The organism is Neisseria flavescens (genome assembly GCF_001618065.1).
Lineage (GTDB): Bacteria > Pseudomonadota > Gammaproteobacteria > Burkholderiales > Neisseriaceae > Neisseria > Neisseria flavescens_A.
On the sequence record NZ_LAEI01000059.1, the window covers coordinates 1 to 54,539 of the forward strand.

The following is a 54,539-nucleotide window of genomic DNA, read 5'->3' on the forward strand; positions in this document are numbered from 1 at the left end:
GTGGGAAACGGTCGATGTGTTTGGCGATCATGGCTTGGGCGGTTTGTTGAAAGAAGGTGGTCATGGAAAATCCCCTAAATGTCTTGGTGGGAATTTAGGGGATTTTGGGGAATTTTGCAAAGGTCTCTTGCCATATCATCTCGTGTTTAGAACCATAAGTAATCTTCTTGATATTGCTTTCAAGAGCAATTTCTTTATCTAATGTTCCTGAGTATTCCGAACCTGCTAATTTTTGAAATAAAGTAATATTCAGCTCATCGTTGCGGCTAGTTGTTTTGATATCTGAAATACCCATTGCACTATTGCCTAATAAGCCTGTCAAATGAACCTGTCTATTATCCTTAGCTTCATTGACAGTAATTTTAAAATTCCGAATATCTTCCAACTTAATTTCATCAGTGAAAAAGCAGCCGGATAATATCAAGCCTGTTACTCCCAGCATGCTGCCTTAATTTTCATCATCATTTCCTGATCAATTTATTAGCCGTAGAGTGGATTATTGAATCTGACAGTTTTGCTATTTTCAGACGACCTTTTTATACTGCTTCTGTATTCACACTTAAAGCATGCATGCGTGCCGCACACTCCCCTGTATGTAGGTTTGACGTGCACTATTTAAAAACATGATGAGCGGAGATATTTGGCTGCACAACGGCTGCCTGAAAATCAGCCCGAGTCGCCATGTCAAGCTGGAAGCGTGGGATGCCATTGATGCAGACGATGTAATTTTATCATTGGATAACAGCCCTGAAGAAATCGGAGCAGGTTTAAGGTTGGCATTGAGCCGCTGCCGATAATATTTGGCAAAAGGTCGTCTGAAAACTGGAAAAATGTTTCAGACGACCTTTTTTTACACTCAAAGCCCGCGTGCGTACCGTATACACCCTACCTGCAGGTTTAATGCGGGCTACGGCTTGTTAGGGCTTAAATATTTCTTCTCGATGCCACTTAAAGTATTTTTCGCTATCAGGGTGAATTTTTAATTTTGTATCAGTTGAGATGCCTAGTCGAAACAGGTTTTTTTCAGTAAGCCTTTTGCTAATACGGATTTTGCCATCTGGCTCAAACGTAATCAGCCCACTATCAAACAAGGCATCAATGTTTGGGGCGAGCATCAAGCCGTTGTATGGGTCAAGCCGTTGCCATTCTTCATCATCCTTGCAGTCGCGCCAAGGTTTGATATGGCTGGCAATCAGCAATTCAGGCATATCCACGCCGCAGATGGGGCATTGCGGATACCGTTCCAATACGCCGTTTCTGAATTCGCCTTGACCTATGCGGGCGTTAATCAGGCGCTGGATTTCGGTTTTGGCTTCTTCGGTTGTGGCGTTTTCTAAGCGTTGGTTAAGTTCATCTAAATCATTTTCCAAAGATTGTTGATAGGCTACCTGAAAAGTGGGTATTTCAATGTATTCGCTGGGGACGTAATCTTCCATACAATGTCCGCATCCGGTTAAATGTTTATTATATTTCTGCCGAGAATAAGCCTCTAATGCAGGAATGGAATTAGAACAAACTTTATAATAAGGGTTTGATTCAGTAGTGTAGTTACCATTCTCATTGCTGATACATGGTTTCCTCTTTATTCCTTGTACACGATGTATCATAGGATATTTAGAAATGGGTTTGCCTTCTTTGTTTATATTTAATATATAACCATCAGGGTTGTTCTCTCTCCATTTCAAATATTCGGCATCATTAGGCTCATCTTTAAAAATTTTGAGTTCGGGCATAATATTTCCTTTGAAAATAAACATACGCTGGATTATTAGAAATTTCACAGACCTGTAAAAAAATGAATGTTAGATTTTGTTCCAAACTACGTCAGAAATGCCCACAACGGTATTTCATTTGTTGCTTGCTGTTCCAATCGGCATCATAAATCTTTTGCCTACTACATGAAAAGTTTTTCCAAGCAGATGTAGGTCGGATTCTAGAATCCGACAGCTTAATACGGGAGATTTTGTCGGATACAAGTATCCGACCTACAAATTTTGGATAAGGAAAGGCCGTCTGAAAATTTTTCAGACGGCCTTTTTTTAACCTCTCTATTTCACCATCACCCTTTCTTTCAAAGTCTTCAATACGTTCTTCACTGTATTAATCCGCACTTCGATATTTTCCATCTCCGCGGTAAATCGCAGCTTATCCGCGCCGGCAAGGCGGTATTTTTTGTCGTTCTGAATCAGCAGGATAATTTCGGTTGGATCGACATTGTTGTTTTTGCCAAAGGTTACCGTTACCGCTTCGCTGGTCGCATCAATGGCGTCTATACCCAATTCTTTTGCCATAAGCCGTATGTGGTGGCTTTCGATGAGGGTTTTGACGGGTTGTTCGGGCAAGCCGAAGCGGTCGACCAGTTCTTCATGTATGGCGTTGATTTGTTGCACGGTTTCGCAGACGGCGAGGCGTTTGTAGAGGACGAGGCGCTCGTGGATGTCGGGGCAGTAGTCTTCAGGCAGTAATGCCGGGCTGTGCAGTTTGATTTCGGTGGTAATGCCCAATGGAGCGTCAAGGTCGGGCTGGCGGCCTTTTTTGAGGTCGCGCACGGCTTGTTTGAGCATTTCGGTGTAGAGCGTGAAGCCGACCTGTATCATTTCGCCGGATTGTCCTTCGCCAAGGATTTCGCCTGCGCCGCGGATTTCCAAATCCTGCATGGCGAGGGTGAAACCTGCGCCAAGTTCGTCTGCCGCGGCGATGGCGTCGAGGCGTTTTTCTGCGTCTTTGGTGATGTATTCGGGCGTGAGCAGGTAGGCGTAGGCTTGGTGGTGGCTGCGGCCGACGCGCCCGCGAAGTTGGTGCAGTTGTGCCAGTCCGAATTTGTCGGCGCGGTTGATGATGATGGTGTTGGCGTTGGGGATGTCGATGCCGGTTTCGATGATGGTGGAACAGAGCAACACGTTAAATCGTTGCTGTAAAAAGTCGCGCATGACTTGCTCCAGCTCGCGCTCGCGCAGTTGTCCATGCGCCACGCCGATGCGGGCTTCGGGCAACAGGGTTTCCAGCCGCTCACGCATATTTTCAATCGTATCCACTTCATTGTGCAGGAAAAACACTTGTCCACCGCGTTTGAGTTCGCGCAATACGGCTTCACGCACGCTGCCTTCGCTGAAGGGTTTGACAAAGGTTTTGACGGCGAGGCGGCGGCTGGGCGCGGTAGTAATCAGCGAGAAGTCGCGCAGACCTTCGAGCGCCATGCTGAGGGTGCGTGGAATCGGTGTGGCGGTCATGGTAAGGATATCGACATTGGCGCGCAGGCGTTTGAGCTGCTCTTTTTGGCGCACGCCGAAGCGGTGTTCTTCATCGATAATCACTAAACCTAAGTTTTTGAATTTAATATCATCCTGCACCAGTTTGTGCGTGCCGATAACGATATCGACCGTACCGTCCGCCATGCCTTCCAGCGCAGCTTTGGTGGCTTTGCTGTTGTTGAAACGCGAAAGGCTGGCGACTTTTACGGGGAAATCGGCGAAGCGGTCGGCGAAATTTTGCGCGTGCTGCTCCACCAGAAGCGTGGTCGGGGCAAGTACGGCAACTTGTTTGCCACCCATCACCGCCACAAACGCGGCGCGCAGGGCGACTTCGGTTTTGCCGAAACCGACATCGCCGCACACGAGGCGGTCCATAGGTTTCGCCTGCGTCAAATCTTTAATCACAGCGGCGATGGCAGCGGCCTGGTCTTCGGTTTCCTCGTAGCCGAAGCCGTCGGCAAACGCCTGATAGTCCATCTCGTTGATTTCAAACTTGTGTCCTGATTGGGCGGCGCGTTGGGCGTAAAGGTTGAGCAATTCGGCTGCGGTGTCGCGCGCTTTCTCAGCTGCTTTGCGCTTCGCCTTGTTCCACGCGCCGCTGCCGAGCTTGTGCAAAGTAACGTTTTCATGCGCCTGGCCAGAGTAGCGGCTGATTAAATGCAGTTGCGAAACAGGCACATAAAGCTGCGCTTCGCCTGCGTATTCGAGCAACATCATTTCGTTGGTTTCATCACCCAAGTCCATTGTGACCAAGCCCATATATCGGCCGATGCCGTGTTCTTCGTGAACGACAGGATCGCCGATATTGATTTCGGCCAGGTCGCGCAACAGGCCGTCTGAAACGGCGGCGTGTTTCTTACGATGATGTTTGCGCGAGCGGGCAACATATTGATAAAGATCGGATTCGGTAATGACCGCGATGTTTTGATCTTCTAATTTAAACCCGTAAGCCAACGGCGCCACTGTAATCATCAGCGGCTCGTGCGCCGATAAAAAGCCCTGCCAGTCGGACACAGGTTTGGCCTTCAAACCGTTTTGCTGCAAGAAGCCGAGCATGGTTTCGCGCCGTCCCAAACTTTCGGCGCACAGCAAGATCCGTCCATCAAAGGCCGTCTGAAAATCTTTCAGTGCCTGCAACGGTTCATCTGCTTGGCGGTTGACGGCCAAGTTTGGCAACGTATGTTCATCACCAAAAATATCCGGCAATACCTGACCATAATTTTTCAGACGGCCTGCAAAAATATCGGCAGAGAGATACAAATGCTGTGGAAGCAAAGGCGGATAGGTTTCGTCGCCCTGCGCCATGGCATAACGCGATTTAACGTCGCTCCAAAAACGGTTTGCCTCGGCATAAACGTCGCCCAAAGAGACAAACAGCGCATCTTCGCCGATATAGTCAAACAGCGTTTCCAGCTCGTTTTCAAAAAACAGCGGCAGGTAATATTCCACGCCCGCACCGAAATGGCCGTTGCTGACGGCTTTGTACACAGCGGCATCGTTCGGATTGCCATCGACTTCCTCGCGGAAGCGGCTGCGGAAGATTTTTTGCGCCTCGCTGTCGGTGGGGAACTCGTGCGCCGGCAGCAGGCGGATTTCGGAAACGGGGGAAATGGTACGCTGCGTTTCAGTGTCAAAGGTTTTGATACTGTCGATTTCATCGTCAAACAAATCGATGCGGTACGGCATCTCACTACCCATCGGGAACAAATCAACAATGCCGCCGCGCACGGCAAACTCTCCTGCCGCAACAACATGGGACACATGGTTATAACCTGCATCTACCAAATCACTTTTCAGACGGCCTATATCCAAAGTCTGCCCTGTTTTCAGCCAAAACGTGCGCCCCGCCAGAAACGGCACAGGCGGCAGCTTCTGCATTGCCGTGGCAACCGGTACGAACAACACATCCGCAGTGCCGTTTTTAATCTGCCACAATGCTGACAAGCGCTCCGACACCAAATCCTGATGCGGTGAAAAACGCTCGTAAGGCAGCGTTTCCCAGTCCGGCAGGAACACCGCCGTATCGTGCGGACGGAAAAACAGCCAGGCCGTCTGAAGGCGTAGCGCCTGTTCCGCATCTTGGGTCAAGACAACCTTGAGCTGCTTATGCGGCAGATAACGCGCCAAAGCCAAGGGCAGCGAGCCTTGAGACAGATTGAGCCAACGGGATTTTTCACAGGGTTTGGGAATCGGATAGGTCATGACAAAAAACAGTTTGTAATAAGTAAATACAAGCACCATAGGCCGTCTGAAAAGTTTTCAGACGGCCTTTAGCGATCAAATCAATTTTCAATTTTACTGGATACAGGTTTAAAAGAATATAAGGCCCTACATTCAGACGGCCACGCCTGCCAGTTTTCCAATAAATCCGGTTATCACCAATGCCGCAACGCCCCATATGCACACGCGCAAAACGGCAGGAACGACAGGCGCGCCGCCGAGTTTGGCGGAGGCATAGCCCAGTCCGGCCAGTCCGCACAAAGTGGAAACTGCCAAGGCCGGAACAATGGCGGTAGAAGCTGTCAACGCGACCAGTAAAGGCAAAATCGCGCCGGCACAAAATGAAGCGGCAGAAGCCAGCGCGGCCTGCATGGGTTGGGCAGCAGAGGTTTCGGTAATGCCGATTTCGTCGCGCGCGTGGGCGGCGAGTGCATCGTGTTCCATCAAGGCTTTAGCCACCTCTGCGGCGAGCGGGTCGGACAAACCGCGGCGGCGGTAAATTTCCGTTAGCTCTTCCAACTCCGCATCAGGATTATTTGCCAATTCGTAGCATTCTTTGTGTAAATCGGCTTTTTCCGTATCCGATTGGCTGGACACGGAAACGTACTCCCCCGCCGCCATTGACACCGCGCCCCCGATAAGCGCCGAAACGCCCGTCAACAGCAGGGTTTGGAAATCGGGTGCGGCTGCGGCTACGCGCGTCAATAGCGAGGCAGTGGAAATCAGGCCGTCATTGGCACCCAATACGCTTGCCCGAAGCCAGTTGTTGCGGTCGCTGAAATGGCGTTCGCTATGGTATGAATACATATATGCTCCGATAAATTGGCTGTTTCCAGATGATGATAACATTGTATTGTTTTTTGAAATCCATGTCAGTTTATCCCTTCAAATCAAGCATTCTTAAATCTTTCTGCGGCCATTTCAAACCATAAAACCAATATTCCTCTTTGGATTTTTCAGACGGCCTTAACGTTTTTACAAGCAAATTTATTGTTCCAAGTCATGGCATTATCACAAGGCAGTTTTGTGCTGCTTGGTTTATCGGCTTAAAGATGCTATCTTTATGAATCTTTCCACTCCTCAATCCATTGAAAGGATGTATCATGTCCGAAGAAAACAAAATCAAAGTAAACGATTTACCTGAAGATAAAAAAGAGCAAACCGAAGAAACCGAGCTGCCCGTTATCAACAACGAAGAAAAACGCGGCGGTCATGGCGAAGGCGGTTGCTGCGGCGCATGCGGCGGCTAAATCTTCCCGACAAAGCCTCCGAGGCCGTCTGAAAAGTCTTACTTTTCAGACGGCCTTTTCCTTTCTAAACAATTACAGGTAAATCAATGAAAGGATGCGGGAGAAGAATTTAAACCCAACCGCGTTTGTGCTACATTCACATCTTTACAAACCACAACAATCTGCACCCGCAGACACACAAGGAAGAAAAAATGTTTTGGTATATCGTTGGTTTTTTCGCCTTCATCGTTTCCCTGCTTTCCCTTTGGGTCAATGCCAGCGCATTCGGCATGGAAGAGGATGGCACGCCGCAATCCGAATATGAAAAAATGTTGGGACTGGGTGCGAAATTGAAAGATAAAGAGACAGCTGCGAAAGAGCGCGAAGCGGCACGTTTTCACCCTGACGATTAAGCCTTACCGACTGGACAATCTTGCCGAACTGGGCTAATGTTCCGAACGCATAATGCACACCAACACAACTATACGAGAAGGTAAGAGAAATGACTGTACGAATCGAACACGATTTATTGGGCGACCGCGAAATCCCCGCCGATGTTTATTGGGGTATCCACACGCTGCGCGCCATTGAAAACTTTAAAATTTCCACGCAAAAAATTTCCGACGTACCGCAATTTGTCCGCAGCATGGTGATGGTTAAAAAAGCCACCGCGCAAGCCAACGGCGCATTGGGTGCCATCAAGCCGGAAATCGCGGCCGCCATTGAAAAAGCCTGCGACGAAGTATTGGTCAAAGGCCGTTGCCTCGACCAATTCCCGTCCGACGTTTATCAAGGCGGCGCCGGTACTTCGGTCAACATGAACACCAACGAAGTCATTGCCAACCTTGCACTGGAAGTGTTGGGATACGAAAAAGGCCGCTACGACATCGTCAATCCGATGGACCATGTCAACGCCAGCCAATCCACCAACGATGCCTACCCTACCGGCTTCCGCCTTGCCGTGTATTACAGCATCGGCGAATTGCTCGACAAACTGGCCGTCCTGAAAAATGCCTTTGCCGCCAAAGCCGAAGAATTTAAAGACGTTTTGAAAATGGGCCGCACCCAGCTTCAAGATGCCGTGCCGATGACTGCCGGACAAGAATTCCAATCTTTCCAAGTGTTGTTGGAAGAAGAAATCCTCAACCTTGACCGTACCCGCTCCCTGCTGCTTGAAGTCAACCTCGGCGCCACCGCCATCGGTACCGGCGTGAATACGCCTAAAGGCTATGCGGCTTTGGTCGTTGAGAAACTCTCCGAAGTCAGCGGCCTACCTTGCAAACTGACTGAAAACCTGATCGAAGCGACCTCCGACTGCGGCGCATATGTGATGGTACACGGCGCATTGAAACGCACAGCCGTCAAACTCTCCAAAATCTGTAACGACTTGCGTCTGCTCTCTTCCGGTCCACGTGCCGGTTTGAAAGAAATCAACCTGCCTGAATTGCAGGCCGGTTCTTCCATCATGCCAGCCAAAGTCAATCCCGTGATTCCCGAAGTCGTCAACCAAGTCTGCTTCAAAGTCATCGGCAACGACACCACCATCACTTTCGCAGCCGAAGCAGGTCAGTTGCAGCTGAACGTTATGGAGCCGGTCATCGCCCAATGTATGTTTGAAACCATTTCCCTCTTGGGCAACGCCGCGGTCAACCTAGCCGACAAATGCGTCAAAGGCATTACGGTCAACCGCGAAATCTGCGAACGCTACGTTTTCAACTCCATCGGTTTGGTTACTTATTTGAATCCGTACATCGGCCACCACAACGGCGACTTGGTCGGCAAAATCTGCGCCCAAACCGGCAAAGGCGTGCGCGAAGTCGTACTGGAGCGCGGTTTGTTGAGCGAAGAAGAGCTCAACCGCATCCTCTCTCCTGAAAACCTGATTAATCCTCATCTGTAATCAGGATTTGAAATCAAAGGCCGTCTGAAACTTTAAACGTTTAAAGTTTCAGACGGCCTTTTCGTATTAATATTGATATTTATCGAATTTTTTTGCGAAATTCAGAATTAAAAGATAGCCTGACCGTCAGGTTTGATTTAACATGGTGTTGCCCCAGCCTGTTTCCTCATTAAGGTTATGCCGGTAATGATACCTCAAAAGGAACCGGATATTGGAATAACATCTTCATTTATTAGGAAAACCAGATGAATCAAATTACACGCGAACAAATGCTGCAAGTATTCGAAAATCGCTGTTCCACCCGTTATTACGATCCCAACAAAAAAATCAGCCAAGAAGATTTTGCAGCGATTTTAGAATTTGCCCGCCTCTCGCCCAGCTCTGTCGGCTCCGAGCCATGGAAATTCTTGGTGATTCAAAACAAAGCCCTGCGTGAGAAAATCAAGCCTTTCAGCTGGGGGATGCAATCCCAACTGGACGACTGCAGCCATCTGGTGATTATCCTTGCCAAGAAAAATGCCCGTTACGATACCCCGTTCTTCCGCAGTGTTGCCGAACGCAGAGGCCTGCAAGGAGAGCAGCTGGAAAAAGCGTTGGCAAGATACAAAAGCTTCCAAGAAACCGACATTAAAATTGCCGACGACCAACGCGCACTCTTTGACTGGAGCGGCAAGCAGACCTATATTGCTTTGGCCAATATGCTTACAGGTGCAGCGGCCATCGGCATCGATTCCTGCCCAATCGAAGGCTTCAACTACGACAAAATGAACGAAGTATTGGCAGCAGAAGGCCTGTTTGATGCCAACGAATGGGGCGTATCCGTAGCGGCAACATTCGGCTATCGCGCCAAAGAAATCACTAAAAAATCACGCAAACCGATTGAAGAAATGGTGACTTGGGTCGAATAAGCAGTTTGTATTCTCAGGGCGGCGAATGTCGCCCTTTTACTTTTTTAAAATAGTGAAGTAAATTCCGTAACAACAAATACTTCTAAATTTAAAAAATCAAAAGGCCGTCTGAAACCATGTGTCAGAAATCTTAGATTTCATTTCACACCGTTTCAGACAGCCTGATTTAATACGCTTCTACTTAAAACGATACTTTCAAACTGCCGTAGAAGGCACGGCCATGCTCGTTATAAGTTTGTGCGCCGGCAGTTGTACGGTACAGTTTTTTGTCAAACAGATTGCTGATACCGCCACGGACGGCCACGCGTTTGTTCCAGTTGTAGCCTGCATTGATGCCCCAAATGCCGTAAGAGCCGACTTGCGTTTGGTTATGTTCGGAAGTTAAAGGCGTGATACCTGCACGTGGATTACCGTCTCGTTCCAGTCTATTAATCGCTACGCCACGCGGCTTGGTGCGGCCGTAATGGGTAAAGGTCAGGTTGGCATCAAAACGTTCGTTCGGCGTCCAAGACAATGTGCTGTTGATGGTATGTTTCGGCACCAAAGACAATGGATTGCCTTGATAATCTTCAGATTTGTGCATATAAGTGAAATTGTTGCTCCACTTGAGTGTGTCATGCAACGGAATCACCAAGTTACCTTCGATACCCGAAATAGTCGCTTTCGGCGTATTTTCCCATTGCAAAAGCCAGTTGCCGATATCGCTGGTGGCAATGATATTTTCACCAATCACGATTTTGTTGCGGTACGCATTATGGAAATAAGTCGCGGAAGCCTGCCAGCCGTTTTTGTTGAACTCAAGACCAATCTCTTTATTGATACTGGTTTCAGATTTCAAATTGCTGTTGCCCATGTAATAGCAACGGACTTTGTTCGGCGCATTGAGCGGACAGCCCTGACCGCGTGTGTACAGGATAAAGTCAGGATTGGTTTGATACAGGTTTGGCGCTTTGTACGCACGGGCAATACCGCCTTTAACCAACCAGTTTTCGCCGATTTGATGCGAGAAGTTCAAAGCCGGACTCCAGTTGCTGCCGCTATCGCTGTTGTGGTCGAAGCGGATGGCCGGAATCAGATGGGTTTTGTCGGTCAACGAAATATTGTCTTCAACGTAGGCAGCCCAGTTGCGTTGCGAAGCCTTGCCGCCGCGCGTTGCGGAGATACCGTTAAACACATCGGTTTTACCTTGGTCTTCAAATCCCTGAGTATTGGAGGCAGGATCGTCCAATTTGCTGTCAGTAAATTCTGCACCGACCGTCAATACATTATCGACTCCAAGTTTAAACGGAATATTCGCTTCGCTGCTGAGGCGCAGGTTTTTCAGACGGCTTTGAACAAAATCCAAGCCTGTATAGCTGCCTTCCGGACCGCCGGCCAAACCTTCAGGCAAGTGGCTGTTGACTGTACGCTCATAACTGATCACGTTTTTGGTATCGCCCCATTCCCATGCGCCATCATGAGTAAGCGAGAAAGCAGAACGATATAAGCGGGCGGTTTCAGCCTTAGAGTTAACCAGACCATTATATAGCGCTACTTTATCGCGTACTGGCGGATTGCTGTTTTGCGTATCGCCGTTGTAGATATTGCCCTGACGGCTGTAACTGCTGTCCAAAATCAGCGTTTGCGCTGGGCTGATTTTCCATTGCAGACGGCCTGCAATGTCCTTATTGCGTACGCCTTCGACACCGGCCGCGCTGTCATTGCCGTGTCCAGTATTAATATCGGCAGCATCTGCATCCGTTTTATTCAAATTGCCGTAAATGCGGAAGCCCAAAGTATCTTGGATAATTGGACCGCTCAAATTGAATCCGATACGGCGGGTTGCGCCCTCTTTGCTGTCTTGCGGCTGATTGGCGTAAAGATTGACTTGGCCTTTAAATTCCTTAGACACTTTTTTGGTAACAATATTGACCACGCCGCCCATCGCGCCGGAGCCGTAACGGGTCGCCGCCGGACCGCGCAAAACGGTAATGGATTCGATTTCTTCAACCGGTACCCAGTTGCTATCGCCACGCGTATTGCGTTCACCGCGCATACTGATACGTTCGGACTGGCGCGAATTAACCGGCTTGCCGTCAATCAGAATCAATGTGTTTTCAGGGCCCATACCGCGCAAGTCGATTTGGCGTTTGTTGCCACGCTGACCTGTTGCTGTATTGCCGGTCAGGTTGACACCCGGCATGGTGCGGACAAATTCGGAAATATCGTTGACGGCCGGACGCTTGTCGATATCGTCTTTAGAAATACGCGATACGCCAAGCGACTGTTGCAGTTGCTTCTCAGCAGTAACGTAAACGGTATCGACTTCAGCCTGTTCAACTGCTTTCTCTTCAGCTGCGTGTGAGAATGCGCTGATTAACGCCAAAGGCAAAATGGCGAGTGTGAATGTTTTCATTGCATTGTTTCTCTTGGTTTTGTTTGTTTAAAATCAAAATAAAAATTATTCGAGATTTTAAATAAACTTAACAGAGTTTTCAATGCAATTAAGAGTGATTTACAATTATTCGTTAAATTAAGCTAATAAAAATAACCAAATGCCTAATAATTAAAAAGGCCGTCTGAACCGGCATGAAAGGGAATCTGAGATTTCCATCATACCGTTCAGACGGCCTTATTCAAATTTTAATTATTTGCCTGCTGCTTTTTGCAAAAGGGCATACAATTCGTCTTTGAGTTTGAGTTTGGCTTTTTTCAGCTCCTCGATTTCTTCGGCGCCGCTGGTTACCACGTTATTCACCAAACCGGTAATTTTATCGTCCAGCTCATTGTGCTCCTCAAACAAACGGGCAAAGTGTGCATCCTCTTGTTTCAGTTTAGAAATCAGATCGCGATATTCTGGAAACATTTTGTTTTCCTCTCTTGTTAATTAAATAAAAAAGTACTGCTGCCAAAAACTAGGACGAATTAATCTTTAGCTTCATTATAACAAACACGGGCGTTTTATCCAGTCTTTTTTAAGCCGAAACTGTTTTATGTCAAAATTAATAATATCACCATTAGCCATCATCCCAATGGAAAGAAACAGGTTTCTAGACGGTTTGCCGACTTGGGCATACAATCGGGCTTATGCGTTTACACAATGGCCGAACCACCCTATTCCGTCATATCAACGGCATGGACGGACAATTTATCCTGCTTGAAAACCATCCTTCATGGATGCCGGTCAATGATGCCGATTTCAACCATGCTGCCCCTTTGCCCGACGGTTTGGCCGTGCACGAAGAATCATTTTATCCATTTGAAAAAATAGATACCGCCGAATTGGCAGACAATATCAAAATCTTCAGCGAAGAAGCTCTACGGCTGGAGAAAGAACGATTAAATGCAGTAGCCTTAGTAGAACTGGCAAAAAATCTTAAGGCTGCCCAAGCAGAAGCCGACTTAGCCGCGCTTCTGGAAAAAATGGATTTTCATTTAAAACAAGATGATATTTTCAAATAAACCCTTCAATCTCAGGCCGTCTGAAACCAAACACCCGACACAATTGTTGACAATGCAAGAAAAATAGTTCATCTTGAACCAACTCGCAGCACTCCATCCTATATTTTTAGCCCATCACAAAGGAATCGAGAACATGTTTTCAAAAAGCGTTACCCTCGCACAATATGACCCCGATTTGGCAGCAGCCATCGCCCAAGAAGACAAGCGCCAGCAAGACCACGTCGAGCTGATCGCCTCTGAAAACTACGTCAGCTGCGCCGTAATGGAAGCCCAAGGTTCGCAATTGACCAACAAATACGCCGAAGGTTATCCGGGCAAACGCTACTACGGCGGCTGCGAATACGTTGATATTGTTGAACAATTGGCGATTGATCGCGCTAAAGAGTTGTTCGGTGCAGAATATGTCAATGTCCAACCGCACTCCGGCTCCCAAGCCAACCAAGCCGTGTACGCTTCTGTTTTGAAACCGGGCGACACCATTTTGGGCATGTCTCTGGCACACGGCGGCCACTTGACCCACGGCGCAAGCGTTAACATCTCCGGCAAACTCTACAACGCCATTACTTATGGTTTGGATGAAAACGAAGTTCTCGATTATGCCGAAGTAGAACGCTTGGCGCTTGAACACAAACCTAAAATGATTGTGGCCGGTGCGTCTGCCTACGCGTTGCAAATCGACTGGGCAAAATTCCGCGAAATCGCCGATAAAGTCGGCGCATACCTCTTTGTCGATATGGCGCACTATGCCGGACTGATTGCCGGTGGCGAATATCCTAACCCGGTGCCATTCTGCGACTTCGTAACCACCACCACCCACAAAACCCTGCGCGGTCCTCGCGGCGGTGTAATTTTGTGCCGTGACAATACCCACGAAAAAGCGTTGAATTCCGCCATCTTTCCAAGCCTGCAAGGTGGTCCGTTGATGCACGTTATCGCTGCCAAAGCCGTGGCGTTTAAAGAAGCGTTGCAACCTGAGTTCAAACAATACGCAAAACAAGTGAAAATCAATGCTGCCGCTATGGCGGAAGAGTTGGTTAAACGCGGTTTGCGCATCGTTTCCGGCCGTACTGAAAGCCACGTTTTCCTCGTTGACCTGCAACCGATGAAAATCACCGGCAAAGCTGCTGAAGCCGCTTTGGGCAAAGCACACATCACCGTCAACAAAAACGCCATCCCGAACGATCCGGAAAAACCATTTGTTACCTCCGGCATCCGCATCGGCTCCGCCGCCATGACCACACGCGGCTTTAACGAAGCCGACGCGCGCGTATTGGCGAACTTGGTTGCCGACGTATTGGCCAACCCTGAAGACGAAGCCAACCTCGCCAATGTCCGCGAACAAGTGACTGCTTTGTGCAATAAATATCCGGTTTACGGCGCATAAGCATTTCGCCTTGGATAAAATAACAGGCCGTCTGAAACTTCAGACGGCCTTTTTTTATTGCAACTTTTCTTTTAAATTTCAAAACTGTTTGTTTCGCTGACTTTGCGTATCATGCCTGCCGCGACGGTATGGTTGGTGGCTTCGTCAATCAAAATAAACGCACCTTGAGCATGGTTGTCTTCGTATGCGGCAGCGGCAAGCGGCTGCTGGGTTTTGAAGCTGACGCTGCCGATATCGTTGAGCTTGAGCGTTTCGGCTGATTCGACCCGGCTGAGGGTATTGACGTCCCAAACGTAGGCAATTTCGCTGATTTTTACGGGCGTGGTTTGGGTCGTGTGTTTCAGCAAATATTTGCGGCGCAGATTGAGCGGAATATCATCAAACCAGCAAAGCGCGGCTTGGAATTGTTGCTCGGGAACAATGGCGCTGTCGGCTGAAACAATGCTGTTACCGCGTGAAATATCGATGTCCGTATCCAAAACAACGGTCAACACTTCCCCTGCTTCGGCAGATTCGGTTTTACCGTTGGCATTGTAGATTTCGGCAACCTTGGCAACATGGCCGCTGGGCAGGACTTTGACTTCATCGCCCACTTTCAGACGGCCCGCTTCCAATCTGCCTTGATAACCGCGGAAGTCGTCGCTGCTGCTGCCGTCTTGGCGCGCCACGCGTTGTACGGGAAAATGCGCGGCTTGGTCGGCGGCGTTTTGACGGTTGACGGGCAGGCTTTCAAGCAAAGGCAGAAGCGGCAAACCTTGATACCACGGGGTTTGGCTGCTGGCATTGACGATGTTGTCGCCTTTTAATGCGCTGATGGGCAGGAAGTGGATTTGGGCTTGGAGGCCGATTTGCTCCGCCAGTTTGCGATAGGCCTCGGTAATGGCTTGATATTTGGCTTCGTCAAAGTCGAGCAGGTCGAGTTTGTTGACAGCGACGATAATGTTAGGGCAGCCCAAGAGCTTCAAAATTGCGCTGTGGCGTTTGGTTTGCGGCAGGAGGACAGGTTCGCTGCCGGAAAAATCGACGCGCGTGGCATCGACCAAAATAATGGCGGCATCGGCAGTCGATGCACCTGTAACCATATTGCGCGTGTATTGCTCGTGTCCCGGCGTGTCGGCAATAATGAATTTGCGTTTGGGCGTGGCAAAATAACGATAGGCCACGTCAATGGTAATGCCTTGTTCGCGCTCGGCGGCAAGGCCGTCTGTCAGGCTGGCGAAGTCGGGCGTTTCTCCGTTTTCGGCGGCGCGGTTGAGTTTGTCGAGCTGGTCTGTCAGCAGGGTTTTGCTGTCGTAGAGCAGGCGGCCGATGAGGGTGGATTTGCCGTCATCGACGCTGCCGGCGGTGATGAAGCGCAAAAGCGGGGCGGTAGTTGCGGTCATGGTTCTTTCCTATTTCTCGTGATTTCTCAAACTGGACTCTACTTTAAACAGGCCGTCTGAAAATGGGAAAGAATGTTTGGTTGTTAAAAAAGATATTTTTGTTATATCGATTTTCGGCGCGTAGCCAACCAGCAAACGACCGAACCTGCGCACACCATCCCTGCCCCCTGCCAAAACTGCACAGACAACGGCGCACTGATGACAAACGAAGATACCAGCGCGGAAAACACAGGGATAAAATAAGATGCGCCCGCCAATACCGTCATGTTCCCGCGCGAAATACCGATGTTCCAAACCGCATAGCCCAAACCCATGCAAGACGCGGCGGCCAGGGCATAGCCGACGGACTCCGCATCGAAATTCAGACTGTGTGTCCCGCCGATAAAATATTCCGCCCACAAAAGCAGCGACACCAGCATAAAGAAAAAGCCCACGCTGCTTCCTTCCGCCTTCACGCGCGCCGTCAGCGTGCAATATGCCGCCCAAAAAAGTGCATCGGCCAATGCCATCATATAACCGGCAGGATTGGTGCGGACATTGTGATAAATCCCCGAAAGCGACAATCCGCCGTCACCACCCAATACCGTGGCAATCCCGAAAAACGACAATACAAAGCCTATGCCTATCCACCATTTTGCCGGCTGCCCGTTGAAACAAACCGCGCCTAAAATAGTAAACGTCGGCCACAAATAATTGACCATGCCGATCTCAACCGTCTGTCGGGCATTTTGAGCAAAACCGACCGACAACGACAAACACAGTTCGCAACCGACAAAAAAAATGCTCGCCCAAAGCAAATAACCGCGGTTGTAATTACGCAAATGCGGCCTGCCGAAAATCAGCCAAATCAATACGGTGGACAGGGTGTACATCATTGCCGCGCCGCCCACTGCCCCCATATGCAGGCTCAAAGAGCGTATCAGAGAAATGACAAAGCTCCACAAAGCAACGGCAAGCAGCCCGATGGCAGTGGCTTGTTTGGAGGAGATGTTTTGAGATAAGAAATGAATCATGGCGTATGTGCTGAAGATGGTTTTATTAGGTTTATCGTAGTTTGAATATATCGTTTCTACATTAATTATTTTAACGGTTTCAAGGCCGTCTGAAAATGATTGTTTCAGACGGTCTTCTATTTGCAATTAGTCCTAAACATGACTATAATCCGCATTCAATTAGTCAATATTGAGACCAATTTATGAATCAGATCGACCAACTCGGTATGCGCATCAGCCACATAGACAGCGCATTTGACCAATGGGTTAAACAGCAAAACACCAACTACAATACCTTCGCCGTTCTCTATACCTTAGCCACCGAAGGCAGCCGCACTCAAAAATACATAGGCGAAGAATGGAGCCTGCCCAAGCAAACCGTTTCCAGCACATGCAAAACGCTGGCGGAACAAGGCTTGCTGACATTTCACGAAAGTGAACAAGACAAACGCGAACGTTTATTGTCGCTGACCGAGCAAGGCAAAGAATCCGCTGCACCATTGGTGCAAAACATGCAGGAATTCAGCAAACGAATTTTTACCGCCTTCGGTGAAAAACGTGCAGCCCGACTGTTTGCCGATTTGGACGCATTGGCCGAATTAATGGCGCAAACCCTCAATACTAAATAGGGAGGGCAACCATGTGGAAAATGTTGAAACACATCGGTCAAACACATCGCCGCAAACTCATCACAACCTTCTCTCTCGTCGGCTTGGATAATCTGCTCTTGCTGGTATATCCCGTGTTTGGCGGCGGGGCGATTAATGCCGTTATGGAAGGCAACGTCTGGCAGGCAATGTTGTATGGTGTGGTGGTTTTATTAATGTGGATAATCGGCGCCGCCCGAAGAATAGCTGATACGCGCACATTTACCAAAATCTATACTGAAATAGCCGTCCCGGTCGTTTTGGAACAGCGCAAACGAGAAGTACCGCATTCCGCCATTACCGCACGCGTCGCCCTATCGCGTGAGTTCGTCAGTTTTTTTGAAGAACACCTGCCCATCGCTGCTACTTCGCTGGTCTCCATCTTCGGTGCATGTATGATGTTGCTGATATTGGAATTTTGGGTGGGCGTATTGGCTGTCGCGATACTTGCCCTGTTTTTATGGTTGCTGCAGCGTTTTGCCGCCATCAGCGAAAACCTATATTTCCGTTTGAACAACCGGCTTGAACGCGACAACCACCTTATCCGCGACGGCAACGAGCATCAGCTCTACCGCCACTACGGCTGGGTTGCCAAACTACGCGTGCTGATTTCCAATCGCGAAGCCTTAGGCTATCTCAGTATCGGCATGGCGATGAGCGTATTGTTCGGCTTTGCCTTTATACACATGACGCTTAAAGGCTACGGAAGCGCCGGCCATATCTATTCCGTCAGCACTTATTTATGGATGTTTGCAATGAGCTTGGACGATGTACCGCGCTTGGTCGAACAATACTCCAATCTAAAAGACATCGGACAACGCGTTGAACTCTCGGAAGAAAACAATCTTTCCAAGGCCGTCTGAAACCTTAACACACTATCAGGACATATTATGAGTTGGTTTTATTTAATCTTAGCTGGTATGCTGGAAATCGGCTGGCCATTGGGCTTAAAGCTGGCACAACAGGAAGGCTACCGCTGGCATGGCTTTGCCGCCGCGCTTGCCTGCATCGTCGGCAGCGGATACTTCCTTTACCTTGCCCAAAAAAGTATTCCGATGGGTACAGCCTACGCCGTCTGGACAGGCATAGGCGCGGCAGGGGCTTTTTTGGTAGGCGTTGTATTTTTCAACGATGCCGCCAACTTCGGCCGCTGGCTCGGCGCATTTCTCATCATCTCCGGCGTCGTAGTGATGAAACTCTCCAGCGGAAACTGAAAATCTCGTTTCTATCCAATCCAAGGCCGTCTGAATGAGCATGTTCAGACGGCCTAATACCTTCCCGAATATAACGAAATCATCTTAAATTAAAACCAAGCATTCTTTCCTTTTTTCAGACGGCCTGTTTAAAGTGGCGACTGTCCATTATTCAAACAATCGGTTATAGCCGTCCAACAAAGGAATCCAAATGAGCCAAGCCAATCCGCTTCCACCCGAACTCTCCGTCCAACTCTCCACACTATCCCCCACCCAACTTGCCTGGCTCTCCGGCTATTGCTGGGCGCAAAGCCAAGGCGTATCCGGTGTAGTAGCCGAACCATCTGCCCTGCAAACAGCCGCTCCGACAGTCAGCCGCCGCGTATTAGTTCTCTCTGCTTCCCAAACCGGCAATGCCCGCAGCGTTGCCGAATCCCTACACGCCAAACTTCAAGCCGCCGGCGTAGAAGCCCGCCTCAGCAGCGCAGGCGATTTCAAAAGCAAAACCCTGCCCGACGAAGACATCGTGCTTTTAGTTACCTCCACCCAAGGCGAAGGCGAACCACCCGAAGAAGCCCTACCCCTGTACAAATTCATCTACGGCAAAAAGAAACCCGACCTCAGCAAACTGACCTTTGCCGTCTTGGGTCTTGGCGATTCCTCCTATCCCAACTTCTGCCAAGCAGGCAAAGACTTTGATGCCAAATTTGCCGAACTGGGCGCAGGCCGTCTGAACGACTTGGGCATTTGCGACTTAGAATTCCAAGCCGATGCCGACGCATGGATTGCCGCCATCGTACCCAAAGTAGCCGAATTGACTGCCCAAGCAGCAAGCCCAAGTACAACCGCTGCATCAAACGACCCAGCCATACCAAGTAGCGGCACCGTCTACACCAAAGAAAAACCCTACACAGCCACCCTCTCCGTGCGCCAAAAAATCACCTCGCGCGATGCAGAAAAAGACGTCGAACACATCGAAATCGACCTCAGCGGCTCAGGTTTGCATTATCAGGCAGGCGACGCGCTCGGCGTATGGCCGCTGAATGCCGCCGACCTCGTTCAAGAAATCCTCGACCTCAACCAACTGACTGGCAACGAAACCGTCCAACTTTCAGACGGCCGCGAAACCGACATCCGCACAGCCCTGACTGAATCCGCAGACATTACCCAAAACACACCCGCCTTCGTCCAACAATACGCCGAATTAACAAACAACGAAGAACTCAAAACCATAGCCGCAGATAAAGCCCAACTGGACGCCTACCTTGCCGCCACTCCGCCCGTCGGCGTATTCGCAGCCCATCTACACCCACTGGACGCACAAACCCTATACAGCCTCTTCCGCCCACAAACCCCACGTCTCTATTCCATCGCCTCCGCACAAGACGAAGTCGGCGAAGAAGTCCACCTCACCATCAGCGTCATCCGTTTCGACCACCACGACCACACCTACACCGGCGCAGCATCCGGCTACTTGGGTGAACGCCTCGAAGAAGGCAGCGAAGTCCGCGTCTTTGTCGAACCCAACCCCAACTTCCGCCTGCCGCAAAACAGCGATACACCCATCATCATGATCGGCGCAGGCACAGGCGTCGCCCCCTTCCGCTCCTTCATGCAACAACGCGCCGCCAATGGCGACAGCGGCAAAAACTGGCTCTTCTTCGGCAACCAACGCCTGGCTGACGACTTCCTCTACCAACTCGAATGGAGTGATTGGCGCAAAGACGGCCTCCTTACCCGCGCCGACCTCGCATGGAGCCGCCAAGGCGAACACAAAGTCTATGTCCAACACAAAATCACCGAACGCGCCGCCGAAGTTTGGAACTGGCTGCAACAAGGCGCACACATCTACGTCTGCGGCGACGCAGCACGCATGGCGCGCGATGTCGAAAACGCCCTGATCGAAGTCATCGAAACCCAAGGCAAACTCAGCCGCGACGAAGCCGAGGACTACCTCAACGACCTGCGCGAAGACAAACGCTACCAACGCGACGTTTATTGATTGGATAAACAAAAATAAAGGCCGTCTGAAAGCTGAATTTCAGACGGCCTTTTGATCTTTATCGTTTTCCCGAAAACATCTTCAACAAACCTGACAACATATTACCTTGTTTTAGTTCCAAATTTTGACTTCCGCATTTGCCACATTGTCTAGGCTTGGGCAACAACATATCCGATCCCTTAGATGCCTCACGCTGCCAACCGCAAGACACACAAGTCCAATAAACATCTTGACGGGGTTTAACTGCCATATCAATCCTCCTTCACAAACGGATAAAACGGCTTGCCCCAATCCTTATCGGCATTTTTCTGAATAATCGACAGCATTACCGGCAGGACACTGCCCAAAATCTTACAGGCATCCTTTAATTGTTCGCGATTGGCGCTACTATTATAAGTCGCACCGCCATGCACCATCTGATTACGCAAAGTGTAAAGCCTGTCAAACAACACAAACAAGACCGTTGACGTATCCTGCGCGGCCAAAGCCGCATTTACTTTACGCCGCTCTTTTTCAAAGCATTCCAAATAAGCGGCTTCAGAAATATAGCCGTTATGGAAATCCCAAAATTCCTGAAACACATAGCGATTGCCCAATAAAGATCGAATCGCACCCGAAAATTCCTTCCACACCAAAGCATAAATCTGCTTATCCGTATCCAGCGCACAGACCTTATTTAAAAAAGTCTGAAATTTGTTTCTATCCGCAGGCATGGTTCGTCCGTCCAGCTCATAAGCATAAGCCGCATTAAACGCAATCCACATAGACTGGAAGGCAAAATCCCAATCCTGTACCGACCATCTTTCCTCCGCCTTTTCCAACCAGCTCAAAGAACGGTGGATACGCAAGCGGAAGTGTTCCGAATAAGTATTTTTATGTTCTTGATAATATGTCTTGATTCCAGATAAATTCATTGCCATTCCCTTTTAGCGTATCGATCAATTCACTTCATATGCACGGAATATCCTACATGAAATGAAGCAAATCATAATACACCCTTCATAATATTTTCTTAAAAATGATATATTGCACTTACTGAGGCCGTCTGAATCTTCGGGCGGCCCAGGCCATTAATTAAATAAATGAATAATAATCATCCTTTTCTTTTCGGACAGCTCCCGCCTTGATCAATCTACCTAATGCTAAAGCAGAATGTTCCCCCTTATAGTGCTCTGTCCAATCCTCAAAATCAAAATAGTGCTGTGATTCTATCAAAGCTTTTATTGCCTCAAGTTGTTCATCCGACAGATTAATATTATTGTGCCGTTGCAAAAACTGATTAAAAATTTCTTTATCCGGTAAAACAAATCGGTATGTTTTAATTGGATTACTTCCTCCTAATAACATATTTCCAAGACTAAATTTATTTTTCTTGCTTCCATCATCAATACAACGGATTATTCCAGCTTCACAAAGTGAATTCAAATCATCATCACAGCTGTACTTTTTATGAGCAAGAGAAAAGTAATCATTATAAACATGAGGAAAGAAATTATTATAAACATCCTCCCATTCTGTAGATGTAAATACTTCTTTATTCTCGCTTAAAAGTGCACCTACAGTTAATTCTATTTTAGAATCACCTATTAGCCTATTTCCCCAATACCCCCAAAATCTAGCACTTAATTCTGTTGAATATGTTTTCTTCTCATTTGAAGGCTGCTCATCCATCAATTCATCAGGCATTTGCTCCTTTTGGGTCAACCGAACGAATTTTTCATCCAGCTCGATTTCATCCTGCGTCCAATTTTTACGTTAACCTTGCTTGGCTGACCAAATACCTGCTCAATTGCCGCCACAATCTTCATTGTGACTGTTTCCAATTGTTTCAGATGTTCTTCTTTTTGCTTGATGGTAAAGATAGAATTCATTTTGCCGAGTTTTTCATACAAATCCGAACTCAGGTCATCAAAGCCGTTTTCTAACAAATCCAATTTGAAGCCGCTTAAAGTCGCATTGATTTGCTTGTTTTCTTTGATGGTACGCAAAATAGCACGTTGATATTTTTCATCTACGGCAAACAATCTTTGCATAAGCAAGGCTTGCTTTTCAGACGGCTGATCCAGGCTGGCAAGAAAAGCATGCAGCGACTGTTTGTGATACAGATACTCTTCTTTAGTAATAGAACTGTATGCAGAAATACCGGCAATTTCGATATCGTAATCGTCCAAAGTATCGGCAATTTCTGCCATAATTTCTTCAAGTTGGTCATATGGGCGCAAATCTGCTTTATTTAGAACGATATAGAGCGGTTTTTGGCTGTATTGTCCTGCATGATCTAAAAAGTCCAAATCGCTTTTTGAAATCGTACCGTTGGAATCCAAACCAATCAGCCACAACAAAGCCTCGGAATTTTGGACAAACTCTTGCGCCGTTTTTACATCTTCCGCCGTATGTCCGTCTGCCACATCAGACGGGTTGTATCCCGGCGTATCGATAAAGCACAAATGCTCAAACTTCATCGGCGTAGTCATAAATACAAAAGGCATGATGGTTTTAAGGTTGAAACCAAATGACCGGATAAAATTATGAGACAATTTTTGTTGAAAATCAGGATCAATCTTCAGCAAATCAATCACACCACCGTTCTGACTGCAACCGATCACGCCGTTTTCCTGACCGTTTAAGGCATAAGTCGGAATGGCAGTAGTTGGTTCGATGCCGATGGGCAGGCGGATATTGGGATCCTCAAACAAACTGCTGATAAATTCGGATTTACCGGCGCTAAAACCTCCGGCAATGGCAATCGAGCGTTTTTTGTAAAATTCCGGGTAGGCGCCAATGACTTTTAATTCATCACCAATTGCCTGCAATTCTAAAAATGCCGCCGCTTCATCTTTCAAGGAGTCTTCCTGATTGGCAAACTCTAAAAAATCTCCTTTCAAAAGACAAAAATACTCTCGAACACCGGGATTCAGATTATTGGCCGATAAAAGATCTGCAATCAAAGTCTGACGCAATTCGCTTTCCGACAAATTTCTTTGTAATTGAGCTAATTTTTGTTGTGCCTGCTCAAGCTGTTTTTTCAATTCAGGCAGCTCTTGCTCTGCCTGATTCAATTGTTCTTGCATGATGTCTATGCTCTTAAGTTGCTGTTTGATTTGTTCAAGAATTTCCAAGGCTTGTTGTTTCTTACCAAACATCAAGCCCAAAGGAATGCTCGGACTGATCCATTCTTTCAATTGATCTACCGAATGATGAGGCATATTTATTCCTTGCAGGCCGTCTGAATTTTTCAGACGGCCTGATTGATTTTGATTAAGCGGCAGACTGCATCAAGCTTGCCAATCCTTTTTGAATACCTCGATAATGGAACAGGCTTGCCTCTTTGTTTTCAATTTCGTTCAAAAGCTGTTTCAGGCTGTTTTCCAAGTCGCCCATCAGCTCTTGAGGTAAATTTACTTTCTTTAGACCCCCTACTAGAGCGTCCATATATGCTGAAATCTGGTTGCGAACGGTATTGCGTAGGTTAGAAATATAATTATCAGCCTCCGCCATATAGCTTTCCATCTCACTGCCTTTAAGCTGGCCAGATTTCTTTAACTCGTTAGGCATATCATCAGCAAGGCAGAACGAGGCTTCAGGGATGCGAGCCAATACATTTTTAACTGCGCGTACGATGATGGTTACATCCAGCTCTTCATCCCCCATAGCTTCGCGCAATGCACCAACGACTTGGGAATAGATTTTTTTCTTCCAAGCCTGCGAATAACTTTCTGACAGATAGCACAATTCATCTTCCAAACTGGCGCGAACTTCTTCAATAGCACGGCGGATAGGAGTAGCCTGGAGAGTGGAGATCTCATAAGTCTCTGTTTTGTATTTTTTTTGAAGCCACAAAAAACCACCGCGTCCTACATAAACTTCCCTACTTTCAGTCGCAGTTCCCTGCGCTCCTTCAGAAGCAGTATCATATTTTTTCATTTCACTGCTCAATTTGTCTTTTAACTGTTTACTCAAATTCAGTTTGATATCCGAAATCAAATCATCATACACGCCGCCCACATTTACATCGATTGTGGCTTGCTGCTTTTTGAGTTCGGTTTCTTGCTTGCGCAATTCGCCCACATCGGCATGCTGAATCTGATGAATCTGCTCATTGATACGGTCGGCCCATGCTTTTAAATAGCCTTGTAATGCGGTACGTTTGCCATTTTCAAAATCAATGCGCCGTTGCGCCAAAATTTGTTCTTTATTGGCAGTTACTTCACTCACTATTTGATGTATCTGATGAATATTGGCCAATTGGTTTAATGCATTTTTAGCCAATTCTTCATGACTGAAAACATCAGGGAATTTTTGATTCAAATTGCGCCATACATGTTGCAAATTGGCATCCCATGTATGTTGTTCATCAAAACGCTGCTGCATTGAAAACGCCACGCTTGAAGAGCAAATTACGTTGTTTTTGCTCAACTTGTCCGCAGCCACTTTCATGGACGGATATTCTTGGACTTGTTTGGCCAAAACATTACGCGCATGCTTGGTCAAATTGTCAGAAATACGTTCCAAAACATGAATAGGATCGCTCAAGCCTTGACTTTCACTACCAAACAATTGGTTATCCACCTGGCTGGCGATAAGATAAGCTTGCTGCGTCCCCTCTTTGGTCGTTACCCGATGCATCAAATCGGTATCCTCGCTGCTGAGGAATTGGCCCGAAGGAGATACAATCAATACGACGTCGCAGTCTTGCAGTAATTGCTCGGTGCGTTCGCCACGAGATGTCACAGGGTCATTAATTCCCGGGGTATCAATGATTTGCAGGCCCTGCAAACCTTTTTCCGGAATATGCAATGTAACGGACTTGGTAAACGGCATGAACGCTCCGCTTGACCCAACAAATTGGTTCAATACGCCATTCATCAGCTCTTCCACACTACCAGCTGAAATCGTACGGTATTGCTCCAAATCACTTAATGATTTGCCTGATTCTTTAATACGGCGATATTGATCATATGAAGCAAAGGACGGATCATTTTTCATATCACGTTCTGCCTGAGATCTAGCTTTTTCGCAGCATTCCTGTTTTTCATTAGCAGACAAGGGAGCTAATTTATCCAATAAACTTTTTTTCTTTTTGATGCGTTCGATATTTTCCTGTTCTCTTTCTTTAATTTTTTTGTCCAGCTCTATCAAATAGGCATCGTGGTTCTTTTTAATTTGTTCAATGTCTTGTTGGGTAAAAAAGTCCACTTCTGCGCTGACATTTTCACTGTATTCCATAATGGTCAGCGCGGCAGTCATCGGTGTGGCGGCTTTAGGCAAAATGTCGTTACCATTGAAAAGCAAGGCATTGAGCATGGAGCTTTTCCCTGCCTTCACACGCCCGATAATACCGATACGCAACACACGGCCTTGTTCTGCAAAGCTATCTAAAACTCTCTGCCACTCTTCACTTTTCTGAATTGCATGTTCCTGCTTCAATGCCAAGGCATCATGACTTAAATCATATTTATTTACGAATTCTTCAATTTGGTTGTTGAGTTGGATAATGTCCATAGACTACTCCTTATTGATGGATTGGGCGGCAAGATTTGCCTGTCTGATTTGGTCAAAATGGCATTTGACAGTTTCTTCCCCGTATTTCTGCTCTAAGCGTTTGACGGTGAAATGCCCTTTTGCCATCTCTTGATAGAAACCGGTAAACATGACATTGATGGTTGCGCCGGCAGCCGCCCCGATACCAGGAACAAGTTGTGCGGCAACTTTTTCGGTCAGGGGAATACTTAAGCGCGATGCGATATTACTGATCAGCTGTGCTAATGCTTTACCGATAATGCTTGTATCGATGGTTTTTGCAGCTGCTCCTTGTGTTAGGACTGCCAATTCTTTTGCAGTTGCGCTCATGATTTGATTAAGGGCAATACGGCTGGCGTAGTATCCGCTTTCCGCACTGTCGTCCTGTTTGTCTTCGTTGGCAGTGAACCCGAATACGGAAAGGCATTCCAGTTTGGTTTTGGGTCGGTAATGTCAAAACCTTCGCTGCGGGCAACATCTAAAATAGAACGCATCATAATGGTTGTAGAGACGGGCAATTCGACCATTATGGCTGAGAAGCCGAAAAATCCGCCAATTGCCCCAGATAGACCTGCTCCAAATTTATGCCATTTATTTGATGCTTCTTTTTTTCATTTTGCATGGTATTGGCACTGACATCGAATACTTTGTGCAAAGAAGTTTCAATGACTTTTTGAATTTTGTCGGATGCATCTTTGGGCATTTTATCCATCAGGTATTCGATGGGAGAACCGACAATGGAAGTCAGTTTTGTGGTCAATGACGGGCTGGTCAGTAAAACAACGGCATTTTGCAAATCCTGCAAATCTTCAGGGGAGAGGCTGCCGGACGGGATTTCAATGGGCAAGTTTTCAATCATGGTATTGATTCTCGGGTTGTGCTCAGACGGCATAAACATACTGATGCCGTCTGAAAGGTTGTGTTATGCAAACAGGTAGCGGTTGGCAAGCGTGGAAAGCTGTTGCTTGCCGCTTTCCAACTCATTAATCGTGCTTTCCAACTCGGCGGCTTTTACTGCTTTTTCTGCCTCTGCTGCTTCAATCTCATTGCGTTTTTGTTGCAGCTGCTCCTCAAACTGTTCGCTGACTTGATTAATCAGGGCTGTAATATTCTGATTCATTAAATCAGGCAATACGGTATTAAGCTGCTGTTGAATTTGTGGAATGACATTATTGATAATTGCCTGTTCTACTTGTTCACGCTGTCTGCGCTCCTTCTCTCCTTTTGTGAATAAAGAAATAATTTCAGGCAGGAAGAGCAATACGGCACCTACAATACCAAATACCCCACCAAGCAATGCTTTCAATGTTGCCGAAGTTACATTACCTATAATTGCTTTAGATATTGATTTTAATGCTGTATTAGCTACTTTTCCGAAAGCGTCTGCCCCGCTATTGGCCAATACATCCATTGCAATGCCACCCAAACCGCCTTCCGGCAAAGTAGCTAATTGTGCATTGATACCATTGCCCATTTCTTCTATCAAATCTTGGCTAATGGCTCGGAAGCGAGTCTGAACGGCGGAAAGCAGTGCATTTTTTGTAATGTCATTCAGCTCGCGCTCAAATGCACCTTGGTTATTGATTGCCAAATCAACTAGTCGCATTTTTTGCTGCAAAATTGCAGATGTGACAGCCTGATTGATGACAGATACGCTATCTCGTGAATAACGCCGCTCGACATCATTGATTGCAGATTGTTTTTTGGCCTCAATACCTTGCAGGCTGTTTTGCAGGGCAGATAAAGTTTCTTCGATTTCTTTCCTATTTGATTTAAATGTAGAAATTTTGACGTTGATGCTTTGTATTAATCCTGTATAGTTTTCACGCAATTCATCAATAAACAAAAGTTTAAACAATTCATCAGGATTGACTGCAGTCAAAATATTTTTAAGGTTATTGCCGCCATCCATATCTAAAAGGGCAATTTGTCCCGTATAGTCAAAATCGTCTTCCAGTTGCTCGGCAATTTTTTGTTGTACTGCTTTAACATCATCAGGTGCGCGCAAATTTGTTTTGCTGATACAGAATGCAAAGCCTTTTCCAATTTGTTGGAGATTGTCAATTTCACGCTTCATGCTCAATGTAATGTTTCCGTCTTCGATGCTGGTTAGGAATACAAAGAAAACGCCACGCTCCAGGTAATTCAAAATAGCTTGGTTGTGGTTTTCAATCGGCGCATCAAATCCTGGCATATCAACCAATACCAAAGGTTGAATGGCTTTTAAATTTTCATTATTTAAATAAACACGCAAATTTTTGAAGTTTTGTGCATTATCTTTTAAGCGTGCAAAATCAGCCAATTGATGACGTTCAACCGCACCCGAAGCCGTTACTGCTTCAATATAGTTGCTATCGCTATAACGCAATTCTGTTGCTAATGCAGTTTCCGGAGTCACAGCAGTCGGCAAAATCTCATTGCCTAAAAAAGAATTGAGCAATGTACTTTTTCCCGCGCTAAATCCGCCAACCACCGGTACAATCAGCTCTGCATCCGTAATATTTCCTTGAATTTCCGATAATTTGTTATCTGAAATTTCCAAAGGGGAAATGATGTTCTTAACTTCACCGATATAATCTAAAAATTGCTGTTTGCTGTTCATAAAATAAATTTCTCCTGAATAAAAATTAAATGGAAATGACTACTTTCTGCTATTTGTGCCGATTAGGCCTTACTGAACGAACTCATTAGCAGACAAAAACCCATTAGACCAAAAATAAAACAAGAAATAAGTTCCAAGTTCCCCCTGTACGTTACGTTCCAATCAAGCCAAGATGTACTATACATATAGATTAGCCCTATAATTGCCCTAATTCCGCCTCTTTGCATAAACGCAACAGGCAACATGATGAATCCAAGTATGATTTGCCACATGTTATTAGCCCTCCGTATGGTTATTGATATAGTTTTTTAATTTGCCGATTATCTTTTCCTGCAACTCTTGCGGACTGACAATTCTTGAATGCGGTATCCAATATTGGACGATGGGGATAACTTCAATTTCGTTAACATTTTTGCAGGCAATCAACAGGCCACCGTTATCGAGGCGACGAATAACCTCCTGATTGGGTAACAGCTTGCGCCGCAAAAAGTAATGTGCAGCCTGTGGGCTGATTTGAATAATGATTTCACTGACTTGATTACCATACGAGATGCTGTCGGTATTTTGAATTTTCTCTACAAACCCTACATCTGGAACATATGTCTTTGAGGTTGTTTGCAGCTGGGATGTTTGAGTAAAGCAATAGGTCTTTTCTCGACCATTTTCGAGTCCGATAAGATACCAAATACCGCTTTTATTAATGAGCCGGTAAGGATCTAAAGTACGATGGCTTTTACTGCCATCGGCTTTGGTGTAATTAAAGCTAATGGTTTGCTTTGCTTCTATAGAATGTGTTACCAAATCAAAATCTGATTGGCGATGACGAATATTTTCGTATTGATGGCCTTTGATGATAATGCTTTGACGCAGGCTTTCTTGAAAAAAGCGGCGGTCCGCTTCAGGGAAAAGGTCTTGTAAGCCTGCAAAATGACAAATACGGCGGATTTCGTCTTTATTCAGACGGCCGTATTGGTTTTGATCCAGACGGTAATAACGTGTACCTGTAGTTTGCAATAAAGGGGCAAGACGATTGAGATCACGTTGGGCTGTACGCAATGAAATGCCATAGCGCTCGGGCAAACTTTGAATATCAATCGTTTCCCCTTGATTTAGACGTGTCAGAATATCTGCCAAACGGATGCCTAGTGCTTCCTGTGCTTTAGTACGCTGGCTCATAGTAGATAAATTTTCGTTTTCGTATGTAATGGCGGAATTTTATGTTGCAGTCACGACAGGTACTGTCGCTCTTTTTTGCTTTGCGTATTTTTATAATTCATTAATAAACTTTGGCAATTCTACCTTATTATTCGACATGGTAATTATTTAATTTACATTAAATTTACACTTTCTGTTTTTAATGATGTATTTATATCCTTTTTAATTTGCTGTTTCATTGACCGAATGCGATAACCCAAGGCCGTCTGACAGCTGAATTTCAGACGGCTTTTTTTAAGGACCTTGCTCGGATTGTTATCAATTTACCCGGTTTTGCATTATAATTGTGCAAATTTGACTCACTCGAAAGAAAATAAATTGGAAGGATTACAACAACTTGTAGATTTATTGGTGGGTTTTATCGATTGGATATTGAAATTACTGGCATTCTTGTTTTAAACTACGTTCCATTCTTTTATACATTAAAGACGTATTTTCATCATGCAAACCGCGCAACGCTCTACTACTTTCTTCTATTGGTACCACACAAACGTGCGGTACTTTTTTGCGCTTGTCTAAAACAGACCAAATTGAAAATACGCAAATTAGAGCCGCCTCATTTGAGCGGCTTTTTTTATACCCACCATGGCCGCTTAAATCCACCCATTTTTAAGAAATAAGGAATACAGCCATGACTGCCTCAACTAAAATCCACAGCCAAACACAAATGTTACACACCTGCCGCATGGTCGTTGACAGCAACAGCCACCACAGCATGCTCAACATGCACACTTTGCCTGATTCACCTGACAGCCTCATCAGCGAAGCCCTGATTCCGCAAGTACGCACCATCGCGACTTTAATTGCCGCAGAGCGCCACGACTTCAATCAAAGCAGCCCCAACGTTTTTACTGATGAAGCAGATTTCTTCGCAGCGCGTATTTTGGTTTTGGGCGTACGCCGTTTCCATTTAGACATTACCCTGCTGCCTATGCTCAAAACCGCCAACAAACGCGCCGAAGCTTTCGCCAAACGCCATCACATGCCCTTCTCTCCCGCTGAAATGCAAATGTCCCTGCACACACGCCGCCCTGCCAACCTGCTGATTATCGAAACCGAACACGAAATGCCTGCACTGGGCAATCTGGCTGCCAACAGCCGTGCATTTGCAGCGCAACTTTCCAATATTATTTTGTAAAACCACTTGAAAAACAGGGAAATGGTTTAATATTAGGCAAACACACTCCGCCGAAATCTCGGCAAAGACAAACTTCTCTCAGGAAAAATAATGAAAAAACTGATTGCCTTAGCCGCCCTTTCCACTTTTGCCCTCGCTGCCTGCAAAGACAATACCCAAGCGCAGCTTGAGCAGCAGCAAAAACAAATCGAAGCATTGCAACAACAGTTGGCACAACAAAACGGCCAACAAGAAGACAATACGGTTTACCAGCTCACGCCTGAAGCCGTGAAAGACACCATTCCTGCCGAGGCACAAGCCAACGGCAACAACGGCCAACCGGTAACCGGTACAGACGGCCAACAATACATCTACGACCAATCCACCGGCAGCTGGCTGCTGCAAAGCTTGGTGGGTACGGCAGCCGGTGCATTTATCGGCAACGCATTGGCCAACAAATTCACACAGGCAAGCAATCAAAACAGCCCGATTGCCCGTCAAGCCCGTACCAACTATTATCAAACCGCACGTCCAAACGGACGCACCAGCCAACAGCTGAATACGCGCACCCTGCGTGCCCAGCAACAAAACGCTCAACAGCAACAGCGTTACCGCGAAACCGCGCGTCAGCCTTCCAACTACCGCCGCCCCAGCATGGGTCGGGGCTTTGGCCGCCGTCGCTGATTCGGTTTATACCCCATCTTTGATATAAACTCGCACAATATAAAAGGCCGTCTGAAAATCAGATTTTCAGACGGCCTTTGGTTTTCTCTATTTTCTTATTGTAGACTTGTGGATCTGTCTGTATGCGTTATGCCCAGAAGTCTCGCGGAGCGTCCAATACAGGTTTGACGATGCCGGTACGGATGGCGAAATCGCCAAAACCTTCATCATCTAAACGGTTTCGAGACCAATCTTCCACCCAGCCTTCGACAATTTCAAGGATTTCAGGTTCGGTAATGTTTTCTTTAAACAAACGAGGAATGCGGGTGCCTTCACGGTTGCCGCCTGCGTAAAGGTTGTAGCGGCCGACCGCTTTACCGACCAAACCGATTTCTGCCAGCATGGCGCGGCCGCAACCGTTGGGGCAACCGGTTACGCGCAAAACGATGTATTCGTCTTCCAAGCCATATTTGGCGAACATTTCGTCAATTTTATCGGAGAATGTCGGCAGGAAACGTTCGGCCTCCGCCATTGCCAGCGGGCAAGTCGGCAAGGCAACGCAGGCCATCGAGTTCTCACGCTGGATAGTAATCGATTTGCTGATTAATCCATGATCTTTGGCGATTTTATCAATCGTATCTTTTAATTCCGGCGGCACATTGGCAACCACCAGATTTTGATTGGCCGTCAGACGGAAGTCGCCGGGATGGATTTTGGCAATTTCGCGGATACCTGTTTTCAACGGCCTGCCGGGATAGTCGAGCAGGCGGCCGTTTTCAATAAACAAAGTCAAATGCCAGTTGCCTTCATGTCCTTGTACCCAGCCGATATGGTCGCCGCGATGCGTAAATTCGTAAGGGCGGATAGGTTCAAATTTAATGCCCATGCGCCTTTCGACTTCTTCTTTGAACACATCTACGCCGACGCGTTGCAGCGTATAGCGTGTACGCGCTGCTTTGCGGTCACTGCGGTTGCCCCAGTCGCGCTGGGTACTGACGACGGCTTCGGCGGCGTTGAGGGTGTATTCGAGCGGTACGAAACCAAATTCGTAAGAAGTATTCGGATAAGTTTTGGTATTACCGTGTTCACTGGATAAACCGCCGCCGACCAATACATTGAAGCCCACCAACTTGCCATTTTCTGCAATCGCCACGAAACCCAAGTCATTGGAATGAATGTCCACATCATTATCGGGCGGAATTACGACGGCAGTTTTGAATTTGCGCGGCAAATAGGTTTTACCCAAAATCGGCTCTACGTCGTCGGCAATTTCTTTATTGCGCGGCTCGGTCGGCTCGGTCGAGAACACTTTTTCACCGTCCAGCCACACATCGGCATATGCCATCGTACGCGGCAGAAGGTGCATACTGATGCGCGCCGCCCATTCATAGGCTTCTTGATGCAACGTGCTTTGCACCGGATTGCTGGTACACAACACATTGCGGTTGACATCGCTGGCTGTGGCAATGGAATCCAAACCAAGTTTGTGCAATGCCTGATGTGCCTGTTTTAGATCGGTTTTTAAAATGCCGTGATATTGGAAAGTTTGACGGTTAGTCAGGCGGATGGAGCCGTAAATCGTATTTTCACCGGCAAATTTGTCGATACCCAGCCACTGCTTCGGCGTAATGATGCCGCCGGGCAGACGGCAACGCAACATCATGTTTTTTAAGGGTTCAAGTTTTTGTTCGGTACGCTCGGCACGGATATCGCGGTTGTCCTGTTCGTACATACCGTGGAAGCGGATAAGCTGAAAGTTATCGGCAGTAAAGCCACCGGTAAAGTCGTCTTTCAACTCCTCCTTAATCGTACCGTGCAGATAATCGCTGCGCTCTTTCAAGGCTTCGTTGCCGGACAAAGGCGTCTCAGGCAGCTTGGCGCGTGGGTCAGTTGTGGTAGCAGTCATTGAAGCACTCCTTATTTTTGGTATAGGCGTTACTTTAATGAGGCCGTCTGAAAATGAGAAAGAATGGTTTGTTTGTTTTAAAGACGATTTTGTTATATCGGTAAAATGCCGCACTTACCTATAGCTAATTTGAATTTACTATATTTATGTTCTGACTGATGAGCGTTGGCAGATTAGAAATAAATTGAACAGATGACTTACATCATTAGCCTGCATCAAGCCCGATTCTAATTAAACCCACTATAATCCATTATTTTCCACGGGCTTAAACCGTAAAAATACAGCAAGCAAACTTTATGTCTCACTCCCTTATACGCACCTTCGCTCAAACCTTTAGTTTTCCCTATACAGAAACGTTGCAGGAACTGTCCACACTGGAAGACAACCGTCATCTGCATTTGGGTGCATTGGCTGATTTCTACCGCCATATGGACGGCACATGGCATTCCGACAATCCACTTGCCGATTATTGGCTGGAGATGGAAACTCTATTTTTACAATGGGTGACTTATCCCAAGTTGCCCAACAGTTGGTACGATTGGGCCTTCGGCTGGGATAGGAAGACCAAGCAATATCTGCCTACACAAGGCTGGCGTGAAGAATGGGCGATATTTGGCATAATGTTCGACGATTCAATTCTTTTTGCCGATACTGCTGCCCCCGATAGTCCTGTTTATTGGCTGATAACAGGTTACGGTACGATAGAAAATCGCCGCCTTGTCGCACCTTCCATAGCAATACTAATGCAAACCTTATTGGCAATTTATGATTTTGAGTGCGAATGGCGGAAAGCAGGCGGAGAGTTTTACGATGAAGAAAGCTGCGACATACCTTCAGCACTATATTCTGCTCTGCATGATTTACTACAACGGGAATTGCCACCAGAATGCGCGGCAGGATTTGAAAAAGCGTTTTGGGGCTGATGCTGTAATTGCAATCTAGAAAACCTATTCTCTGGCCGTCTGAAATTTCGGCTTTAGGGAACAATTATTTAAAATAATATGATTGATTCGTTTGAAATATCAGTTTGAACATGCTTGAAGGATTGATAGGCTGCTGAGATATAAAAAGGCCGTCTGAAAATCTGATTTTCAGACGGCCTTGATATTGGATGGGACAAACCGATTAGGCTTGTTTGTTCCAACGTTCGATAGATTCTTTGATGACTTGTTTCGCTTCTTCTACATCGCCCCAAGATTCAACTTTAGTGGTACCTGCTTTTTTCAGGTCTTTGTAGTGGTTGAAGTGGAACTCGATTTGTTTGATCAGTTGTTGCGGCAAATCGGCCAAAGTTTTGTAGGCGTTGCCGTTGTTGCGGTCGTCGGCTGGAACGCAGACGATTTTGTCGTCCACTTCGCCGTCGTCAACGAATTTCATCACGCCAATAACGCGTGCTTCCAGGAAAATACCGGTTGCCAAAGGCTGCTCGGTCACCAGCAATACATCCAATTCGTCGCCGTCTTCGTCCAAAGTTTGCGGAATGAAGCCGTAGTTGGTCGGCTTGGCGAAAATTGCCGGTTCAACGCGGTCGAGTTGGAAAGCGGCCAGTTTGCGGTTCCATTCGATTTTGTGGTTGCTGCCCGCTGGGATTTCGTTGACAACGTTGATGATGCCGCCATCCACATCGCCCGGGGTCAGGATTTTGTTGAAGTCTGCCATGATGGTTTCCTTTGATTTTAAAGAGAGTCAAACGGCGAAAGTATAGCAAACCCAAGGCCGTCTGAAAATGTGAAACTGTCGTATTCAGACGGCCTTTTTGGCATTCAGCCTTTTGACCAGTTCTAAAATTGCGCGTTTATTGGAAGGCGAAAACACTTTTTCCGCCGCTTCTTCTGCGCCAAACCAACCGTAGGCAACGTGTTCGTCCGGTTGCAAGACGATGGGCGTATCGCGCGGAATTTGGGCGGAGAAGATGTGTTCGCGGTTTTCAAAAACACCTTTGGGATAGCGATGGCGCCAGTGATGATAGATTTCATAAACGGTGCTGTCATGCCAGTTTTCCAGCTGGCCGTCTGCAAGGCGGATACCGGTTTCTTCCCACACTTCGCGCCATGCAGTTTCTTCGATACGCTCACCCTCTTCCAAACTGCCGGTAACCGACTGCCAAAAACCTTGCGGCGCCGTACGTTCAATCAGCAGGATATTGCCGTCTTTATCATGCAAGACGACCAAAGCGGAAACAGGATACTTCAAAGGCTTACCGCTCATGACTTGTCCTTGCCGGTTTGGTTTGGGAGGCTGATTTTTTGTAGTAAGTAAGCCAAAAGGTTTTCCATGTATCACTCAAAAATGGGAAATTGATATTCAGACGGCCTTTGCCGTAAATCCGCAAAGGCCGTCTGAAATTATACCTGATTTAATTGCGCCAGTTTCCGAGACACCAGCTCTGCCGCTTCTTCCGGCGACTTGGCCTTCAACCCTGCTTCGCCAAAATACGAAATTTTAGGCAAATCACACAAAAACTTATCGACGTCTTGCGCCGTCAAAAAGCGGCCGTGCAAATCAAATCCGACATTTAAAGCACGCCCTTTGATTTCCGCCACCCTGTCATGCAAATGGCCGTATAAGTGATACCAACCCTGATAGCAGCCGTCCCATTCCTGAATCGGATAGTGAAAGAGAACCAGCGTATTCTTAATTTCCGGCGATTTGAGTTTCAAATACGACCGTATGGACGACAGCAGCGGATGACCGTCATGCTTGGTTTGGCTGCGGAAAAAATCAGCATGCTGCCGAATCACATGATCATGATTGCCGTAAATCAAGTGATGTTGCCCGTTCAAACGCGACAAAACGCGCTCTATCTGCTTATGGTCGTGGGCAAAGGAAAAATCGCCCAAGTTGTACACCGTATCTTCAGGCGTAACGGTTTCATTCCATGTCCGGATTAAAAATTCATCCATCTGCTCCACGTTATCGAACGGTCGAAATTGCGGGCAGAATTTGGCAATGTTTTTATGTGAGAAATGTAGGTCTGATGTGAAGTAGGTTTTGCTCATGCCGTGCTCTCTGCGTTGCAAGCTTGAATCGTATCACGCGCGGGCGTATGCTGAATAATGTTTATTGTGTGCTTCAAGGAGTTTTTATGCGTTTGGTTATTGCCGCGCCGGCCAACGGCGCAATATTGAAGGACGCGCTCAAAGCGTATCTTCAAAACGACCCCCGCGTCAGCAGCTTGGTCGATTTATCCTCGCCCGAAGGAAGCTATCCGCAACTCTCGTTTACCGCGGCCGAAGAAGTCGCGGCAGGACGCGCCGACCGTGCGCTGTTGATTTGCGGCACCGGCGTGGGCACGGCAATCGCCGCCAATAAAGTGCGCGGTATACGGGCGGCTACGGCGCACGATTTGCTCACGCTCCGCGGCTCGGTGGAAAACTATGATGCGCAAGTGTTGTGCATGGGTCAGAACGTCATTGCCGCGCCTGCCGCTTGGGCATTGGTCGATATTTGGTTGGATTTGCGCCACGACACAAGCAGCAGCTATGCACCTAAAGTCGGCGAAATTGAAGCATACGAGCGCGGAAAATAAATACGTGTTGCTCCATATATTTTCAGACGGCCTTGTTACGTTTCGCTTTAGCAAAACCGGTAAGGCCGTCTGAAAATATTTAAATGCTTATTTTCCTTTTTTATTGCAAGGATGTCCTGCGCTGTTGTCGCAGACGCGTAAATTGCGCAAATGCATGACGGCATTGGTCAACTCGGCCTTCGTCGGCTCGTAACGGAAAGCATATTGCTTCACGTACAAAGCTTCGTTGCCCTGTACGGCTTTTATCCAAGTAAATTCAGGTTTGCTGGTTTGCGGATTGTTGGCGCAAAACAACATCACCAAAGCGAATGGATAGCCGTTTTCTTCACCTGCCGTTATTGGGTTGACACTACTTTGCGGACAGGCATTCTGCCATGAGGCTGAAAGATTGCCGAAAAACTGCTCAACACCCGGTTTCATACCTGCCATGGATTGCAGCGTGACCATTTGCGTCCAGTCTTCCACAGTCTGTTTCTGTGGCACAAGTTCTATCAATGTCACACCATTTTGCGCGATTTGATAGCCGACTTTGAAGCCTTTAGGCGGAGCGCCGAAAGACCCAAATTCCTCAGCCTGCGCAGTTTGAGCAGCCAACGGAAGCATGGCGACGGCGAGCATCAGTTTCCTAACGATACTTGTTTTTTCATTGTTTTTCCTTATTCACTAAAAGTATGGCAGATGAAACACTCCATCCGCCAGCGCTATACTAACACAAGCATATAGCATTTTTCAGACGGCCTTACAACTGTCTCAAAAACGCCTGAATGAACGCAATCTTATCCAATTCCGGCATAGCGTTGAACGCTTCCTGATGCTCGTGGATGTAGTCGATTAAAGGATAAAATTCTTCATCAACATGGCGTTTGTCGAGTTTGCGGCCGATATTGCCTTCGTTGCTTCGTCCCAGAAACTTGGAAATCAGGTAATACGGCGATTTAAGTTTGAACAGCATTTCGCCGTTTTGCGCATCAAATACCATAAAGCCTTCGTGTTCCACATTTTTCAGACGGCCTTTCAGCTCGCCAAACGTGATGTTTTTCAGCGTTTCAGGACGGCGCACTCCGTATTGTTTGCCGATTTCGTCCAATTCCGATTCAGAAAATTGACGGCCGGTCGCCACGTCAATGCAGCCGATTAAGGTTTCGCCCAATTCTTCGCGGATGATGTGTACATCTTTCGCATCTGTGATTTCAAACAAAAAAGTATGGTTCGGATACGTGCGGAACAGGGTTTCGTATTGCGCGCAGTGTGCGGTAGTCATATCTGCAAACGCGCTATCAAGCGAACCGGTAGTCGAATACAGCACTTTGCCGTCAAACGTCGCGCCATGGGACGGATGGTCGTCTGAAAGCGAGACGAAAGTGCAGCAGCCGAGGAAGCCGTTTACTTTCACCACTGCGTTCACCAATCTCTCGTCGCCGATTCTGATCGGATAGCGGCTGCCTTTGGCAATACGTTCCGAATAATTGAACACTTTTTTAAACGGGCGCACGATGATTCGATTATGCGCGTCGATAATCAAACCGCGCATTTCCAGCAAAGCATCATCAAAGCGGTTGTTATAGAACACGCTGCGTGCGTATTTCAACACGCGCAATTCAGGATAACGCTTGGATGCTTTGGCGGTGAAGTTACGGCTGCCGTGTTGCAGATAATGATCGGTCACAAAGGTTTGCTGCGCTTCATCAAACACCAGCGGCTTATGCTTGACAGCCTGCATCTGTTCGATTTTTTCTAACTGCTCCGCATTTGCCGGTTGCACGGCCTCGATGTGGATTTCGTTTGCCACACGGTTTTGGTTCAGCTTGATATACGCCGCCAACACGTCATGCTCTTTCACGCTGTGCAGGTTGGGATAGAAATTGTGTAGTCGATAAACTTCTGTTTCAAAACCGCTTTTCTCTGCCTGATCCAATAAATGACGGCAACGCGAAGCTTTTTGGTTGGTATTGGAATTAATGATCAGAATATTTCGATTCGGATTTTGACGTCCAAGTCTCAAGGTTTTAGTCATCAAGGCATTGCCGCGTTTCTGCGCCTTATCCACTGCTTCACCCGACCAACGATATTCACCGTATTCATCGGTAATGAACAAATCGTTTTCAATACGGACAACTTCCGCATCTGGATACTGCGCTTTAAATTCGGCGGCTTTTTGTTCGGCAAACGTCGATTTTCCCGAACCTTGATGACCGCGGATTAAGATAAATTTTTGCATAGCGCTTGGTTTCCTTATTTGGGTTTTCAGACGACGTTTGGTGTTTGAGGTCGTCTGAAAATGATTTTCTTATGTCTTCATGATAATTGTTTGGTTGGCTTACCAGCGCTGGTATAGTTTGCTTGGTTTTTGTTGCTCAAAAATTTGCGCCCATTTTCGTTCGTAATTGACCATAAACCTTCTGATAGATTTACGGATTAGCGGCTTTCTTAATATTTCTACTTAAAATCTTGTTGACTTTTGATTTTTTTAAACTCTTTAGGGTATATATATAGCGTTTTTAATAAATCCTCCAAAATATTAAAGGCTAAGGTTAGTAATTCGATTGGTTGTGGTTCAATTTGATGTGCAGATTCATTTCAATAGTTCGTATAGCATGTAAAATATCTTTTGAGTCTTGTGATAAAATCCCTTCTTCAGCTAATAAATCAATTTTTTTGAAAAGGTTATCACTTTCAGAGGCATTAATTCCTTTTTTTCTAATTTGATCTAAGCAAATCGCTTCCGTTAAGATACGTAAACCAACAGCGCCGAGTAAATTAAATTTATGTTCTAAAGAAAAGTTAGTTTCTTTATAGATTTCTCTGCACTTATTAGGTATTAAGTGTAAATCATCCATATCGATTGGTTTGTGTTTGGTAGTGCGCTCGGGATAGATTTCTTCTCTTTCAAGATATACTATCTCTCCATCAATATTATATTCAAATTCCTCGCTATTAGAGAAAAGTTTTCTGAAGCTAATGTGATCACAGCCATCACATTTTATAATTTGAAAATTTGTGCAAGAACCATAGTCATCACTATTATAGGTTTCTTCATAGTCGATTTTTATAGAATGGTTAGTCGTATTATTACATCGTGAGCAAAATGTTTTGATCTTTTGGTTAATATCAGTATTCAAACTATAATTAAACATTATATTTCCTTTATAAGTTTAAAAAATTAAATATTTTTATATATAATCGATATTACTTATTGATTACATGAGTGAAAGAGGAGTCTAAAATATAATTCTAAAAGATTAAAAAGTCATATTTCAGATTTACTTTCAGACGACCCCTTGGTTAATTTACCGCCGCCAGCTCGGTTTTCTCAATCTCTTCTACCCAGAAATCTGTACCCATGCCTCGTTCGGCAAAGGAACCAATCAGGGAGAATACTTGGTCGGAGAAGCCGCCGATGTTCAAAATATCCTGACGGTTTCGTGCTTGAGCCTTGGTGTAGGGCTGGATATCCAGACAAACGAGTTTGGCTTCTGGGCAACGTCGTTTCAGAATATTCCACTCTTTCATCAGGCTGGTTGTTGCGCCCCATCCTTGGTTGTCATCTGCCCAACTTTCATTGTCTGACACGATGACGACCAAATCCACGTCGGCTTTTTCACGGTTCAGCATGGCAAGCGGTGCGCTGCATGCCGTTCCGCCGCCGCCGATATTGGCGAGTTTTTCGGCGTTGGTCATGATGCTGTCGCGCGGATTGAGCTGCACGTTTACCGTGATTTGTTCAAACGGTATCACACGGGCTTGCGGGTTGGTACGCAACATGGTGGCGGATACGAGTGCGGCAATGTCGATGCAGCGGGTTTTGCTGGTCGCGCTGCCGCGATAGCCGGTAACCGAGCTGTGCATAGAGCCGGAAACGTCCGGACAAACCACGACTTTGCCTTGGATGGCCGGTACGTTTTGTACGGCGGTTTCCATCGCATCTTGCAGGGCTTCGCGGATTTCAGACGGCATTTGATTAGATGTTGCCTGATACGCGGTCAGCAACTGATAAGGCAGGACGCGGGCGCGGGCAATGGCGGTTTCGTCACGCAGTTTTTCTGCCACCATTTTGATGTTTTTGCTTTTAGCAAAAACTTCGTGGCGCAGGAAAGTGTTCAGGTTTTGACGAACCTGCTGCCATGAGCCGTTTCGGGCGATTTGCGCCCAGTCGCCGCTGTTCAAGTCTAAAGCTGTAAGCATTTGGAAAGGAACATTGGGCAATTCGCCTTCTCGGCTTTGTTTGTAGTCTTCAAAAGCGCGGGTAATGGGCGGCAATGCTTCACGGTCGTAAGGTTTGCCGATCAGCCATGCAAACCATGCAGCACGCCATGCTTCACGCGGTTTGGGGTGCACCATTTTGACCACGTCTGCCAGCGACGGCGAATTACCGACGGCGGCGTTCAACAGTTGTTTTTCGGTGGCGGTCAAAAGCCAAGTCTGCATCAGTTTTTTCGGACGGTTGCCGAAAGATTTTCTGCCGACTGCGCCGCTGCGGATAATTTGTGCGAAGTTACGCAACATTTTACCGTTGTCCACTACTTGGTCGAATACGCGGGCGAGCATGTTCACGTCTTTTTGCGCCAACACGGCAAGCAACAGCGCAGGCATATCTTTCATAAAACCTTTTTGACGGGCATATACAGCAGTTTTGGGGATAAACTCGGCATCCAGGCTTTCTACCAATTTCAACACTTGGTCAAGCTGACTTTGGGCATCCGCATAGTAGGTATTGTTCAGACAACCGGTAGCGGCAAGCTGGGCCAGCTGTTGTTTGGGTGTCAGCGTGTAGGCGATGCCGCCGGCTTCATTATGGGTATCGGTTTTAGTAAAACGGTTTTTAATAGATTGAAACAAAGTAGTATTAGCCATTTTCATTTTCTTTCATATTGTTGGTTTGAGGCCGTCTGAACTTGTTTTAGCTTTGTTTTTCAGACGGCCTTGAATGGGTGGCAGTGTGGCGGCTAAAGATGAAGAGAAGCGTTTTTAACTGAAAGCTAATGTATTCTCTTCCGGGCATCCGCCTACTGCCGTAGGGCGACCAGTTTAATTAGGATCATTCAGGTTTGTAGCAAGAAAGGAATGTAATCCTAATGGCATTCGCCCATAAGGGGTGGCACATTGGGCAACAAAGAGTGGAGAAATTTTTACGCGCTCTATCCACTGAGCTACTCTGCCATAGTTGGCGGCAGAGACGGGATTCGAACCCGCGACCTCGAGCTTAGCAGGCTGTAATTCCTCCGGTATTTGCCAAATATACCGAAAACGGTTTTTATATCAGCCCGCCTGAATATTTCAGACGGCCTCGAATGGATGGCAACGTAGCGGATAAACATGAAAAGAACGGTTTAACGTGAAAGGTTAATGTACTCTCTTCAAGCATCCGCCTACTGCCGTAAAAGTAATATGGCATGCAACAAGTTTTTAAGGGAAACATGCCTTGGCTCTACCAACTGAGCTACTCTGCTATTTTGGATAACAGAGACAGGACTCGAACCTGCGACATAAGGGTATCCATGTTGTAGTTTCCCTAGGCATTTGCCTGCCATATTGAAAAGGTGGGCGACTAAATAAACAAGATGTTCAACGTCTATCAGACGAGACAGGATTCGAACCTGTTAATCCAAATGTAGTCTTGTTGGCATTCGCCCTGTAACCACGCAGCAGCTAAATTTACGGAAAATTTTTCTCCGGTAACTGTATTTCCCGAAGCATCTGCTGTATCGTTACATTCACAACATAGCCAACAGCGTGCCAAGAATGGAATTTTTATAAATATAATTTTTAATTGATTGAATATAAAGAAAATATATTTCAAAGTAGCTTTTATCGGTAAGAAGCGTAGAATACTAAAAAATATATTTATAGATAGTTATATAGAAAATAAGATATACAAGGATATATGATGCAATTCGATGATTTGGACAAACGCTTGCGACAATACGAAACTGCTTATGATTTTTGCGTACCACAGGAAAATTTTATTGTTGTACGCTTAGACGGGCGCGGTTTTACACGACTAACCAAGGAAATTTGGCAATTTGAAGCCCCGTTCGACATTCGTTTCCGCGACCTGATGGCGCACACCGTCCGTCATTTGATGAAATGCGGCTTCAATGTGGCGTACGGCTATTCGGAAAGCGATGAAATTTCACTATTGCTGCGTCGAGACGACGATACGTTCAAACGCAAAACGCGCAAAATCATTTCTGTATTGGCTGGTGAAGCCAGCGCTGCCTTTTCGGTGGCACACGGGCAACCTGCTGCTTTTGATGCACGGGTTTGCGTTTTGCCGAACGAAAAACTGGTGGTCGATTATTTCCGTTGGCGGCACGAAGACTCATACCGCAACGCGCTCAACGCCCACTGCTATTGGATGTTGCGCAAGAAAGGAGAAAGCGCGTCCCGCGCTACAGATGCCGTCAGCGACCTGACACGCGTGCAAAAGCACGATTTGTTATTTGAAAACAATATCAATTTTAACGAACTGCCTGCGTGGCAGAAACGTGGCCTCGGTGTGTATTTTCAGACGGCCTTAAAAGAAGGCTTTAATCCGAAAACTGACGAAACTGTACAAGTAAAACGCCAAGTCCTGCATACGGATTTCGAGCTACCGTTGGGCGATGATTACGGCGCGTTTGTCCTGGAAAGAATTGTTTAAATTGTTTAGAGGTCGTCTAAAAATGAATACTGCTACAAAAGGACAAATCCCCGCTGTTCTTATCATTGATTTGGAAGTCGATCCAAAAACCGACAAGCCGTTCAAAATCGGTGCATTCCGCCCCGACTCAGGTTTGTTTTTTGAAAAAGCTTTTCGTGGAGAAAAGGGTTTTCATACCGCCTTGTGTGAAATGGCTCATCTGACCAGTGGACTAAAGTGGCTGATGGGGCACAACATCCTCGGGCACGATTTAAAATATTTGAAGGCCGTAGTGCCCGAAGCCGCATGGCTTAAAGCGCCTGTTATCGATACGCTGTGGCTCTCGCCTTTGGCATTTCCGCAAAATCCGTATCACCGACTAATCAAAAACCATAAAATCATCTCTTCTGAAATTAATTCCCCACTTGCCGACTGTCACGCTTGCTGGCAGCTTTTTCAAGACCAATGCACTGCGTTCGGAAAAATCAAAGCCGAAAAGCCCAAGGAGTTTGCGCTGTGGACAGCCCTGTCTGATATACCCCTGCCGTATCGTCTTTCAGAAGACATTATGATTCCCGAGCATGATACATCGCCAGATGTCAAGAAACTGATCGACACTATTTGGTTGATGATGCAGGACAACAATGATCAAGGTCGTCTGAAAGTCTGCCGTACACGTTTTTTGGAGTTAATGAAAACTGACATCCGCAATCCTGCCATATATCCTTCCCTCAGTTATGCCTTATCTTGGTTAAATGTCTCTGGTGGTAATTCTGTGTTAGCTCCGTGGGTGAGGCACCAGTTTCCCGATACGGCTCGGCTGATTGCCGAATTGCGCGACCATGATTGCGGTAGTACGGAATGCCGTTATTGTCAGGATACGCTCAATCCTGAGGCGCAGTTACAGCGTTATTTCAAACTGCCTACTTTTCGCGATGTAAAAGGATTTGATGGTGGACAACGTGCTGTGGTGCAATCAGGTATGAAGGGGTTGCATACGCTGGCGGTGCTGCCCACGGGCGGCGGCAAATCCTTGTGTTATCAGTTGCCAGCACTCAACCGCTACTACCGCAACGGAGGCTTGACAATAGTTGTTTCACCTTTGCAATCGCTGATGAAAGATCAGTTGGACGGTTTGAAGAAAAAAGGAGCTACCTGCGCTGCTATGCTTAACGGCTTGGTTGAGGTGGTTGAACGCGCCCAAATTTTAGACAAAATAGCTTTGGGCGATATCGGCATTTTGTTTGTCGCACCTGAACAGTTCCGCAACACCAGTTTTATTAACGCTATTTCGCAACGCCAAATCAACGGCTGGGTATTCGATGAGGCACATTGCCTGTCTAAATGGGGCCATGATTTCCGTCCAGACTATCTATACGCAGTTAAATTTATCGCTGAACACAGCAAAAACAACGGTACGATGGCTCCAGTAAGTTGTTTTACTGCTACTGCCAAACCCGATGTCCTCGCCGACATCACTAACCATTTCCGTGTGGAGGCTGGTATTGAGTTCCGCCAATTTATTGGTGATAACGAGCGCGACAATCTGTTTTATGATGTGCTGGAAATTTCAGATGACCTTAAAAAGCAAAAAATCAACGAACTGTTGCATCGTGAACTTGATCATCAAAGCGGAGGTGCAGTGGTATTTGTCGGGCGGCGGAAAAGTGCGGAAACCTATTCGGATTATCTGAAAGAACAAGGCTGGGCATGTGAGCATTTCCACGCAGGCTTGGGGAATAACGAAAAAGCCGATATTCAAAACCAGTTTATTGGCGGTAATTTGCGCGTTATTGTCGCCACCAACGCCTTTGGTATGGGCGTGGATAAACCTGACGTACGCTTAGTTATTCACGCTGAAATCACCGGCTCGCTGGAAAATTATTTGCAGGAAGCGGGCAGAGCAGGGCGTGATCAGGCAGAGGCAAAATGCGTGTTGCTGTATGACGGCAAAGACGTGGACACACAGTTTTCCATCAGCAAAATGTCGCAAATCGAATTGCGCGATTTGAAATCAGTGTGGAAGAAAGTTGGTTGGCTGAATCAGGCGGCATACGGCAAAGACCATTGCGGTGAAATCGTGGCAACAGGTGGCGAAATTTTGCGCGACACCGAGGAGTACATGAGTTTTGACAGCGATGATAGACAGGCAGATACCAAAGTCAAAACCGTATTGGCATGGTTGGAACGTGCAGACTTATTGGAGCGTAAGGAAAATCAAACCCGTATTTTCCCCGCACGCTCAGGTCGTCTGAATCTAGATGAGGCGCTGGCGATTATTGAAAAAAACAAGTTCAGCAAGCGTATCTCGGAAATTTACCAAACCATTGCCGAAATTGTGTTTAAAGCGCCAGAGGACGCGCCTTTGAGTACCGATGATTTGGTGCAGGCAACAGCATGTAGTTTCACCGAATTGCGAGGTCATCTAAAAAAGCTGGAAGAATTGGGTATCCTTACCAACGATACGCATATGACCATCATTTTGCGTACCGATAACATAAAGCCTACCGACAAACGTCTGGCACAAGTTATCGCCTGTGAGGAAAAACTCTGGCAGATTTTAAAAAACGAAATTCCAGAAGCAGATCAAGGTATTTGGCAAAACCTCTCATTGAGCGCTGTCTGCCACCAAATGCATGAGGTAGGTTTAGAAACCAATCCTGCTGAAATCAAACTTCTGATGCAGTCGCTTGCCGATGATAAAGCAGCAGAGCGAACAAACAGCAGTGGAAGTTTCCAAATCCGTGATGTTGGCAACAACCTTTTGAAAATACGTTTCAAGAATCCCAAAAGCGACAGTTGGGAAAACCTACAAAACAATGCCGAACTTCGCCGTAATATCGGCCTGTGCCTTTTACCATTCCTGATGGCAAAAACCAATGGAGTGCGTCAAAAAGACGTAATGGTTGAAACCCGTATGGGTGAATTGGTGCAGCAGCTTGCCGACGATTTAGTATTATCGGTACAAATCCCGGTTGACCGTCGCGAGCTTCTGCTCAGGCAGACACTGCTGTTTATGCACAAACAAGGCATTATCAAACTCAACCACGGCATGACCATTCTGAGACATGCCATGACTATCACACCCAATCCCAAAGCACTCTCAGCTAAACGCCAGTATCTCGCGGAGGATTATAAACCGCTTTCCGTTTTTTACGGCGAAAAACGCTTTCAAATCCATGTGATGCAGGAATATGCCCTTCTAGCACTGAAAAATCTTACTGAAGGGTTGAATTTGGTGCGTGATTACTTTGGCTTGGAAGAAAAGAATTTTAAGAATAAATGGTTTAAAGGTCGTCTGAAAGAATTGGACGAGCCTGCATCGCCACAAACCCTGCGTGAAATTACAGACGGGCTGAATGAGATGCAGAAAGCCGTTGTTACCGACCAAAGCGGCAGCAACCGTCTTATTCTTGCCGGACCGGGTTCAGGAAAAACGCGAGTTATTGTACACCGTGTTGCCTACCTTTTACGGGTGCAACATGTTCCCGCATCCGCCATCATTGTATTGACTTTCAACCGTTTGGCGGCTCAGGAGGTCAAGCGCCGCCTGTTCGGACTGGTCGGCCCTCTTGCTGCTGCCGTTACGGTTATGACTTATGACGGTATGGCAATGCGGCTTTTGGGTGTGCGCTTTGACGGCAACAACCGAGAATACGGCAAAAGTCAATTTAAAGAATGGTGCAGGCAGGCTGCCGCTATGCTTTCAGACGACCTTGAAAACGATGATGGTAACGATGAAACACGCGAACGTATCATGGCAGGCTTCCGCTATATTCTGGTAGATGAATACCAAGACATCAGTGAAGAACACTACCGGCTTGTTTCTGCGCTTGCGGGTAGGAAGCGGGCTGAAGAAGACAAGCTGACCATTCTAGCGGTCGGCGACGATGACCAAAACATCTACGCCTTCAACGGTACCAGCAACGAGTACATCCACCGCTTCCAAAAAGACTACGACGTTGCCCAACCTGACTATTTGACCTACAACTACCGCAGTACGCAGCACATCATCAGCGCCGCCAACAGCGTGATAAACGGTATGAGAGGTCGTCTGAAAACACTGCATCCGATTGTTATCAACCCTGAACGTCAAACACAGCCCAACGGTGGCGGATGGGCTGCAACAGACAGCGTACGGCAGGGGCGTGTGCGCCACATCAGCCTGCCGTTCGGTAGCAGCAGCAACATACAGGCACAAGCGGTGATCACAGAAATAGGTCGTCTGAAAACCTTGGGCGCAGTCGCATGGAATGATATTGCAGTTTTATCCCGTCATAATGTCAGTCTCAAACCTCTACAAGCATGGTGTGAACAAAACGGCATACCTTATTTCTTGAGTGCCGACAAAAGCAGCAAAATCAAATTGCGCCACACCCGTGAGTTTGTCCGCCTGATTGATGGCGTGGAAAAACAACCAAAGGCCTTACATCACAAGCTTTTGCAGAACTTATTAGTGAACAAGTGAAAAAAAGTGGGGGTAATTGGTGCGTTTGGTTTAGGCAATTACAAACTGATTTCTTAAACGAATATCCACTGCAAGATGAGAAGCTACCTGAAAAGTTGGATAACCTTGCAGAGAGTCGTGAGGCAGAAATCCAAGCATCGCCCATAGAAGACAACGGGGCGTCTGAAAACGGTAGTGGCACTGTTAACCGATATTCGCCAGCCTTTCTGAAAAGCTGGCTCTACGAGTATGTAGGTGATGAACATGAAACCCGTTCGGAAGGTATATTTCTAGGCACGGCACATGCAGTCAAAGGATTGGAGTTTAAGCACGTCTTCATTTTAGACGGAGGTTGGCAGGGAGCTGACGAAGCAGAACAGAGGCTTTATTACGTTGCTATGACTCGTGCCATAGAAACATTGGCCCTACTGCAAACTACTCCAGAGCATCCTTGGATGGCAAAGCTACCTGATGATATTGAAAGAGTGGCTCAAATCTTTACCGAATTACCTGATTTAAATACCGAATACAGACGTTTGGCTGCTTATCGAAACACGGCAGCCGAGGGAAAAACCGACAGCAAAAGTGATTTGGATATCGACTTCATCGTTTGTCACAACAATGTCGAAACTGTGAGACAACGCCTGTTTACTGCTGCGAAGCTGAAAAAAGACGATCCACTGGAAATGAAACGGACGGAGGATGGCAGATATATTTTCCTTTCTGATAATATTGAAGTTGCCCGTACCGTTAAATTACCACCGTTGCCGACAAAAACTACCGCCTACGCCAACACTTTCAGAGTACGTTATTTAGACGAAGTAGGAGAATCATTTCGCCAACGTATCCCAGAAAAAATCGGTACTAAACAGCTGGAAAAATGGACGCTTGTTATTCCTATGTTAGTGATACCACCTGAGTAAAAAGAGTTTTTCAGGCCATCTCAAACATGAAGAAGGCAGCTTGAATACAAGGCTGTCTGAGACTCGAACGGAATAAACGGAATAAAAGATGAGTAACAAAAAACAAGTCGCCGTCAGCTTTCTCGGTACGGTATTGGACAGTGGTTTCGGTCAAGGGCGTTGGCAGAAGTGGCGACCGAATGTCGCCATGAATCAGCGTCAAGATTTTCATCTCGACCGCATGGAGCTGTTTTATGCGGAAAAATACCGCGAACTGGCGGATCATGTAAAAGCCGATATTCAGCAGGTGTCGCCGCACACAGTCGTCAATCTCGTGTCTATGGAGCTGGCAAATCCGTGGGATTTCTCCGAGGTTTATACTAAGCTGCACGATTGGGCGGCGAGTTATCCATTTGATACAGAAGAAGAAACCTATCTCACCCACATCACCACGGGTACGCACGTTGCCCAAATCTGTCTGTTTTTATTGGTGGAATCGCGTCAAATCCCCGGCGTACTGTTACAAACCGCTCCACCCAAAAACCAAAGACGCAGTATGGAGGACGGCAATGTCGGCAGTTATGAAATCATAGATTTGGACTTGGCTCGTTACGACGTACTGGCCGAACGCCTTGCCGCCGTACGCGATGACGCAGTGCGCTACCTGAAAAGCGGCATTTCCACCCAAAACGCCGCCTTCAACCGCATGATTGCCGAAATCGAACAAGTCGCGCTCAACTCCCCTTCCCCCATTCTGCTTTCCGGCCCGACAGGCGCAGGCAAATCCATGCTGGCACGCAGGATTTTTGAATTGAAAAAAGCGCGCCATCTGATTAAAGGCACGTTTGTCGATGTAAACTGCGCCACCCTTCGCGGCGACGGCGCAGCATCCGCCCTGTTCGGCCACAAAAAAGGCGCCTTTACCGGCGCCGCAGAAAAACGTGAAGGCTACCTAAAAACTGCCGATGGCGGCGTATTGTTTTTAGATGAAATCGGAGAGTTGGGCTTAGACGAGCAAGCCATGTTGCTCAAAGCCATTGAAGAAAAACACTTTTATCCCGTCGGCAGCGACAGCGAAGTCAAAAGCGACTTCCAACTCATCGCCGGCACCAATCGCGACCTGCGCCACGAAATTCGCGCCGGACGCTTCCGCGAAGACCTGTTCGCCCGCATCAACATCTGGAATTACCCACTGCCCGCACTCGCCAACCGCCGCGAAGACATCGAGCCCAACGTCGAACACCAGCTTGCCCTAGTCTCGCAAGAACTCGGCCGCACTACCCGCTTCAACAAAGAAGCCCTGGCCGCCTACCTCGACTTCGCTCACTCAGACCAAGCACCATGGCGCGGTAACTTCCGCGACCTCGCCGCCAGCATCATGCGCCTGGCCACACTCGCGCCGCAAGGCAGGATACAAGTAGAACAAGTCCAAGCCGAAATCGAACGCCTCAAATGGTTATGGTCGGAAGAACCCTTTTCAGACGGCCTCCTACATAACAGACCGTCTGAAAAAGCACAAGATTACCCCGATAAAATCGATTGGGACACATTGGATTTATTCGACAAACTACAACTGCAACACGTTATCGACGAATGCCGCAAACATCCCAACATGGCCGCTGCCGGCCGTGCATTGTTCAACGTCTCCCGAACAGAAAGGGCAAAAGTCAATGACAGCGACCGATTGAGGAAATATTTACAGCGATTTGGATTGGAATGGGGTGATATTTAAGTAGAGTGAGCAAGGAGGTTTTGCAAAGTCTTCCTTATGCCGATTCTAGTAAATATATAATTTTAATAGCACTTTTATTATTATTTATAAAAATAAAAGGCATCAATCTGATGCCTTTTATTTTCGTTAACATGAAAAATTAACGTTCATACCAACATTTGATCGATTCACGAATCACTTCCTTGATTTACTTCAAAAATGCCGCATGATAGGCAATATGCTCACCAATAAAACTGGCGATGAAGTAATAGCTATGATCGTAGCCTTTATGGAAGCGCACATCGATCGGTTGATTTGCCGCACGGCAGGTTTTGATAAAATCTTCGGTGCGTAATTGTGTTGGCAAAAACTCATCTTCCAAACCCTGATCAATGCGCATACCTTGCACTTTACAGCCTTGTTGGATGAGCGAGTTGGCATCATATTGCTGCCATTTTTCGCGATCTTTTCCTAAATAGGCAGAAAAGGCTTTTTCTCCCCAAGGCACGAGACTTGGCGACAAAATGGGCGAAAAGGCAGAAACACTTTGATAACGTTCCCGGTTTCGCAATGCCAATACCAATGCGCCATGTCCGCCCATTGAATGTCCCATAATCGAACGTTTGCCGTTGGTAGGAAAATTTTCCTCAATCAGACTAGGCAACTCATTCAAAATATAATCATACATTTGATAATTCGTCGCCCAAGGCTGCTCGGTCGCATTAAGATAGAAGCCCGCACCCTGCCCTAAATCGTAAGCAGCATCGTTCGGTACTTGCTCTCCGCGAGGGCTGGTATCAGGAGCAACCACAATCACCTGATGTTCTGCCGCGTAACGCTGAAAGCCTGATTTGGTAATGAAATTTTGTTCAGTGCAAGTTAAGCCGGAAAGCCAATAAATCACACCAAGCGGTCGATTCTCCTGATTATCCGGCAAATAGACGGCAAATTTCATTTCGCATTGAAGCGTTTGGGCATCATGTGCCCAAACTTGTTGTGAACCGCCAAAAATTTGATGTTGTTCAATCAGTTTCATCGCGTACCTTAGTAATGAATAACTGCGCGAATCGATTTACCTTCGTGCATTAACTCAAAGGCTTCATTGATTTGATCGAGCGTCATTGTGTGGGTTACAAATGGTTCCAACTGGATGTCGCCTTTCATTGAATCTTCCACCATTTTCGGAAGTTCAGAGCGGCCTTTCACGCCACCAAATGCCGTGCCTTTCCAAACACGACCTGTTACCAACTGGAACGGACGAGTTGAAATTTCTTGGCCTGCACCTGCTACGCCGATGATAATGGATTGTCCCCAACCACGATGTGCACTTTCTAATGCCTGACGCATAACGTTTACGTTGCCGATACATTCAAAGGTGTGGTCAATACCCCATTTATTGATGTCTAACAACACATCTTTGATCGGTTTATCGTAATCGTTCGGGTTTAAACAGTCAGTTGCACCGAACTGTTTTGCCAACTCGAATTTTGAGGGATTGGTATCAATGGCGATGATGCGACCGGCTTTGGCTTGACGCGCACCTTGCACCACAGCCAAACCAATCGCCCCTAAACCAAACACTGCAACAGAGTCGCCTTCTTGCACTTTTGCTGTGTTATGTACCGCACCAATACCTGTGGTAACGCCACAGCCGAGTAAACATACTTGTTCATGGTTCGCTTCTGGGTTGATTTTCGCCAGTGACACTTCGGCAACAACTGAGTATTCGCTGAAGGTCGAACAGCCCATATAGTGATAAATCGGCTGACCTTGATAAGAAAAACGCGTCGTGCCGTCCGGCATTAAACCTTTACCTTGTGTATCACGCACTGAGACGCATAAGTTGGTTTTACCTGAACGGCAAAACTCACATTCGCCACATTCTGCGGTGTAAAGCGGAATAACGTGATCACCCGGTTTTACGCTTGACACACCTTCGCCCACAGCAACAACCACACCCGCACCTTCGTGTCCAAGCACCACAGGGAATACACCTTCAGGATCGCTTCCTGATAACGTAAACGCATCAGTATGGCACACGCCAGTGTGGGTATTGCGGATTAACACCTCGCCTTTACGCGGCATTTCTACGTCGATTTCCACAATTTGTAAGGGTTGATTTGGGGCGAATGCCACCGCCGCACGAGATTTGATGGTCGAATTGGTTTGTTTAATTTCCATTATTTTTGCCTTTTAATTTATTAATAAAGTTATCTAGCCTAAGTAAGATAACCACAGTTTATACTTTGGAACCCACCCTGAAGCAAGCATTTTTGCAATTTTGACTACAACGGTAGCATGATCGACTGAAGGGCCCCATGCAATCGACGGTCAAATAGTTCTGAATATTTCCCTAAGTCATGAAGCTGTCCAGTATGGCAGGCACCGAATACCTGAGCAAACTCCACCGCCATTTCCCCAACATTTACCGAATGGCTTTGTAAGGTTTGCCAATGTTCGTAAGGCAAGAGATTACCGAGTTTGTCTTGGGCGGAATGGGCGTAGTAAATTAGGGGTTTCATATTGAAATTCTAAAAAATTCAAATTGATATAGATTCAATGATAATATGATATTAAATTTAATATGTAAATATAAAAAATGCCGTCTGAAACTTTTTCAGACGGCATTGTTATTAATTACCCTTTATAACTTGCTTCTAATATCCTCCACAGCTTTCACTAAAGCTTCGAAAAGCGAAGGATCAAAAGAAGAGCGGTCTGCTTGGACGATATTTGAACATACAGCCCCCTCTTCCCTACTCAGACATGAGATACGGTGGCAGAGTTTCAACACCCAGCCGGCTGGTTTAGACGACCTTGTGCCACTAAATGCCTTACTTTGTTTCAACACACTAGCCGCCCGAAGGCGGCTGGGCAGGCAGGCGCAAGGCATCAATGCCGATAATCGACGTTTCAACACACAACCGCCTGAAGGCGGCTGGTTCCTGCGATATAAGCTAGGTTCATTGCGTCCGAAGGTTTCAACACACAGTCGCCCGAAGGCGGCTGGCTGTTGGCGGCTCAAAACTATGCGCGCGAGCTGGTTTCAACACACAGCCGCCTGAAGGCGGCTGGATAAAACATCAGTTTTCCCAAACCACGGTAGTAAAGTTTCAACACACAGCCGCCCGAAGGCGGCTGTGGGAATACGCCAAATTTGACCCAGAGCTTGATAAGTTTCAACACACAGCCGCCCGAAGGCGGCTGTCAGGGTCTCCTGCTTTAACCGAGGTGACAACCGTTTCAACACACAGCCGCCCGAAGGCGGCTGATACCGCTATCCCTAAATTTTGAGGATGACGTAGCAGTTTCAACACACAGCCGCCCGAAGGCGGCTGCACATACTGCGAAGCGACATAAGGACGAGCTGACGGAGTTTCAACACACAGCCGCCCGAAGGCGGCTGGTCCGAAAACGGACGGCAAACACTCAACCCAAAGAGTTTCAACACACAGCCGCCCGAAGGCGGCTGCTGCTGAGCTGTAAGAATACGCTCTCCAGTCTTCAGTTTCAACACACAGCCGCCCGAAGGCGGCTGCTGCTGAGCTGTAAGAATACGCTCTCCAGTCTTCAGTTTCAACACACAGCCGCCCGAAGGCGGCTGCAGTTTGGCTGTTTCTATTCTTCAAGACTTGTCGTTTCAACACACAGCCGCCCGAAGCGGCTGCAAAATGGCTTATCTAGCGAATACAGCGAAGCAGTTTCAACACACAGCCGCCCGAAGGCGGCTGGATAGTGATGGTGGTGACGACTTGCTTA

General features: G+C 46.9%; 45 protein-coding genes and 3 pseudogenes. 19 read left to right on the plus strand and 29 right to left on the minus strand.

Features of this window, described 5'->3' with window-relative positions:
• Window positions 1-94: 94 nt before the first annotated feature.
• Window positions 95-442, minus strand: coding sequence for a hypothetical protein (locus TW89_RS09265; protein WP_128581256.1), 348 nt, complete (start codon window positions 440-442; stop codon window positions 95-97).
• Between the two features lie 163 nt (window positions 443-605).
• On the opposite strand from TW89_RS09265, the pseudogene TW89_RS09270 reads away from it, so the two are divergent.
• Window positions 606-797 (plus strand): annotated as a pseudogene (locus TW89_RS09270) (contact-dependent growth inhibition system immunity protein); the annotation flags it as partial.
• Between the two features lie 120 nt (window positions 798-917).
• Here TW89_RS09270 and TW89_RS09275 read toward each other — a convergent pair.
• The 3 genes from TW89_RS09275 to TW89_RS09285 form a co-directional block, all read right to left on the minus strand.
• The gene (locus TW89_RS09275) at window positions 918-1,733 is read right to left on the minus strand and encodes an HNH endonuclease (protein WP_128581257.1); all 816 of its coding nucleotides are present in this window, start codon (window positions 1,731-1,733) and stop codon (window positions 918-920) included.
• A 315-nt stretch (window positions 1,734-2,048) separates the two neighbouring features.
• Window positions 2,049-5,453: a transcription-repair coupling factor gene (gene mfd / locus TW89_RS09280; RefSeq protein WP_128581285.1), complete on the minus strand. Its 3,405-nt coding sequence runs from the start codon at window positions 5,451-5,453 to the stop codon at window positions 2,049-2,051.
• 132 nt (window positions 5,454-5,585) lie between these two features.
• Window positions 5,586-6,278, minus strand: coding sequence for a VIT1/CCC1 transporter family protein (locus tag TW89_RS09285; protein WP_128581258.1), 693 nt, complete (start codon window positions 6,276-6,278; stop codon window positions 5,586-5,588).
• A gap of 296 nt (window positions 6,279-6,574) precedes the next feature.
• Between TW89_RS09285 and TW89_RS11760 the strand changes: the two genes are divergently transcribed.
• The 4 genes from TW89_RS11760 (at window position 6,575) to TW89_RS09300 (ending at window position 9,508) form a co-directional block, all read left to right on the plus strand.
• Entirely contained in the window at window positions 6,575-6,721 is a 147-nt protein-coding gene (locus TW89_RS11760; RefSeq protein ID WP_164836719.1) for a hypothetical protein, read from the plus strand.
• 191 nt (window positions 6,722-6,912) lie between these two features.
• A complete protein-coding gene (locus tag TW89_RS09290) occupies window positions 6,913-7,113 on the plus strand; it encodes a hypothetical protein (protein ID WP_003746297.1) in 201 nt (66 codons plus the stop codon).
• An 89-nt stretch (window positions 7,114-7,202) separates the two neighbouring features.
• Complete coding sequence (aspA, locus tag TW89_RS09295) at window positions 7,203-8,600, plus strand: aspartate ammonia-lyase (protein WP_128581259.1); 1,398 nt, start codon at window positions 7,203-7,205, stop codon at window positions 8,598-8,600.
• A gap of 245 nt (window positions 8,601-8,845) precedes the next feature.
• Window positions 8,846-9,508, plus strand: coding sequence for an NAD(P)H-dependent oxidoreductase (locus TW89_RS09300; RefSeq protein ID WP_070646137.1), 663 nt, complete (start codon window positions 8,846-8,848; stop codon window positions 9,506-9,508).
• Between the two features lie 181 nt (window positions 9,509-9,689).
• Here TW89_RS09300 and TW89_RS09305 read toward each other — a convergent pair whose 3' ends face one another.
• Together TW89_RS09305 and TW89_RS09310 are read right to left on the minus strand one after the other, a co-directional pair.
• A complete protein-coding gene (locus TW89_RS09305) occupies window positions 9,690-11,903 on the minus strand; it encodes a FepA family TonB-dependent siderophore receptor (protein ID WP_128581260.1) in 2,214 nt (737 codons plus the stop codon).
• 231 nt (window positions 11,904-12,134) lie between these two features.
• Window positions 12,135-12,353, minus strand: coding sequence for a YdcH family protein (locus TW89_RS09310; RefSeq protein WP_003746288.1), 219 nt, complete (start codon window positions 12,351-12,353; stop codon window positions 12,135-12,137).
• Between the two features lie 221 nt (window positions 12,354-12,574).
• Here TW89_RS09310 and TW89_RS09315 point away from each other — a divergent pair, with 221 nt between their 5' ends.
• Complete coding sequence (locus TW89_RS09315) at window positions 12,575-12,949, plus strand: hypothetical protein (protein WP_128581261.1); 375 nt, start codon at window positions 12,575-12,577, stop codon at window positions 12,947-12,949.
• 133 nt (window positions 12,950-13,082) lie between these two features.
• Entirely contained in the window at window positions 13,083-14,333 is a 1,251-nt protein-coding gene (glyA, locus tag TW89_RS09320) for a serine hydroxymethyltransferase (protein WP_128581262.1), read from the plus strand.
• Between the two features lie 71 nt (window positions 14,334-14,404).
• Here glyA and TW89_RS09325 read toward each other — a convergent pair whose 3' ends face one another.
• Complete coding sequence (locus tag TW89_RS09325; RefSeq protein WP_128581263.1) at window positions 14,405-15,715, minus strand: sulfate adenylyltransferase subunit 1; 1,311 nt, start codon at window positions 15,713-15,715, stop codon at window positions 14,405-14,407.
• A 101-nt stretch (window positions 15,716-15,816) separates the two neighbouring features.
• Window positions 15,817-16,728 (minus strand): aromatic amino acid DMT transporter YddG, encoded by a 912-nt coding sequence (gene yddG / locus TW89_RS09330; protein ID WP_128581264.1) that lies wholly within the window; start codon window positions 16,726-16,728, stop codon window positions 15,817-15,819.
• A gap of 182 nt (window positions 16,729-16,910) precedes the next feature.
• Here yddG and TW89_RS09335 point away from each other — a divergent pair, with 182 nt between their 5' ends.
• From TW89_RS09335 to TW89_RS09350, 4 genes are all read left to right on the plus strand, one after another.
• Window positions 16,911-17,336 carry a MarR family winged helix-turn-helix transcriptional regulator gene (locus TW89_RS09335; RefSeq protein ID WP_128581265.1) on the plus strand — a complete coding sequence of 142 codons (426 nt, stop codon included), beginning with the start codon at window positions 16,911-16,913 and terminating at the stop codon, window positions 17,334-17,336.
• An 11-nt stretch (window positions 17,337-17,347) separates the two neighbouring features.
• A complete protein-coding gene (locus TW89_RS09340; RefSeq protein WP_070714111.1) occupies window positions 17,348-18,217 on the plus strand; it encodes an ABC transporter six-transmembrane domain-containing protein in 870 nt (289 codons plus the stop codon).
• Window positions 18,218-18,244: 27 nt separating this feature from the next.
• On the plus strand, window positions 18,245-18,568 hold the full coding sequence (locus TW89_RS09345; protein WP_004520006.1) for a DMT family transporter: 324 nt from the start codon (window positions 18,245-18,247) through the stop codon (window positions 18,566-18,568).
• Between the two features lie 190 nt (window positions 18,569-18,758).
• Window positions 18,759-20,549: an assimilatory sulfite reductase (NADPH) flavoprotein subunit gene (locus TW89_RS09350; protein ID WP_128581266.1), complete on the plus strand. Its 1,791-nt coding sequence runs from the start codon at window positions 18,759-18,761 to the stop codon at window positions 20,547-20,549.
• A gap of 251 nt (window positions 20,550-20,800) precedes the next feature.
• On the opposite strand, the gene TW89_RS09355 is transcribed toward TW89_RS09350, so the two are convergent.
• The 8 genes and pseudogenes from TW89_RS09355 to TW89_RS09385 form a co-directional block, all read right to left on the minus strand.
• Window positions 20,801-21,463 carry a HEPN domain-containing protein gene (locus TW89_RS09355; RefSeq protein ID WP_128581267.1) on the minus strand — a complete coding sequence of 221 codons (663 nt, stop codon included), beginning with the start codon at window positions 21,461-21,463 and terminating at the stop codon, window positions 20,801-20,803.
• Between the two features lie 160 nt (window positions 21,464-21,623).
• Window positions 21,624-22,235: a hypothetical protein gene (locus tag TW89_RS09360; RefSeq protein ID WP_128581268.1), complete on the minus strand. Its 612-nt coding sequence runs from the start codon at window positions 22,233-22,235 to the stop codon at window positions 21,624-21,626.
• 14 nt (window positions 22,236-22,249) lie between these two features.
• Window positions 22,250-23,755, minus strand: coding sequence for a dynamin family protein (locus TW89_RS09365; protein ID WP_128581269.1), 1,506 nt, complete (start codon window positions 23,753-23,755; stop codon window positions 22,250-22,252).
• Between the two features lie 52 nt (window positions 23,756-23,807).
• The gene (locus TW89_RS09370; protein ID WP_128581270.1) at window positions 23,808-26,051 is read right to left on the minus strand and encodes a dynamin family protein; all 2,244 of its coding nucleotides are present in this window, start codon (window positions 26,049-26,051) and stop codon (window positions 23,808-23,810) included.
• 3 nt (window positions 26,052-26,054) lie between these two features.
• Window positions 26,055-26,626 (minus strand): annotated as a pseudogene (locus TW89_RS12120) (EcsC family protein).
• Window positions 26,596-26,967: a hypothetical protein gene (locus TW89_RS12130; protein ID WP_283114705.1), complete on the minus strand. Its 372-nt coding sequence runs from the start codon at window positions 26,965-26,967 to the stop codon at window positions 26,596-26,598. Before TW89_RS12130 ends, TW89_RS12120 begins: the two are co-directional and overlap by 31 nt.
• 24 nt (window positions 26,968-26,991) lie before the next feature.
• Entirely contained in the window at window positions 26,992-28,671 is a 1,680-nt protein-coding gene (locus TW89_RS09380) for a dynamin family protein (protein WP_128581271.1), read from the minus strand.
• Between the two features lie 276 nt (window positions 28,672-28,947).
• Entirely contained in the window at window positions 28,948-29,847 is a 900-nt protein-coding gene (locus TW89_RS09385; RefSeq protein ID WP_128581272.1) for a helix-turn-helix transcriptional regulator, read from the minus strand.
• Window positions 29,848-30,517: 670 nt separating this feature from the next.
• Here TW89_RS09385 and TW89_RS09390 point away from each other — a divergent pair.
• Both TW89_RS09390 and TW89_RS09395 read left to right on the plus strand, forming a co-directional pair.
• Window positions 30,518-31,024 (plus strand): hypothetical protein, encoded by a 507-nt coding sequence (locus TW89_RS09390; protein WP_003685697.1) that lies wholly within the window; start codon window positions 30,518-30,520, stop codon window positions 31,022-31,024.
• Window positions 31,025-31,114: 90 nt separating this feature from the next.
• Window positions 31,115-31,687, plus strand: a complete 573-nt coding sequence (locus TW89_RS09395) for a hypothetical protein (protein WP_128581273.1) — start codon at window positions 31,115-31,117, stop codon at window positions 31,685-31,687.
• Between the two features lie 127 nt (window positions 31,688-31,814).
• On the opposite strand, the gene cysI is transcribed toward TW89_RS09395, so the two are convergent.
• Window positions 31,815-33,572 carry an assimilatory sulfite reductase (NADPH) hemoprotein subunit gene (gene cysI / locus TW89_RS09400; RefSeq protein ID WP_128581274.1) on the minus strand — a complete coding sequence of 586 codons (1,758 nt, stop codon included), beginning with the start codon at window positions 33,570-33,572 and terminating at the stop codon, window positions 31,815-31,817.
• A 296-nt stretch (window positions 33,573-33,868) separates the two neighbouring features.
• Between cysI and TW89_RS09405 the strand changes: the two genes are divergently transcribed.
• Window positions 33,869-34,495, plus strand: a complete 627-nt coding sequence (locus TW89_RS09405) for a hypothetical protein (protein ID WP_128581275.1) — start codon at window positions 33,869-33,871, stop codon at window positions 34,493-34,495.
• Between the two features lie 202 nt (window positions 34,496-34,697).
• On the opposite strand, the gene TW89_RS09410 is transcribed toward TW89_RS09405, so the two are convergent.
• From TW89_RS09410 to TW89_RS09425, 3 genes are all read right to left on the minus strand, one after another.
• A complete protein-coding gene (locus TW89_RS09410; protein WP_003678634.1) occupies window positions 34,698-35,231 on the minus strand; it encodes an inorganic diphosphatase in 534 nt (177 codons plus the stop codon).
• An 84-nt stretch (window positions 35,232-35,315) separates the two neighbouring features.
• The gene (gene nudB, locus TW89_RS09415) at window positions 35,316-35,780 is read right to left on the minus strand and encodes a dihydroneopterin triphosphate diphosphatase (protein WP_070838221.1); all 465 of its coding nucleotides are present in this window, start codon (window positions 35,778-35,780) and stop codon (window positions 35,316-35,318) included.
• Window positions 35,781-35,917: 137 nt separating this feature from the next.
• Window positions 35,918-36,571 (minus strand): phosphoesterase, encoded by a 654-nt coding sequence (locus TW89_RS09425; RefSeq protein ID WP_128581286.1) that lies wholly within the window; start codon window positions 36,569-36,571, stop codon window positions 35,918-35,920.
• Between the two features lie 86 nt (window positions 36,572-36,657).
• Here TW89_RS09425 and TW89_RS09430 point away from each other — a divergent pair, with 86 nt between their 5' ends.
• The gene (locus TW89_RS09430) at window positions 36,658-37,101 is read left to right on the plus strand and encodes an RpiB/LacA/LacB family sugar-phosphate isomerase (protein WP_128581277.1); all 444 of its coding nucleotides are present in this window, start codon (window positions 36,658-36,660) and stop codon (window positions 37,099-37,101) included.
• A gap of 87 nt (window positions 37,102-37,188) precedes the next feature.
• On the opposite strand, the gene TW89_RS09435 is transcribed toward TW89_RS09430, so the two are convergent.
• The 4 genes from TW89_RS09435 to TW89_RS09450 form a co-directional block, all read right to left on the minus strand.
• Entirely contained in the window at window positions 37,189-37,719 is a 531-nt protein-coding gene (locus TW89_RS09435; protein WP_283114706.1) for a hypothetical protein, read from the minus strand.
• Window positions 37,720-37,840: 121 nt separating this feature from the next.
• Window positions 37,841-39,319: an RNA ligase gene (locus TW89_RS09440; RefSeq protein WP_128581279.1), complete on the minus strand. Its 1,479-nt coding sequence runs from the start codon at window positions 39,317-39,319 to the stop codon at window positions 37,841-37,843.
• Window positions 39,320-39,632: 313 nt separating this feature from the next.
• Window positions 39,633-40,235, minus strand: a complete 603-nt coding sequence (locus tag TW89_RS09445) for a DUF4145 domain-containing protein (RefSeq protein WP_128581280.1) — start codon at window positions 40,233-40,235, stop codon at window positions 39,633-39,635.
• A gap of 148 nt (window positions 40,236-40,383) precedes the next feature.
• Window positions 40,384-41,958 carry a vWA domain-containing protein gene (locus TW89_RS09450; RefSeq protein WP_128581281.1) on the minus strand — a complete coding sequence of 525 codons (1,575 nt, stop codon included), beginning with the start codon at window positions 41,956-41,958 and terminating at the stop codon, window positions 40,384-40,386.
• 1,027 nt (window positions 41,959-42,985) lie between these two features.
• Here TW89_RS09450 and TW89_RS09460 point away from each other — a divergent pair.
• The 4 genes from TW89_RS09460 to rtcR all read left to right on the plus strand — a co-directional run bounded on the left by TW89_RS09460 (window position 42,986) and on the right by rtcR (window position 50,801).
• On the plus strand, window positions 42,986-43,741 hold the full coding sequence (locus TW89_RS09460) for a tRNA(His) guanylyltransferase Thg1 family protein (RefSeq protein ID WP_128581287.1): 756 nt from the start codon (window positions 42,986-42,988) through the stop codon (window positions 43,739-43,741).
• Window positions 43,742-43,763: 22 nt separating this feature from the next.
• The gene (locus TW89_RS09465; protein ID WP_283114708.1) at window positions 43,764-48,188 is read left to right on the plus strand and encodes a RecQ family ATP-dependent DNA helicase; all 4,425 of its coding nucleotides are present in this window, start codon (window positions 43,764-43,766) and stop codon (window positions 48,186-48,188) included.
• On the plus strand, window positions 48,185-49,090 hold the full coding sequence (locus tag TW89_RS12135; protein ID WP_283114709.1) for an ATP-binding domain-containing protein: 906 nt from the start codon (window positions 48,185-48,187) through the stop codon (window positions 49,088-49,090). The genes TW89_RS09465 and TW89_RS12135 overlap by 4 nt, the downstream gene beginning before the upstream one ends.
• 88 nt (window positions 49,091-49,178) lie before the next feature.
• Window positions 49,179-50,801: an RNA repair transcriptional activator RtcR gene (rtcR, locus tag TW89_RS09470; RefSeq protein ID WP_128581282.1), complete on the plus strand. Its 1,623-nt coding sequence runs from the start codon at window positions 49,179-49,181 to the stop codon at window positions 50,799-50,801.
• A 187-nt stretch (window positions 50,802-50,988) separates the two neighbouring features.
• Here rtcR and fghA read toward each other — a convergent pair whose 3' ends face one another.
• From fghA to TW89_RS12300, 5 genes and pseudogenes are all read right to left on the minus strand, one after another.
• Window positions 50,989-51,816: an S-formylglutathione hydrolase gene (gene fghA / locus TW89_RS09475; protein ID WP_128581283.1), complete on the minus strand. Its 828-nt coding sequence runs from the start codon at window positions 51,814-51,816 to the stop codon at window positions 50,989-50,991.
• An 8-nt stretch (window positions 51,817-51,824) separates the two neighbouring features.
• Window positions 51,825-52,961, minus strand: a complete 1,137-nt coding sequence (locus TW89_RS09480) for an S-(hydroxymethyl)glutathione dehydrogenase/class III alcohol dehydrogenase (protein ID WP_128581284.1) — start codon at window positions 52,959-52,961, stop codon at window positions 51,825-51,827.
• Window positions 52,962-53,054: 93 nt separating this feature from the next.
• A pseudogene (locus tag TW89_RS12140) lies at window positions 53,055-53,302 on the minus strand (CRISPR-associated helicase/endonuclease Cas3); the annotation flags it as partial.
• A gap of 505 nt (window positions 53,303-53,807) precedes the next feature.
• Window positions 53,808-53,966, minus strand: coding sequence for a hypothetical protein (locus tag TW89_RS12295; protein ID WP_432757679.1), 159 nt, complete (start codon window positions 53,964-53,966; stop codon window positions 53,808-53,810).
• Entirely contained in the window at window positions 53,960-54,409 is a 450-nt protein-coding gene (locus tag TW89_RS12300) for a hypothetical protein (protein ID WP_432757680.1), read from the minus strand. Before TW89_RS12300 ends, TW89_RS12295 begins: the two co-directional genes overlap by 7 nt.
• Window positions 54,410-54,539 lie beyond the last annotated feature (130 nt).

Coding starts and splice junctions, on each gene's coding strand:
- TW89_RS09265 (WP_128581256.1), bottom strand. CDS start 442: ATGCTGGGAGTAACAGGCTTGATATTATCCGGCTGCTTTTTCACTGAT.
- TW89_RS09275 (WP_128581257.1), bottom strand. CDS start 1,733: ATGCCCGAACTCAAAATTTTTAAAGATGAGCCTAATGATGCCGAATAT.
- mfd (WP_128581285.1), bottom strand. CDS start 5,453: ATGACCTATCCGATTCCCAAACCCTGTGAAAAATCCCGTTGGCTCAAT.
- TW89_RS09285 (WP_128581258.1), bottom strand. CDS start 6,278: ATGTATTCATACCATAGCGAACGCCATTTCAGCGACCGCAACAACTGG.
- TW89_RS11760 (WP_164836719.1), top strand. CDS start 6,575: ATGTCCGAAGAAAACAAAATCAAAGTAAACGATTTACCTGAAGATAAA.
- TW89_RS09290 (WP_003746297.1), top strand. CDS start 6,913: ATGTTTTGGTATATCGTTGGTTTTTTCGCCTTCATCGTTTCCCTGCTT.
- aspA (WP_128581259.1), top strand. CDS start 7,203: ATGACTGTACGAATCGAACACGATTTATTGGGCGACCGCGAAATCCCC.
- TW89_RS09300 (WP_070646137.1), top strand. CDS start 8,846: ATGAATCAAATTACACGCGAACAAATGCTGCAAGTATTCGAAAATCGC.
- TW89_RS09305 (WP_128581260.1), bottom strand. CDS start 11,903: ATGAAAACATTCACACTCGCCATTTTGCCTTTGGCGTTAATCAGCGCA.
- TW89_RS09310 (WP_003746288.1), bottom strand. CDS start 12,353: ATGTTTCCAGAATATCGCGATCTGATTTCTAAACTGAAACAAGAGGAT.
- TW89_RS09315 (WP_128581261.1), top strand. CDS start 12,575: ATGCGTTTACACAATGGCCGAACCACCCTATTCCGTCATATCAACGGC.
- glyA (WP_128581262.1), top strand. CDS start 13,083: ATGTTTTCAAAAAGCGTTACCCTCGCACAATATGACCCCGATTTGGCA.
- TW89_RS09325 (WP_128581263.1), bottom strand. CDS start 15,715: ATGACCGCAACTACCGCCCCGCTTTTGCGCTTCATCACCGCCGGCAGC.
- yddG (WP_128581264.1), bottom strand. CDS start 16,728: ATGATTCATTTCTTATCTCAAAACATCTCCTCCAAACAAGCCACTGCC.
- TW89_RS09335 (WP_128581265.1), top strand. CDS start 16,911: ATGAATCAGATCGACCAACTCGGTATGCGCATCAGCCACATAGACAGC.
- TW89_RS09340 (WP_070714111.1), top strand. CDS start 17,348: ATGTGGAAAATGTTGAAACACATCGGTCAAACACATCGCCGCAAACTC.
- TW89_RS09345 (WP_004520006.1), top strand. CDS start 18,245: ATGAGTTGGTTTTATTTAATCTTAGCTGGTATGCTGGAAATCGGCTGG.
- TW89_RS09350 (WP_128581266.1), top strand. CDS start 18,759: ATGAGCCAAGCCAATCCGCTTCCACCCGAACTCTCCGTCCAACTCTCC.
- TW89_RS09355 (WP_128581267.1), bottom strand. CDS start 21,463: ATGAATTTATCTGGAATCAAGACATATTATCAAGAACATAAAAATACT.
- TW89_RS09360 (WP_128581268.1), bottom strand. CDS start 22,235: ATGCCTGATGAATTGATGGATGAGCAGCCTTCAAATGAGAAGAAAACA.
- TW89_RS09365 (WP_128581269.1), bottom strand. CDS start 23,755: ATGCCTCATCATTCGGTAGATCAATTGAAAGAATGGATCAGTCCGAGC.
- TW89_RS09370 (WP_128581270.1), bottom strand. CDS start 26,051: ATGGACATTATCCAACTCAACAACCAAATTGAAGAATTCGTAAATAAA.
- TW89_RS12130 (WP_283114705.1), bottom strand. CDS start 26,967: ATGTTTATGCCGTCTGAGCACAACCCGAGAATCAATACCATGATTGAA.
- TW89_RS09380 (WP_128581271.1), bottom strand. CDS start 28,671: ATGAACAGCAAACAGCAATTTTTAGATTATATCGGTGAAGTTAAGAAC.
- TW89_RS09385 (WP_128581272.1), bottom strand. CDS start 29,847: ATGAGCCAGCGTACTAAAGCACAGGAAGCACTAGGCATCCGTTTGGCA.
- TW89_RS09390 (WP_003685697.1), top strand. CDS start 30,518: ATGACTGCCTCAACTAAAATCCACAGCCAAACACAAATGTTACACACC.
- TW89_RS09395 (WP_128581273.1), top strand. CDS start 31,115: ATGAAAAAACTGATTGCCTTAGCCGCCCTTTCCACTTTTGCCCTCGCT.
- cysI (WP_128581274.1), bottom strand. CDS start 33,572: ATGACTGCTACCACAACTGACCCACGCGCCAAGCTGCCTGAGACGCCT.
- TW89_RS09405 (WP_128581275.1), top strand. CDS start 33,869: ATGTCTCACTCCCTTATACGCACCTTCGCTCAAACCTTTAGTTTTCCC.
- TW89_RS09410 (WP_003678634.1), bottom strand. CDS start 35,231: ATGGCAGACTTCAACAAAATCCTGACCCCGGGCGATGTGGATGGCGGC.
- nudB (WP_070838221.1), bottom strand. CDS start 35,780: ATGAGCGGTAAGCCTTTGAAGTATCCTGTTTCCGCTTTGGTCGTCTTG.
- TW89_RS09425 (WP_128581286.1), bottom strand. CDS start 36,571: ATGAGCAAAACCTACTTCACATCAGACCTACATTTCTCACATAAAAAC.
- TW89_RS09430 (WP_128581277.1), top strand. CDS start 36,658: ATGCGTTTGGTTATTGCCGCGCCGGCCAACGGCGCAATATTGAAGGAC.
- TW89_RS09435 (WP_283114706.1), bottom strand. CDS start 37,719: ATGCTCGCCGTCGCCATGCTTCCGTTGGCTGCTCAAACTGCGCAGGCT.
- TW89_RS09440 (WP_128581279.1), bottom strand. CDS start 39,319: ATGCAAAAATTTATCTTAATCCGCGGTCATCAAGGTTCGGGAAAATCG.
- TW89_RS09445 (WP_128581280.1), bottom strand. CDS start 40,235: ATGTTTAATTATAGTTTGAATACTGATATTAACCAAAAGATCAAAACA.
- TW89_RS09450 (WP_128581281.1), bottom strand. CDS start 41,958: ATGAAAATGGCTAATACTACTTTGTTTCAATCTATTAAAAACCGTTTT.
- TW89_RS09460 (WP_128581287.1), top strand. CDS start 42,986: ATGCAATTCGATGATTTGGACAAACGCTTGCGACAATACGAAACTGCT.
- TW89_RS09465 (WP_283114708.1), top strand. CDS start 43,764: ATGAATACTGCTACAAAAGGACAAATCCCCGCTGTTCTTATCATTGAT.
- rtcR (WP_128581282.1), top strand. CDS start 49,179: ATGAGTAACAAAAAACAAGTCGCCGTCAGCTTTCTCGGTACGGTATTG.
- fghA (WP_128581283.1), bottom strand. CDS start 51,816: ATGAAACTGATTGAACAACATCAAATTTTTGGCGGTTCACAACAAGTT.
- TW89_RS09480 (WP_128581284.1), bottom strand. CDS start 52,961: ATGGAAATTAAACAAACCAATTCGACCATCAAATCTCGTGCGGCGGTG.